The sequence below is a fragment of the bacterium genome (assembly GCA_040755755.1).
In the GTDB taxonomy this organism is placed as follows: domain Bacteria; phylum SZUA-182; class SZUA-182; order DTGQ01; family DTGQ01; genus DTGQ01.
In genome coordinates this window covers 1-47,187 of sequence record JBFLZW010000022.1, presented here as the reverse complement: position 1 = coordinate 47,187, position 47,187 = coordinate 1, and the positions used below count along the sequence as shown (strand labels likewise).

General features: G+C 51.4%; 38 protein-coding genes. 19 read left to right on the top strand and 19 right to left on the bottom strand.

Translation table 11 applies throughout. The annotated features are described in order from the left end of the window. From AB1611_07585 to AB1611_07575, 3 genes are all read right to left on the bottom strand, one after another. A partial coding sequence (locus AB1611_07585) for a carboxypeptidase regulatory-like domain-containing protein (protein ID MEW6379454.1) occupies nucleotides 1-1,301 on the bottom strand: 1,301 nt, incomplete at its 3' end. A gap of 221 nt (nucleotides 1,302-1,522) precedes the next feature. Then, nucleotides 1,523-5,125 carry a right-handed parallel beta-helix repeat-containing protein gene (locus tag AB1611_07580; GenBank protein MEW6379453.1) on the bottom strand — a complete coding sequence of 1,201 codons (3,603 nt, stop codon included), beginning with the start codon at nucleotides 5,123-5,125 and terminating at the stop codon, nucleotides 1,523-1,525. A gap of 475 nt (nucleotides 5,126-5,600) precedes the next feature. Beyond that, a complete protein-coding gene (locus AB1611_07575; GenBank protein MEW6379452.1) occupies nucleotides 5,601-5,834 on the bottom strand; it encodes a hypothetical protein in 234 nt (77 codons plus the stop codon). 991 nt (nucleotides 5,835-6,825) lie between these two features. Between AB1611_07575 and AB1611_07570 the strand changes: the two genes are divergently transcribed. Next, the gene (locus tag AB1611_07570) at nucleotides 6,826-8,220 is read left to right on the top strand and encodes a DUF4921 family protein (protein ID MEW6379451.1); all 1,395 of its coding nucleotides are present in this window, start codon (nucleotides 6,826-6,828) and stop codon (nucleotides 8,218-8,220) included. Nucleotides 8,221-8,320: 100 nt separating this feature from the next. Here AB1611_07570 and AB1611_07565 read toward each other — a convergent pair whose 3' ends face one another. The 4 genes from AB1611_07565 to AB1611_07550 form a co-directional block, all read right to left on the bottom strand. Continuing rightward, the gene (locus tag AB1611_07565) at nucleotides 8,321-8,746 is read right to left on the bottom strand and encodes a sulfite exporter TauE/SafE family protein (GenBank protein ID MEW6379450.1); all 426 of its coding nucleotides are present in this window, start codon (nucleotides 8,744-8,746) and stop codon (nucleotides 8,321-8,323) included. Beyond that, nucleotides 8,694-9,554 (bottom strand): ARMT1-like domain-containing protein, encoded by an 861-nt coding sequence (locus AB1611_07560; protein MEW6379449.1) that lies wholly within the window; start codon nucleotides 9,552-9,554, stop codon nucleotides 8,694-8,696. The genes AB1611_07565 and AB1611_07560 overlap by 53 nt, the downstream gene beginning before the upstream one ends. 203 nt (nucleotides 9,555-9,757) lie before the next feature. Continuing rightward, entirely contained in the window at nucleotides 9,758-10,453 is a 696-nt protein-coding gene (locus AB1611_07555) for a hypothetical protein (protein ID MEW6379448.1), read from the bottom strand. 558 nt (nucleotides 10,454-11,011) lie between these two features. Then, nucleotides 11,012-11,659, bottom strand: coding sequence for an isoprenylcysteine carboxylmethyltransferase family protein (locus tag AB1611_07550; protein MEW6379447.1), 648 nt, complete (start codon nucleotides 11,657-11,659; stop codon nucleotides 11,012-11,014). Nucleotides 11,660-11,773: 114 nt separating this feature from the next. On the opposite strand from AB1611_07550, the gene AB1611_07545 reads away from it, so the two are divergent. The 3 genes from AB1611_07545 (at nucleotide 11,774) to AB1611_07535 (ending at nucleotide 15,221) form a co-directional block, all read left to right on the top strand. Next, complete coding sequence (locus AB1611_07545) at nucleotides 11,774-11,962, top strand: hypothetical protein (GenBank protein ID MEW6379446.1); 189 nt, start codon at nucleotides 11,774-11,776, stop codon at nucleotides 11,960-11,962. An 85-nt stretch (nucleotides 11,963-12,047) separates the two neighbouring features. Further along, nucleotides 12,048-13,172: a hypothetical protein gene (locus tag AB1611_07540; protein MEW6379445.1), complete on the top strand. Its 1,125-nt coding sequence runs from the start codon at nucleotides 12,048-12,050 to the stop codon at nucleotides 13,170-13,172. Between the two features lie 18 nt (nucleotides 13,173-13,190). Then, on the top strand, nucleotides 13,191-15,221 hold the full coding sequence (locus AB1611_07535) for an ASKHA domain-containing protein (protein ID MEW6379444.1): 2,031 nt from the start codon (nucleotides 13,191-13,193) through the stop codon (nucleotides 15,219-15,221). Nucleotides 15,222-15,260: 39 nt separating this feature from the next. Here AB1611_07535 and AB1611_07530 read toward each other — a convergent pair whose 3' ends face one another. Beyond that, nucleotides 15,261-15,458 carry a DUF6485 family protein gene (locus AB1611_07530; GenBank protein ID MEW6379443.1) on the bottom strand — a complete coding sequence of 66 codons (198 nt, stop codon included), beginning with the start codon at nucleotides 15,456-15,458 and terminating at the stop codon, nucleotides 15,261-15,263. A gap of 323 nt (nucleotides 15,459-15,781) precedes the next feature. Here AB1611_07530 and AB1611_07525 point away from each other — a divergent pair, with 323 nt between their 5' ends. Continuing rightward, nucleotides 15,782-16,654 (top strand): aminotransferase class IV, encoded by an 873-nt coding sequence (locus AB1611_07525; protein ID MEW6379442.1) that lies wholly within the window; start codon nucleotides 15,782-15,784, stop codon nucleotides 16,652-16,654. 308 nt (nucleotides 16,655-16,962) lie between these two features. On the opposite strand, the gene AB1611_07520 is transcribed toward AB1611_07525, so the two are convergent. Then, a complete protein-coding gene (locus AB1611_07520) occupies nucleotides 16,963-18,714 on the bottom strand; it encodes an AAA family ATPase (GenBank protein ID MEW6379441.1) in 1,752 nt (583 codons plus the stop codon). A gap of 337 nt (nucleotides 18,715-19,051) precedes the next feature. Between AB1611_07520 and AB1611_07515 the strand changes: the two genes are divergently transcribed. The 4 genes from AB1611_07515 (at nucleotide 19,052) to AB1611_07500 (ending at nucleotide 21,601) form a co-directional block, all read left to right on the top strand. Further along, a complete protein-coding gene (locus AB1611_07515; GenBank protein ID MEW6379440.1) occupies nucleotides 19,052-19,333 on the top strand; it encodes a DUF503 domain-containing protein in 282 nt (93 codons plus the stop codon). Nucleotides 19,334-19,652: 319 nt separating this feature from the next. Continuing rightward, nucleotides 19,653-20,021 (top strand): 30S ribosome-binding factor RbfA, encoded by a 369-nt coding sequence (rbfA, locus tag AB1611_07510; GenBank protein MEW6379439.1) that lies wholly within the window; start codon nucleotides 19,653-19,655, stop codon nucleotides 20,019-20,021. Nucleotides 20,022-20,023: 2 nt separating this feature from the next. Next, nucleotides 20,024-21,019: a bifunctional oligoribonuclease/PAP phosphatase NrnA gene (locus AB1611_07505; GenBank protein ID MEW6379438.1), complete on the top strand. Its 996-nt coding sequence runs from the start codon at nucleotides 20,024-20,026 to the stop codon at nucleotides 21,017-21,019. A 126-nt stretch (nucleotides 21,020-21,145) separates the two neighbouring features. Continuing rightward, nucleotides 21,146-21,601, top strand: a complete 456-nt coding sequence (locus AB1611_07500) for a hypothetical protein (protein MEW6379437.1) — start codon at nucleotides 21,146-21,148, stop codon at nucleotides 21,599-21,601. Nucleotides 21,602-21,902: 301 nt separating this feature from the next. On the opposite strand, the gene rseP is transcribed toward AB1611_07500, so the two are convergent. The 5 genes from rseP to AB1611_07475 form a co-directional block, all read right to left on the bottom strand. Next, entirely contained in the window at nucleotides 21,903-23,210 is a 1,308-nt protein-coding gene (rseP, locus tag AB1611_07495) for an RIP metalloprotease RseP (protein ID MEW6379436.1), read from the bottom strand. Further along, nucleotides 23,204-24,370, bottom strand: coding sequence for a 1-deoxy-D-xylulose-5-phosphate reductoisomerase (locus tag AB1611_07490; GenBank protein ID MEW6379435.1), 1,167 nt, complete (start codon nucleotides 24,368-24,370; stop codon nucleotides 23,204-23,206). The genes rseP and AB1611_07490 overlap by 7 nt, the downstream gene beginning before the upstream one ends. Continuing rightward, nucleotides 24,370-25,212 (bottom strand): phosphatidate cytidylyltransferase, encoded by an 843-nt coding sequence (locus AB1611_07485; protein ID MEW6379434.1) that lies wholly within the window; start codon nucleotides 25,210-25,212, stop codon nucleotides 24,370-24,372. The genes AB1611_07490 and AB1611_07485 overlap by 1 nt, the downstream gene beginning before the upstream one ends. Before the next feature lie 119 nt (nucleotides 25,213-25,331). Next, nucleotides 25,332-26,099 (bottom strand): isoprenyl transferase, encoded by a 768-nt coding sequence (locus AB1611_07480; GenBank protein MEW6379433.1) that lies wholly within the window; start codon nucleotides 26,097-26,099, stop codon nucleotides 25,332-25,334. Further along, nucleotides 26,099-27,037: a bifunctional riboflavin kinase/FAD synthetase gene (locus AB1611_07475; protein ID MEW6379432.1), complete on the bottom strand. Its 939-nt coding sequence runs from the start codon at nucleotides 27,035-27,037 to the stop codon at nucleotides 26,099-26,101. The genes AB1611_07480 and AB1611_07475 overlap by 1 nt, the downstream gene beginning before the upstream one ends. Nucleotides 27,038-27,289: 252 nt before the next feature. Between AB1611_07475 and AB1611_07470 the strand changes: the two genes are divergently transcribed. After that, the gene (locus AB1611_07470; GenBank protein MEW6379431.1) at nucleotides 27,290-28,009 is read left to right on the top strand and encodes a Crp/Fnr family transcriptional regulator; all 720 of its coding nucleotides are present in this window, start codon (nucleotides 27,290-27,292) and stop codon (nucleotides 28,007-28,009) included. Between the two features lie 20 nt (nucleotides 28,010-28,029). Here the strand turns inward: AB1611_07470 and AB1611_07465 are convergent, their stop codons facing one another. Further along, nucleotides 28,030-28,263 (bottom strand): hypothetical protein, encoded by a 234-nt coding sequence (locus AB1611_07465; GenBank protein ID MEW6379430.1) that lies wholly within the window; start codon nucleotides 28,261-28,263, stop codon nucleotides 28,030-28,032. A 232-nt stretch (nucleotides 28,264-28,495) separates the two neighbouring features. On the opposite strand from AB1611_07465, the gene AB1611_07460 reads away from it, so the two are divergent. The 5 genes from AB1611_07460 (at nucleotide 28,496) to AB1611_07440 (ending at nucleotide 35,995) form a co-directional block, all read left to right on the top strand. Continuing rightward, nucleotides 28,496-30,076 carry an ATP-binding protein gene (locus AB1611_07460; GenBank protein MEW6379429.1) on the top strand — a complete coding sequence of 527 codons (1,581 nt, stop codon included), beginning with the start codon at nucleotides 28,496-28,498 and terminating at the stop codon, nucleotides 30,074-30,076. Between the two features lie 175 nt (nucleotides 30,077-30,251). Further along, nucleotides 30,252-30,734, top strand: a complete 483-nt coding sequence (locus AB1611_07455) for an adenosine-specific kinase (protein ID MEW6379428.1) — start codon at nucleotides 30,252-30,254, stop codon at nucleotides 30,732-30,734. A 9-nt stretch (nucleotides 30,735-30,743) separates the two neighbouring features. Next, complete coding sequence (gene nagA, locus AB1611_07450) at nucleotides 30,744-31,958, top strand: N-acetylglucosamine-6-phosphate deacetylase (GenBank protein MEW6379427.1); 1,215 nt, start codon at nucleotides 30,744-30,746, stop codon at nucleotides 31,956-31,958. 58 nt (nucleotides 31,959-32,016) lie between these two features. Continuing rightward, nucleotides 32,017-34,368 (top strand): tetratricopeptide repeat protein, encoded by a 2,352-nt coding sequence (locus AB1611_07445; protein MEW6379426.1) that lies wholly within the window; start codon nucleotides 32,017-32,019, stop codon nucleotides 34,366-34,368. Between the two features lie 19 nt (nucleotides 34,369-34,387). Continuing rightward, the gene (locus AB1611_07440; GenBank protein ID MEW6379425.1) at nucleotides 34,388-35,995 is read left to right on the top strand and encodes a D-aminoacylase; all 1,608 of its coding nucleotides are present in this window, start codon (nucleotides 34,388-34,390) and stop codon (nucleotides 35,993-35,995) included. A 541-nt stretch (nucleotides 35,996-36,536) separates the two neighbouring features. On the opposite strand, the gene AB1611_07435 is transcribed toward AB1611_07440, so the two are convergent. Beyond that, nucleotides 36,537-39,521 (bottom strand): PAS domain S-box protein, encoded by a 2,985-nt coding sequence (locus AB1611_07435; protein ID MEW6379424.1) that lies wholly within the window; start codon nucleotides 39,519-39,521, stop codon nucleotides 36,537-36,539. Nucleotides 39,522-39,701: 180 nt separating this feature from the next. Here AB1611_07435 and AB1611_07430 point away from each other — a divergent pair, with 180 nt between their 5' ends. The 4 genes from AB1611_07430 (at nucleotide 39,702) to AB1611_07415 (ending at nucleotide 43,397) form a co-directional block, all read left to right on the top strand. Next, the gene (locus AB1611_07430) at nucleotides 39,702-40,031 is read left to right on the top strand and encodes a protease inhibitor I9 family protein (GenBank protein ID MEW6379423.1); all 330 of its coding nucleotides are present in this window, start codon (nucleotides 39,702-39,704) and stop codon (nucleotides 40,029-40,031) included. Then, a complete protein-coding gene (locus AB1611_07425) occupies nucleotides 39,964-40,668 on the top strand; it encodes a S8 family serine peptidase (GenBank protein MEW6379422.1) in 705 nt (234 codons plus the stop codon). The genes AB1611_07430 and AB1611_07425 overlap by 68 nt, the downstream gene beginning before the upstream one ends. 163 nt (nucleotides 40,669-40,831) lie before the next feature. Then, complete coding sequence (locus AB1611_07420; protein MEW6379421.1) at nucleotides 40,832-41,980, top strand: iron ABC transporter permease; 1,149 nt, start codon at nucleotides 40,832-40,834, stop codon at nucleotides 41,978-41,980. Nucleotides 41,981-41,984: 4 nt separating this feature from the next. Beyond that, on the top strand, nucleotides 41,985-43,397 hold the full coding sequence (locus tag AB1611_07415; protein MEW6379420.1) for an ABC transporter ATP-binding protein: 1,413 nt from the start codon (nucleotides 41,985-41,987) through the stop codon (nucleotides 43,395-43,397). Nucleotides 43,398-43,494: 97 nt separating this feature from the next. Here the strand turns inward: AB1611_07415 and kdsB are convergent, their stop codons facing one another. The 3 genes from kdsB to AB1611_07400 form a co-directional block, all read right to left on the bottom strand. Beyond that, nucleotides 43,495-44,247: a 3-deoxy-manno-octulosonate cytidylyltransferase gene (gene kdsB, locus AB1611_07410; GenBank protein ID MEW6379419.1), complete on the bottom strand. Its 753-nt coding sequence runs from the start codon at nucleotides 44,245-44,247 to the stop codon at nucleotides 43,495-43,497. A 56-nt stretch (nucleotides 44,248-44,303) separates the two neighbouring features. Further along, nucleotides 44,304-45,371 carry a deoxyguanosinetriphosphate triphosphohydrolase gene (locus tag AB1611_07405; protein ID MEW6379418.1) on the bottom strand — a complete coding sequence of 356 codons (1,068 nt, stop codon included), beginning with the start codon at nucleotides 45,369-45,371 and terminating at the stop codon, nucleotides 44,304-44,306. Between the two features lie 255 nt (nucleotides 45,372-45,626). Next, nucleotides 45,627-46,982 carry a DUF333 domain-containing protein gene (locus AB1611_07400; GenBank protein ID MEW6379417.1) on the bottom strand — a complete coding sequence of 452 codons (1,356 nt, stop codon included), beginning with the start codon at nucleotides 46,980-46,982 and terminating at the stop codon, nucleotides 45,627-45,629. Between the last annotated feature and the right edge of the window lie 205 nt (nucleotides 46,983-47,187).

Below are 47,187 nucleotides of genomic sequence, written 5' to 3'. Positions count from 1 at the left end.
CTGATGTGCGCCTTCCCGGATGCATCGAGGGCAATCGAGGCATACCTTCCTGCGTCTCCTGCACTGTCCACAACGTGGATTTGCCATGCGCCGGAAGCATTGGTGGCATACTTCAGGTCATCACTGCTATCGTCATAATAGCTGATGTGAACCTTACCGGATGCATCGAGAGCTATCGAAGTATACCTTCCTGCATCCCCTGCACTGTCCACAGTTTGGGTTTGCCATGAGCCGGTGACATTCGTGGCATACTTCAGGTCACCATTATCCATATCGAAACAACTGACATGCGCCTTCCCGGATGCATCGAGGGCAATCGAGGCATAGCTTCCTACATCGTCCCCTCCACTGTCCACGGTTTGGGTTTGCCATGAGGTGCCGGAAACATTTATGGCATACTTCAGGTTACCACTATCAACATCATAATAGCCGATACGTGCTTTCCCGGATGCATCGAGGGCAATCGAGGTATACCTTCCTACATCCCCGGTACTGTCCACGGTTCGGATTTGCCATGAGCCGGTAACATTCGCGGCATACTTCAGGTTACCATTATCCTCATCGTAATAGCTGATATGCGCCTTCCCGGATTCATCAAGAGCAATCGATGTATAGCTTCCTCCATCCCCTGAGCTGTCCACGATTTGGGTTTGCCATGAGCCGGAAGTATTCGTGGCATACTTCGGGTTACTATTACTTACATCATAATAGCTGATATGCACCTTACCGGATGCATCAAGGGCTATCGAGGCATATTTTCCCACATTGCCATCACTGTCCACAATCTGGGTTTGCCATGAGCCGGAAGTATTCGTGGCATACTTGAGATTAGTGTTGGTATTATCATAATAGCTGATATGCACCTTACCGGATGCATCGAGGGCGATCGAGGTATACTTTCCCACATTGCCTGTACTGTCCACAGTCTGGATTTGCCATGAGCCGGAAGTATTCGTGGCATACTTGAGGGCTCCATTATGCTCATCATAGTAGCTGATATGCACATTACCGGATTCATCAAGGGCGATCGAGGCATAGCTTCCCACCCTGGATGATGAATCTACTGTCTCATAATGCCAGGCACTTCCATCATGGTAAGTATAGTAAAGATGATCACTCCCATAGGCAATATGGGGATGATTGCCGGTATCGACCGCAATTGCCCTTGAGCTCATCTCGGTAAAAATCTTTGGTGCATCCACCCTCTCTATGGTCCACTCTGCCATGACTCCGCTCACCAATAAACTGCAAATGGCAAGAATAACCAGTGCTCCACCTGTCAAAACCACGCTTTTTCTCATACCACGATCCTCCCTTAAACTAACCAGTAAATTATTTATTTTTCATAAGGTAGGTATTCATGCTTTCAAGTCTCTCGTATCATCTATACCGTCTCTCGAAGGCAATAATGTTCAATTTCATAAGAGATTAAAGATATTGGAATTTTAGTGATATTAAATTTTAATAATTCTCGATAGGAATTGTCAAATTTTCAGTACTGCGGGAATGGATTTAAATTACCTTATCTCCAGCGCAGTTTGGGCAGGCTGGCCGGGTTTTTGGGGCCAACACCGACCTTCTCCCCGGCCATTTTCTCTCCTCCGCCGGCAGGAGATGAACCGCGTTCATGTGTAGCCGGGACGCCATTGATGATCAGCCAGGTGCATTGGTTCCTGCCTCTAATTGTGATTTCCGGCTCCATTGTCAGGGTAGCGCCTTCGGCTATGGTCAGACCGTTGAGCATATAGGGGCAATCCGGGTTATTGCCAAGGCGGGTATCGGCAGTGATCATTCCCGAAAGGCAGATTCCTCCGCCGCAATCTCTGACCGTGTTATCGGAAATAACGACATTTCCCGTGCAGTAAAGATAAGCTGCAAAGGTGCCGTTGTCCGAAAAGCTGTTGCCGGTGATTACGGGAGTTGAAGTGCCGATGGAGTGGATGCCGCAGGTTTTGTTATTGCGGATAGTGCAGCCGGTAACAGGGGGTCCTGAGTTACCCTCAGCCAGGATTCCCGGAGAGGAGTTGTCGGCAATGGTGCAATGGCTTATGGCCGGAGAGGCATCCTGGAGCCTGAGGCCGCAGGTCAGGCTGTTGCTGATTGTGCAGCGATTGAAGGAGGGCGAGGCGTTATCGCAGAATACGGCGCTCGCCCGGCTGCCATATCCTCCATAGCGAATAAGGCAGTAGTCCAGGATGCAGGCAGCATCGCTGCTGGTATCAGCAAAGGATATTCCATCCCAGTCACCGGCAGCAGGGGATGAATTATCCTGATCATTGTTCGTATCTCCACCATAGGCATCATCCTTCAGGGAGGTGAACACGATCGGGGCCTGCTCCGTGCCCCTGGCCGTCAGAGCACCGCTGACAGCCAGTCCGCTGCCCTGAGCGAACCCCTTGATTACCACACCCGGATCGATGGTCACGGCAGCGCCTTCGGCTATGGTCAGGCTGCCGAGCACATAGGGACAATCCGGATTATTGGCCAGGCGGCTGTCAGCGGCGATCGTTCCCAGCAGGTAAATGCCGGAGCCGCTGCCGCTTGCAGTGTTACCGAACGTGGCAACGTTCCGGGTGCAGGAGAGATAAACCGCAAAGGAGCCATTATCCGAAAAGCTGTTGGCGGTGATCGCGGGAGCTGAGGTGCCGAAGGAGCATATCCCGCAGGACCGGTTATTCTTAATCGTGCATCCGACAACGACAGGTTCGGAGTTGCCCTCACACAGGATTCCCGCTGAACCGTTATCAGCGATGGTGCAATGACTGATCAGGGGCGCGGCATTTTGAAGGCTCAGCCCGCTGGTTCTATTATTGCTGATTATGCAGCGGCTGAATGCTGGCGATGCACTGGAGCAGGATACGGCACCTGCCTTGCTGCCATACCCCCCATAGCGGATAATGCAGTGCTCCAGGATGCAGGCAGTATCATTACTGGTGCTGGAAAAAGATATTCCATCCCAGTCACCGGCAGCGGGGAGTGAATTATCCTGATCATTGTTCGTATCCCCCCCACAGGCATCGTCCTTCAGGGAGGTGAACACGATCGGGGCCTGCTCCGTGCCCCTGGCCTCCAGGCCGCCGTTGATGGTCAGGCGGCCGTATTGATTGTCTCCCTTGATTATCACCCCCGGCTCGATGGTCAGAGTGGCACCCTCGGCTACCGTCAGGCTGTTGACCACATAGGGACAGTCCGGATTATTGCCCAGAAGAGTATCTGCGCTGATCATTCCCGAAAGGCAGATTCCGCCGCCCAAGTCACTGACCGTGTTATCGAAGATGGATACCGTTCTGGTGCAGGCGAGATAAACCGCAAAGGAACCGTTAGCCGAAAAGGTGTTGCCGGTTATAAGCGCAGCGCAGGTGCCGGAGGAGTAAATCCCGAAGCTGCTGTTGCCGGAGATCGTGCATCCTTTGATGGCGGGGGCGGAGCTGCCCTCACACAGAATCCCCGCAGAAGAGTTGTTCGCTATCGTGCAGTGGCTGATGGACGGTGAGGCATCCTGAAGTCTGAAGCCGCAGGTCCGGTTATGGCTGATTGTACAGTTGCTGATCGCCGGAGAAGCGCGGTCGCAGAGGATGGTGCCAGCCTGACTGCCATGCCCTCCGTAACGGATGAGGCAGTGATCCAGGATGCAGGCAGCATCGATGCTGGTGTCGGTAAAGGATATGCCGTCCCAGTCACCGGCAGCAGGAGATGATTTATCATTGTCGGTATTGGTATCTCCACCCCAGGCATCGTCTTTCAGGGAAGTGAACACCACCGGGGACTGCTCTGTGCCCCTGGCCGCCAGGGTCCCGTCGATGACCAGCCGACTGCCGTGATCCCTTCCCTTGACCACCACCCCCGGCTCGATGATTAAAGCAGCACCCTGGGCTATGACAACCTTCCCGCACAGCACATAAACGCGGGATGGAGACCATACGGTATCATAGTCGATGGTCGTCCGGTCAGGGAGAAATACCAAGGGTCCGGTACTTACGGCCAGGGGATTTTTGACTGGCAGGGGATTGCGGGAAGTTGCGGGGAGTTTCACCGCCTGAGTAACCTTGGCCCCCCCTGCATCAGCCATTTTCACCTCGACTTTACAGGGTGCATATTGGGCCGGGGAGTCTGTCTTCAGCGGGAAACCAGGCCGTACGGGAACAGGAGCGAAAGGAAGGCTTACCCTGACGCCCAGGACAATAAAATCCAGATGGCTCACCCTGTCCAGATCACCGTTGGCCAAAATATCTGCCTGGCTCTGCCCGCATATTTTGATTCCCTGGCCTGCTGATTTATCCTCCGACTGGCAGCCACCTGACCGGATACAGGTCAGGTGGCTCCTGTGCGTCATCCGGTCCCTGAGCACCACCTGAGAGATGCAGTCATGCCCATAGTTAACAATCCTCACCGATTCAGCATTCCGGGTAAAAATACCGATATTCTGCCCGGACTCATAGGCCCGGTATCTCGATACCAGATGGCGGATCCTCTGTCCCAGCGCCTGGACATGGCTCCTGACATCCGGTTCATGATAGGCAGCTACCCATGAGTGCCTGGCCAGGGTATGAACTGCCTGCTCATGCAGCGGGAAATACCTGCCAAAGCCGCTCGTGCCGGAGCCGACGGTATTTTTCACCTTCTGCCAGGCTTTTTGATCATCCCCATCGTATCCCCGCAGCGTCAGGTATCTGCTTATGACTCCATTGAGGGAGGGAATGTATGCAGGGTCCTGGCCGTCGCCGATAAGACCACCCACGTCATATTGCAGCATGCTGCTCATAAGGCCGGGGAACACAGGGAAAGAATCGCCTGCGGAAGAGTTGCCGGTCCGGTCCGCTCCGATCTCAAGAAAACCGGAAAATTTCAAAAGCCATCCATTGATATCCTCTATGCCTTTGAGGAGATCGAGAGCAGTATCAAGGTTGCGTTGACGAAGACAGGCCGCATATGACAGTTCCCTGCACGCTACTTCAGCCAGGTCGCGGTATTTTACTCCGGGGCTGCATTCCTGATCCAGGAGAGTGACCAGCACCTGATCTGAGATCCCAAGATCACGAATATCCAGGGCATTCTTCATCTCATGCAAACCGGCATTGCTCACGGAAGCGCCAAGCCCGGCCCCTGCCGGGGTTAAACAGAGCATAACCGCAGCCGGACAGAGGATAACCGTCAAGCAAAGGACCGATACGAGATACTTCAGCGGGCTGTTTATTGGTATCCCTTGAATTATCAACCTGATCACCTGAAACCTCGGAGCATATGACAACCGCCAGATACCTTGACCTTGGCCGTTCAATCCCTCCGGAGAAAACCGGTAAAAGTTCAAGATAAATTTGAGTAAAAATTAATTTCGTCAAAATTATGAAAATTAAATTATGAAAAGAGGATGCCACTGGTATTATACTTCGACTAAAACCGGAAAGTTCAGTGAAGCCTGAGAATAATTAAGTTATCCACCTCGCCCTGCTCCCCTGACAGGGGCAGGGTTTTTGTGGAGGCAGGAGAAGAGATATCAAAGGGGAGAGAATGGGAATTGAGGCTTGGAATCGAGCATAAGAGCAGGGACAAGGGAAGTGCAGGGTGGGGCTCTTTTCTGCCCCCACCTGCGATTCCGCATATTATCCCAAATGAGTCACTATCCAGGCCATACTGATCAGAAAGATAATGAGTGGTTTGAGAATGTCGAACTTATATCTAATGCCATGCAAAACATCGGTAGCGTCCTGAAGAGGGGTGTAATAGTACGATTTAATCACCCTGATATAGGCCAGCAGAAATGAACCCAGCGCCATTAACCAGGCAAGAGAATCGATATATTCATTAGTTATCAGGAAATTGATCCAGTTGCGCATGAATTATAACTCCTTGAGACGAGCCTTTGACAATTCCCATACCTATGAGTGTCTTTTATGATAAGTCACGGAATGATCGAAACAAAAAGGTTATGTAAAATGCTTCCTATCTATTTTATCGAGATATTTACACTATTTCTTTACCATATATATTCGGTTATTACGCTCGATAAGCACTTGTCAGCTTCTGCTGTCTTTGTGCCCAAGTTACAATTTAAGATATATATCAAATATATACCAAACATATCCATTGTTTGTCAACAGAGATATATAAATATATATAAATTATAAATTACTTATAAAATATTATATAACTATCCTCATATATTCTCTTTGAAAAGAAGGCGACATGCTCGCCGGGAGATTCAGCCTCGCGCCTTAAAAACAACCGTTTTGAATAAAAAGCCCGAAAACATAAACTTTTACCTTGACTATCCTTTCAAAAATGGAATAAAATTGGCTGACTTGCTCCGGGATGTTTAATTTAAGTTAGAGGTAAAAATTAACTGTCATTATGAAAATCAAAGGGGCCATAAGAATCTTTGCCTTGGTACAAAGTCCTGCAGACCCGATTTCTCCGAAAGGTTTATCTTCCCGCAGATTTTTTCCGTCGATTTACCCATATTCAGTCAGGAATTATGTCGATAATACTTTCAGGCAGAACGTCCGATACGACCTTCACTGAATGATAAAAACCAACAAAGACCGATGAGCCACGCTCTCGGGGCGCAATAATTTCTCATCACGGAACAATTTGATTCAATTGGAAAATATTCGCAATACGCAATACTAAGGAAGTTTGAACAAAAATCACAAGAGTACGCTGAGACTTTTGACCACCTGTTTATACCACGCGTGGGAGATCGGGATTATTGCGTAAGGACAGTGCTCGAAGATGGAAGGAGGAATTACAAGAGAGCTGAACGTATCTGCTGAGGGTGAGGAAAAGATTCTCTTATTCATTTTCCCTTCAATAACGAGGTGATCAAATATGTATCGTTTACACAAGATGATTTACCGTGTGATGCCGGACGGCACAGGAAAACAGATTAATCCTTTTACCGGACGGGAAGTCTGGACGATTCCCGGACGGAAAAACAAACCCAGCTATAATAGTTTTAAATCAGCACCCAGGGAAATTACTCCCAGATCCCCGGAAGATTATTGTAATTTCTGTTTCGCTAACTATAAAAACACTCCGCCGGAGAAAGCCCGTCTGGTGAAAACCAGTCATGGCTATGAAGCCAGGAACCGTCTGAATGCGGAACAGGTCTTTGCCGAAGATGCCGATTTTCGGCGAATACCGAACCTTTTTGAAATCGTGACCACGGATTATTGGGAAAAAAACTATAACTTCAAGCTGGATGGCATAAACAAGGAGTGGAAGCAGCGGTATATTTCCAGTGATGAGGGATTAAAGCATGTATTGGGCATCATTGATTTGAAATTGAAGCTCTCCGGCCTGACGCCGGATGAAATCGCTGCCAAGCCCCTGGACGATAAGCTGAAACTGGCCAATGCCTTTTTCTGTGGCGGGCACGAGCTGATAGTCGCCCGGAAACATTATAAACCCGGTGCTCACTACGACACCGACCTGTGCTCTTCAGGAGAGCTTACCCAGGAGGAGCATTTCCACTACTTCAAGTTTACCATTGAGGCTATGGAAGACATCTATGCTCAAAACCGCTATGTCCGCTATGTGAGCATATTTCAGAACTGGCTGCGGGATGCGGGAGCATCTTTCGACCATTTGCATAAGCAATTGGTGGCCCTGGACGAGTGGGGAACCTCGGTCGAGCAGGAACTGGCTCTGGTGCAGTCTCATCCCAATATTTACAACGACATGGCAGCCAACTTCGCCTGCTATAATAACCTGGTCATAGCTGAAAATGACCATGCCATGGCTTTTGTCGATATCGGGCATGTTCATCCTACCCTGGTTATCTACTCAAAGAGCGAGCATCTGCGGCCCAATGAGCATACCGATGAGGAATTGCGGGGATTCAGTGACCTTGTGCATGCCTGTCATGCAGCCATGGGCAAAGCCATCTCCTGCAACGAAGAATGGTACTACTGCCCGCGGGATGCAATCATTCCCATGCCCTGGCATATCCTGATCAAGTGGAGGGTAAATACTCCGGCTGGTTTTGAAGGCGGGACCAAGATCTTTATCAACCCGATGGGACTGACCGAATTGCGGGACATTATGGTTCCCCGGCTGTATGAGTTGCGCGACAAAAAGATCATCGACGGCTTTAAAATCGCCGAAGAGTGCCCGGTCCGGCCCAACTCCCTGCGCTACAGCCAGCGGCAGGGCTATGCTGCCATAAACAGAGCGGCATCCATGAGCTATCCTTCGGAACTGGTCGGTGCAGGCCAGGAATAAACCCGGCAACTCTCCTTAAAATCGCTTATTTCGGATTTTCTGCGGCCTGTTCTCCACAGGCCGCAGGAAATCCGTTAATTTACCCTCGTCAGGTTCTTGGTTATTTCTTGAAAAACAGGTGCAGGGAAACAACCAGCATCAGGGAAGCGAAGAAGAACCGCAGCTTCCCTTCGGGGAGCTTATTGGCGATTACCGCGCCGAGATATCCGCCGACAAAAAAACCGAGAGACATAAAGATAGCGGGTTTAATATGGACATTCCCGCTTTGGTAGTACTTGAGAGCGGCAAACAGCCCGATCGGGGGAAGCAAAGTGGCAATGGCAGTGCCCTGGGCCTGGTGCTGGCTGTAGTGAAAAAGATAAACCAGGGCAGGAATAATGACCACCCCTCCGCCGAGTCCGAAAAAACCTCCGAATATTCCGGCTATGATGCCCAGGATAATATAGACGATAAACAACAATTTTTTCTCCTTCCTACCAGGAAAGGTGCGGCAGCAGGAGCATGGAATTGATCTTACAGCCAACATGCTCAGCCACGACCGGACATTTAGCTTTTAAAAGGAAAAATATCTTTTGAGGCACATCGTTTAAGGTTTCAAAATTTCCCTGTCCCTTGGCAATAATCAGATCGGCCTGATGAAATCGCCGGACGAAATCCGCAGAGCACAGTTCCAGGACAGTTCCCGGTGCATTGGCCCCGTTGTCAATGACCGGCACAAGGTCTGCCAGTCCGATGAACTCGGCATCTTCCCGCAGCGCATCATTAATGATAGGGCCTCCCTTGACCACAAAGGTAATTTTCTCAGAGGGAAGAGTTTCGATCAACAGCCGGTCGAAGACAATTTCTCCGGCATTATCCCCCAGGTAGAGGATCTGCCTGGCCTCTTGAACGGCCTGATCGAGCAGGGCAAAGGCTGCCGGATCGAGAGGAGTATCCAGTGCTTCCTGAACGGATTGGTGAACCTGTGACATTTGCAGCCGGGTGTGGATTCCAAAATCGATAATATTTCCGGCAATAGCCAGCCGTACGGCAACCTCAAGCGGATTCGGTGAATTTTTGATCTTTCTGGCCATATCCGGGTAAAGAGCCAGAGCGAGACGATTAAAACGATCTTTGGCCTCCCGGTAAGGGTCCGGCGCATGACACTCCCTTTGGATAAGGTTGTGAATAGCCCTGCCCATGGCCGGGGGAGGAAGGAGCAGATCGATCTCACTGGAGCAGCGAAGCACTTCCCGGAGTACCCGCTCCCGGACCTGGGCATCTGCATTGAGCATGTCCAGGGCATTTAAGGTTTGGTGGATGAAACAGGGGAAACAGTTGAGCGATGTCTTCATGATTGCACTCTGACCTTTTCCGGTAATTTTCCTGTGCGCTATTTTTCTGCGTGCTTCTGTATTGCAGGATGCATCATACCAGAAAAGATGTCAGAACGGCAAGGCGGAAAAATAAAAAAGAGCTTGGACAGGCTCAAAAGAAGCCACCTGTCCAAGCTCATCCTCTCTCCTTCGATAAGGTCGGATTACTGCCAGCCTTACCGTCAGAAAAGGTAAAGAGAAGGTACCGGCCAGAGAGCTGGAAACACCGACCCAAAAGACGAAAATGTCGGTCGGAGGGGTGGAGGGAATACCTGCTGGAGGCCTCCCAGACCCGAGATCACTGCCGGAGCTGTTACCGTAGACGTAGGGATCGTTGTTACCGGCGTTGTTACCAGCGTTGTTACCGGCGTTGTTACCGGCGTTGTTACCGGCACCACAACGGGAACTGTTACCGATGCCGGAGGCACATAACCGACCGGATAGACGTAGACCGTGAGCGGCGGAATCAAGGCAGACAGTTTGATGCTGGGGACCGATGTACCTGTACCCGTACCCGGCGGGCTTGTGAACGGCTTGACCGTCAACTTCACGCTTGTGGCTGAGGGAGGGACAAAAACCGTCGTCACCCCATTAATGGTAGCATGAGCTGTTCGAAGTGGAGAAGCAGTCAATGAGCTCCTCGCCAGTGTGGCAGAAGGGAACAGCCCAAGGCCTGCCGTCAGCGGATTAAAATAAGGAGATACGAAATCGTAGGAGTATCTGGGAGCCACAGGATTGCTCCAAAAAGGAAGCCCAAACAGGCCCTGGGCATTGGCGACCGAAAGAGCAGAAAATGCAACAGTGCCTGAAATGACCAAGGCCGTAATACCAAAGAGCAGCATCTTCATCATATTTTTCTGGGCAAAGCAGTGCATCATAGGGATTACCTTTCCTCATTCGAATGAACTTTCGCTATCACTGCGGACTCTGCCAAGAGTCCACCTCAACAGACCACAATCACAAGAACCGCAACATCAGCTAACCACAATCCCAAAGAACCACATCCGCAAAGAGCCTCAACCCATCGTGAACCGCACGCTCATCGAACCGCAACCCGCTTGAACCCCAGAAAAACCGCCTTCTTTGATCCCGGTTGTCCCTCCTTATCTGACTCCTGTATCAATCTCTGTTCAACAAACAGGGAGGCTTAAAAAAGGCTAGCCTCGCCTGTTGATAAGGGAAGCAAGTCAGGTGCCAGTATTTTTCTGTTCGGACAGATGTGAGAATTTAAGAGGTTAGCTAATCTGACAGACAGGAGCGAGAATAAAAAATATGCAATTCGATTCATAAATATTAAAACTATGCAATCTGATGCATGGCAGGTAGTATAAAGTCAGGAGTCAGGAGTCAGGAGCCAGGAGCCAGAATAAAGACTGTCTTTTCTTCTGACTCCTGAATTCTGACTCCTGAATTCTGACTCCTGATTAAAAATGTCCTTAGTAAATAAACGGTATCAGCCTCTTTGTCCTTTTTCTGTAAGCTTCATAGAGGTCAGGAAAGGAGCTTATCATTATCTTTTCCTCACGGGAAATCCTCCTGTTGATCCATATCCATGAACAAATCGTCACCACCAGAAAACCGGTAAGGCTCGCATGGATGAGGGGCAAAGACGACATTATAAGAAAGACGCCCAGATACCCCGGGTGCCGGATATTATGATATACTCCATAATCCACCAGAGATTGCCCTGCCTTTCTCACGTTAAGGTTATACGAAAAGTTAATTCCCAATGCCCGTATGGCCAGATACCTTAAAATTATTCCCAAAATCAGTATAAAAAATCCTAAATAGATGATAAACTTATGCCTGACATCTCCAAAAATCATGCTGAGGATTAATCCGATTAAGGCTCCTGCTTTGAGGAATCTATCGATTAAATCAAAATCAATCTTATGGCTTCCTTGAACAGCAAACGCTTCAACTGCCCCCCAGAGCATCATGATAACCAGCACAAGAATACGTCCCTGAGTCTGAAGGGATAAAGGCATGCGGGAAGTGCTATAGACGAGGGCAAGCAATGCGGAAATGCCCAAAGGCATAATTAATCCTCGTATCTTATCCTTGAAGTTTGAGTTATTATCCATTTTCTTTATCCTTATCTTGTATTTTTACCTCGCTCTCCATTCGAGGGTGCTCCCGATGAGCAGGGATTATTCAACAATTATCCAGCGTCCTGATAATTAATGTATTCGGAAGGTATGATAAAAGAAAAACTACTCACCTTATCTCATCTCATTAATAATGAAATCGAAAAATGGACCCAGGGATTCAAAAAGCGGAATAATCGGCCACCAGAATGCTTTCATTTTGAAAGCCGGGGAGGGCCGGGGAAGAGAAATGTTGAAAAATTCGAGAACCGGATAATGCTTGCTGTGATTACTGCCTGAAAGTGAGGGACCGCCAGCTTGACAACCCTGCCGGGAGTATGGTACAGTTCCAAAAATTTTACTAATAACCAAGGGGGAGAGGCAGATGAAAAGCTACAGTAGAAAGACGTGGTCAGTACTGATCTTGGCGGCTCTTTTTTTAACTTCCTGTGCATGTCACCAGCACTCGTGTACCTATCATCCTCGGGAGGAAGGTTCTGTTTCTCAAGGCATCAGTGCATCGCAGGGCTCCGATGCATCTCAAGGGTTGAGCATGTCTCAAAATCCGGCTGCTGCCCAGGCCCAGACGCAGGCACAGGTTCAGGCACCGGCCCAGGGCTCCAATCCGGACCAGTCTCAGGACTCCAGTCTATCTCGGAGAGAAAAGATCATGCAGAAAGCCCTGAAATGGATTATCGACCATCCGGCCAGTTTCCAGGATGGCGGGTTTTTGGAAATGGGTGAAGAAGCGAATTTGTTCTATGTGCTCTCCATCCGGGCTAAGACTGCCGAGGAGAAGCAATTTTACCGGGACCGGCTGGCCAGGATACTTCAGGAGCTGCGGTCGAAGAAGGATTTTCGCATCGAGTTCGCCGGAGAAATCACCGCCTATCTGGCCATTACCAAGGCTGCTGAAAAATTAGGATTTGAAACCGGAGACCTTCATCAGTTCATCAAACGGGAAATCCTCAATAGTGAGATGACGTATCCTCCGAATATTACCTATGTTATCCTGAACAGCGCGCTTTTGCGCGATTTGGGCTATGAGCCGAAGGTCCCGATGGAAACCTCCATCGGCCAGGGGGTGATTGCCTCCATGACCAAAAACAGCTATCTCATTCCCATAGGGAAAAGTTATGCCTCTGACCAGGATGTGAGCAATTTCTTCTACGACATTACCCATGAGATTTTCGCTATCTCCAGCTTTGGTGATAAAAATCCTGAAACCATGCTCATGCCCAAAGAGCTGGAATTTGTTCAGCGCATTATTCCAGAAGGAATTAATCTGTATTTGCCGAAAAAGCAACTGGACATTTTATGTGAACTGGTTGTCTGTGCAAAAATCATGAACTATACGAACGTGCCGGGTCTTGAGAAAACGGTGGATTTCATTTTTTCTTCCCAGGAGGAAGACGGAGCGTTCGGTGTCATTCCCCGGATGAAGGACCTTGGCCGGGGAAACATCTATCGTCATGGGGTTCTGGTCGCTGTCTGGGCTCTGGCCTCGTAAATCGAAGAAAAGGAGAAGATGAACCGGTTTACCATCACTGTTTATCCTGAAGGGAAAAAGATCATCGCCTCCGAAGGAGATGTGCTGCTGCGCGTGCTGAAAAAGGCCGGGTTTCCGATCCCTGCCTCCTGCGGCGGGCAGGGGACCTGCGGCAAGTGCCGGGTCGTGGTCCGGGGGGGCGTATGTCATGCTTCACCCTCACCTTTTTTGCGAAAAGAGGAGATTGGAAAAGGGTATTGTCTGGCCTGTCTGGTTCTGGTGGAAGGAGACATGGAAGTTGAAATTCCGCCTGAATCACGGGCCGCTGCCGGTGGACCGGCGGTTGTGGTAGGCCACAAGGCCGGCGGAGACAAACCGGATACCGCCCCCGGTGCGCCGTCCGCTCCTGAATCCACCCCGTCTCCCGCCCCTGGTGTCCCTGCTGCCGGATCACGGATCCTGTTCGAGGAAAAACCGGTAGTCAGGGATAAACTGGTACTGGGCAAGTGGGAAATCGAACCCCGGACCCGGCGGGTGCATCTTCAGATGCAGCCTCCCTCCCTGGATGATCATCGCAGTGATATCGAGCGCCTGCGGGCTGATCTTGTGGTCCGGGGGTTTTCCGGCGAGCGGATGCGCTGTCCCCTGCCGGTGCTGAAGAAACTCTCCAAGGTTTTGCGCAGCGGCTCCTGGCAAATCACGGTCACCCTGATCGAGCTGCCGGACGGGGTGGAGATCCTCGATATCCAGCCCGGGGATCAGACCCAGCATCATCTGGGACTGGCCATCGATGTCGGCACCACCTCGGTGGTCGTGTACCTGGTCGATCTTTTAACCGGTCAGGTCATTGACACGGCCGGAAGCTATAACGCGCAGATCCGCTGCGGAGAGGATGTCATATCCCGCATTGTTTATGCACGGACCCATGAAGGCCTCGCAGAGCTGCAGCAGCTCGTCGTCGGCACCATGAATGAACTGATTGACCAGATCCTGCAGGGGACCGGCCTGGCTGCCCGGAATATCGGCTGCATCGTGGCCGCAGGCAATACCACCATGATCCACCTCCTGCTCGGTCTCGATCCCCGCTACATCCGGGAAGAGCCATATATTCCCACCGTGTCTTCGGTCCCGCCGGTGAAAGCCGCGGAGATTGGCCTGAAGGTAAATGAGCATGCCTATCTCTATTGCCTGCCCGCTATCGCCAGCTTCGTGGGCGGTGATATCACGGCCGGTATCCTGACTACCGGCATGCACAAAGAGCCCCCCCTGACCATATTTATCGACATCGGAACCAACGGTGAGATTGTTCTGGGAAATGCGGACTGGCTGGTAACCGCCTCCTGCTCAGCCGGACCGGCCTTTGAGGGCGGGGAGGTGCTGCACGGCATGCGGGCCGCGTCGGGTGCCATCGAGAGTGTGGCCATTGACCGGGAAACCCTGGAGCCCAGAATTTCCGTGATCGGCCAGGCAGCGCCTGCCGGTATCTGCGGTTCGGGGATTATTGATGCACTGGCTGAAATGCTGCTGACCGGCCTGCTCGACCGCAAGGGGAAGATCTGCCGGGACATCGCCCATCCCCGTTTGCGGGAAGGAGAGTACGGCTTCGAGTATGTGCTGGTCTTTGCCAAAGATTCGGCCATTCAGAAAGACATTGTCATTACCGAGATCGATATTAATAATATCCTCCGGGCCAAGGGTGCGGTCTATGCCGGATGCTCCACCCTGCTCAAGCAGATGAGCCTTGGAGTCGAAGATATCGAGCGGTTTTTGATTGCCGGAGGATTCGGCAGATATCTGAATATTCACAATGCAGTCGTGATCGGTCTTTTGCCTGACATTCCCTATGAGAAATTCCGCTATCTGGGCAACAGCTCTGTTACCGGAGGACATCTGGCCCTGCTTTCCCAGAGGCTGTGGAAAGAAGCCGAGCATATTGCCCGCTCAACCACTTACCTCGAATTGAGCACCTCGGCCTCTTTCATGGATGAATACGTCTCCGCCCTCTTTCTCCCCCATACGAATATCTCGCTCTTCCCCCGGGTCGAGCTTCTCCTGGGAGAGAGAAAGTGAAGCACGGCTGAAGGAGAACAGCCGCTGAGCGGACAGGGTTTACTTGCGGTAGTTGCGGATGAAATTCTTGATGCTCCGGTCATAGGTTTTCTCCATCTCAGGGGTAAAATAACAGGCAGGCAACTGATGCATTTTCCGGTGATAGCTGACGCATTCGCAACAGAGCCCTTTGCGCGGGCACGGCTCATAGGTACAGTTACACTCCTGCTTATTCGCTGTCTGGTGACATTCAGGCATCTTCACTTTCTCCTTGCGGGTTTTACGGGTTAATAGGGTTTACAGGGGCCAGAGAGGATGACCATCTGGCAAGCGGCATTATACGTGAGTCCCTGTCTCAGTGTCAAGGCTTGAGTATGGCCAGTGGGTCAGTGATCAGTGATCAGTGAAGAGCGGCCAGGAGCCAGAAGAATTGGTTCCACCGCTCAGGGTAAGCAGATGGAGGGTGGGGTTTATACCCCACCGAATACCGCACGCGATCTGGTTGCCGATCCTAGTAATACAAACTGGTCGCGGATTTATCGCGAGGCGTAATTATAATTAAGGGGGAATTTTTCAAGGACATGGAACCCTGGATATACATCAATGGAACATTCTGGCCAAAATCACAGGCCAAGGTTTCGGTGTATGACCACGGACTGTTATATGGTGACGGTATTTTCGAAACCCTGAGAGCCTATGGAGGAAGGATCCTCTTTCTCAGCCGGCACATCGAGCGCCTTTTGGCCGGAGCACAGGCTATTTCCCTGGAAACCGGCCAAACGCCCGGTGATATCCGGGATATCCTTTACCAGACCCTGGCCAAAAATCATCTTGAGGATGCCTACCTTCGCCTTTCCATAACCAGGGGGGAGGGAGAAATCGGCCTTAACCCGGCTCTCTGCCCCAAACCCACGATCATCGTTCAGGCCAGGGCATTTTCCGGCCATCCGCAGGAGCTTTACCAGGAGGGGATCCGGGCCGAACTGGTCCATATCCGCCGCAATGCACCAAAGGCCACAGACCCGGCCATTAAATCACTCAATTTCCTGAACAATATCCTGGCCATGCAGGAAGCCCTGCGGGCTGGAGCCCGTGAAGCCATAATGCTCAGCCAGGAGGGATGGGTATGTGAAGGCAGCGTCAGCAACATTTTCTGGGTTTCCAACGGGATTCTGAGAACCCCTGATCCTGCGGTCGGTCTTTTGGCTGGCGTGACCAGAGATGCGGTTTTGGGTCTTGCCCGCCTCTTTGGGATAGCGGTCGAGGAGGGATACTTTCCTGCCCAGGACCTGTTCACGGCAACAGAAGCGTTTGTCACCAATACTACCTATGAGGTCATGCCGGTAACTTCACTTGGCCGATGTCCGGTAGGAGATGGACAGCCCGGCGAGATAGCGCGCTTTCTCCTGCAAAAATACCGGGAAAAGATCAGATCTCGGGTCGGACCAAGATAAGTATATGATATTAAAATAGACAATTCTAAAACAGATGCTTATTTTTAGCCTTAGAAGGGTAATTTTGGGCTTAAAATTACCCTTCTAAGAAAAAAGAGGGAACAAATTCCAGGCAAGGCATTGAATTAAGGCTGCTGGGCTCACTGCGAGAGAGACAAATGGTGATCATGAGCTACGGGAACCACGGCAGCTTCCTTACAGCGGTGATTTTGCCCCCAAAAATGGCCTTCTAAGGCATGAAAACACCTACTTTTAAGATATCTATCATAAATAAAACAATATGATGGTTTGGTCCGACCCCGGAGGCATCAGGTCTGGATCAGGTGATTGAGAAATTTCTCGCTGTCCAGGATCGCGTCCTTGTCGAGGAGAAATCTTTTCTGGCCTGTTTTTTCCTCTACCAGCCGAAGCCCATGCTCATAGTTGCGAAAGATCTGCTCGCAGAAAGACTGAGGAGAAATGTCCCTTCGCAGGACTTCAGCGGTGATGTAATTGACCGCGCTCTGGTCCAGGGTAATTTCGATGCCGCACCTGATGAAAAACTCTCGTTCGTAGCTTTTGAGAGCCTCGTGAATTTTGATGATCCGCTCGAGGATCTGATCGATGGTGTATCCGCCGGTCACGATGTTATCAACAATGATATCGATGGCTTCGTTATCCAGCAGCTCATGATAGATCCCCTGCAGCTCCACTCTGCGCCTGATAATCGATTGGCGAACGGAATTTTTCTCCTCCTGGAGAAGGCTCTCGTAGCGTTCCATCAGGTCCGTATTGAAGGGATCGTTCAGCAGCTTGTCCAATTCGGCCTGGGGGTTTTGGATGATTTGCCCGGTAACGACAAATCTGTCGATACTGGTCGAAGGCAGCAGTTGTTCGAATCTCATGAGTGATCGTTCAATCACGCTCACCAGTCCCCTGGCCCCCGTCTTTTCCCGATATGCCTGTTTTGCTATCTCCCGCAGGGCTGTGCTCTCGAACTGGATATCGATCCCATAGGCCTTGAAATCAAACTTTTTGTTCAGAATAATCGAGCAGTTTTTATTTTTCAGGATCTGAAACAGGTCCTCTTCGTCCAGATCGTCCAGGACCGTCACGATGGGCAGCCGTCCGATAAACTCCGATTCAAATCCATACTCGATGAAATCTTCGGCTTTGGCCTGCTTCAGCAATGAAACGCGAGACTTTTCTTGCGGCAGGGTTGAGGCGCAAAAACCGATCTTCTGGTTATACAACCGCCGATGGATGATTTCCTCCAGTCCATTGAAGGCCCCGCTGACAATGAAAAGAATGTGCCTGGTGTTGATCGTTTGCGGTTCGCTTTTTCCAGTCTTGCGGTAATTTTCCAGGGCCTGAAGCTGAGACAAGGGATCATGGGGAACCCTGAGGCTGACTTCCGTCTCTTCCAGGGGTTTGAGCAGTGCTCTTTGTACTCCGGTTCTCGATACATCCAGCCCGTAGTGAGTACCGTGGGAGGCGATTTTATCGATCTCATCGATGTAAATGATTCCGTATTGCGCCCATTGAATATCGCCATTGGCCTCGCGGACGAGATTACGGACCAGATCCTCCACGTCACCTCCGACATAGCCGGTCTCGCTGAACTTGGTGGCGTCCCCCTTGACAAAGGGGACTCCGATCCTGCTGGCAATCAACTTGATCAGATAGGTCTTTCCGACGCCGGTAGAGCCCAGCATGATGATGTTGTTCTTGATGTTCCCTATGTCCTGAAACTGGTGGAGCCGCTCGCCGCTCTGCAGCAACTGGATGCGGTGGTAGTGGGTGCAGACTTTGGTCGCCAGGATTTCCTTGGCATCATCCTGCTTGATAACATACTGGTCAAGAAATTCTTTCAACTCCCGGGGACGCAGCCCGAAATTCATTCTCCTGGCAGGAGAAGAGGAAGAACGATAACTCGTCGAATGGGGTCCGCTGGTTTCCTCCTGGTTCGTTTCCCTGGGAAAGACGGGAACTCCGAGAACCCGTCCTCCATATTTTTTCTGGAGAAATTCATTCAGATCTTTTTCTAATTCTTTTTTTGTTGGAACATTTTCATCCTTCATGCATCACCTACCACACTATCGGCCTTTCTATCCGTTTTTACGAGAATTTGTTTTCTTTTTTTTCTTACTATGATAGCATATCGTTTATGCGGAATTCAAATCCACCTCCAGGCTAAAATGGGAGGCGCTTTTATTGTCTCTGCTGCCTCATCCTCTGCGCTCCTATAGACAAGTCGGTTATTGACGATTTTGTCTGTAACCGAAGCCGCCCGATCTTCTCGCGACGGAATTTGGGCCGACGTTAGCCGGTGTGGTATAATATTGAACAGGAGTCGGAAGTCAGGAGAAAAGAAAGCCTTTATTCTGGCTTCTGACTCCTGGCTTCTCAATAAATGCTATGATTGTTGCTGTTTGTAGAATAGAATTATACATTCCTGAATCCAACTCCCTGAAGGCGAAGCGGAAGGTTATTAAAAGCCTGAAGGATCAGGTGAGAAACAAGTTCAATGTGGCCATTGCCGAGGTCGATCTGCAGGATTTATGGCAGCGGTCAGTTCTGGGAGTTGTCACCTTGAGTAATGACCGCAGCAAGGTGGATGAAACTCTGGCAAAGGTGGTTTCCTTTGTCGAACGTACCGACCTGGCCATCGTTGGGCATTATGAAATCGAAGTCTGGTGAATGTTATACTCCGAACAGGTAAATATTGAACTTTTAGTCAGGAGTCAGAATTCAGAAGCCAGGAGTCAGGAGAAGATGATGCTTATTCTGAATTCTGACTCCTGAATTCTCAGGAAAAGTTCAGTTCTCAGCCATGGGGAGTGTATACTGCAAACGGGTTAAAACTTTACTTTTTGTCGAGAATTCAGGACTCAGGAGTCAGAATAAAGGCTATCTTTTCTTCTGACTTCTGACTCCTGGACTCTGACTCCTAATAAGAAGTTCAATATTCACCCGTTCACAGTATAGTATATCAGAAGTGAGACAAGGAGAAGGGTCGATGCTCGATTACAAGCGAAGCGACAGAGTTGGACAACTCATTCGGGAGGAAATCTCTTCCATCCTTCTGGAAGAAACCAAGGATCCGAGGATTCAATTTGTCAGTATAGTCCGGGTGGAAGTCAGCGATGACCTCAAGCATGCCAAAGTTTTTGCCAGTGTCCTGGGCTCTGCGGAGAAAAAGAAAGAAGCTCTTGAGGGATTGAAAAGCGCTCAGGGATTTATCCAGAAAAAGCTGGGCAGAAAACTGCGCTTACGGTACACACCCGAGATCCTTTTTCGGATGGATAGTTCGATCGAAAGAGGGGCACATATTTGTGAATTGCTAGAAGAAATACATAATGAGGATAAACTGAAGCATGAAGAGTAAAAATGTCCGATATAATTAGGGAAGTTGTGGAATGGATTACCAGGCACCACACATTTTTGATTACCTCGCATGAGGCGGGTGATGGGGACTCCATAGGTTCGCAGATAGCCATGTCTTGTATCCTGGAAAAAATGTACAAAGGCAGCCTGATTCTGAATAAAGATCCTCTACCCCATACCTATGACTTTCTCCCCGGTGCTGAGAGGATTAAGACTCAGCCGGACGGGAACCCGGCGGAATTCGATGCCGCCATTGTTCTCGATTGCGGATCCCTCGATAGAACAGGAATTTCCCTGCCCCCGGTATCCTCGTGCCTCAATATTGACCATCATCTCAACAACGATCGCTTCTGCCGGTTGAACTGGGTTGACCCGCACATGTCCTCCACTTCGGAAATGGTTTACCTTCTGGCTGATGCCTTATCCATTCCTCTTGATCCGGTTATCGGCAGCAACCTTTATACCGGCATACTGACCGATACCGGAAACTTTACCTACAGCAGCACTACTCCCCAGTGTCTGAGGATAGCAGCCGCTCTGATCGAATCGTCGGGGGTTCAGCCATCTCAGATCGCGGGTCAGATTTATGGCCGGAAAACAGCGGCTCAGATACTGCTTCTGGGAATTGCTCTCAGTAGTCTGAAACTGAGTGAGGACCGGAAGATAGCCACGATCTATTTAAAGGAAGAAGCGTTTCAGGAGCATGAAGCAACTCCTGCCGATGCCGAAGGAGTAGTCAATTACCCCCTCACCATCGGCTCTGTGGAGGTAGCGGTTCTGTTCAAGGAGATCTGTGAGGATTTCTTCAAGGTCAGCTTTCGATCCAAAGGGCGGGTCAATGTCGCTGCAATTGCCGAGGGTTTCGGAGGGGGCGGACATCATAACGCTGCCGGAGCAAAGATGAGGGGGAATTACGCCCAGATCCGGGCGCGGACATTGGAATCGATCCAGCGGCAACTGGCAGACTCACCCCCCTTAAGGGAAACAGGAAGATTTTGAAGAAATTAATCGATCCATATTCAAATTTCTCCTGATCTTTGATATAATAGGGTTTCACTGGAAAGTTGAAAAACGATCTACCTTAACTACCAAAGGAAGGGGGAGACCACGATAAAAAAGGAAATCATGGTTGGTACAGAAGTCGATGCTTATTGCACAAAGTGCCGGTTGATCTTAAATCATGTGGTAGTAGCCATGGTAGGGAAGCGACCGAAAAAGGTGGAGTGCCTTACCTGTCACAGCCAGCATACATACAGAGCCAGTGAACCTGGCAGCCGGGCCAAAGCAGGCTCTTCTTCAGCAGCCACTCCTGTTTCCAAGCAGGAGAAAGAGCTGGAAAAGAAGCGTGCCAAGTTAAGGCGGCTCCAGGAAAAAGAGAAAGAACTATGGAAAGAAACCCTGGCAAAAAAAGATTTGGCACTGGCCAAACCTTATACCATGTCCGATTCCTACGAGATCGAAGATCTAATCAATCACAGCAGATTTGGCATGGGGATTGTGACCCACCTTATCACTCCTCAAAAGATGGAGGTTCTTTTCGAGGATGGATACCGGTGTATGGTCTGTAATTTTTCCCAATAACATCTCTTTCGGGTTACGGGTTGCTGGCCGCAAGTGCTGTAACTTCGACCGCTATCCGTAACCCGAAACTTGCAGTCGCCGCAAGTTTACCGCTTCGAGGATTCCTCAGTACTATCAATTCAGTACTATCAATAACAAGGACTGCCCGCCAATACAGTCTCTCATCCCCCTCCAGGGGCTGCCTGCAAGCCTACTTACTGCATATCTACTGGGGGTAATCTTTGTAGTTTAGCCAACCGGGAACCGCTCTAGCGGTGCCCGCCGGACCATGAGCCTTGCAGCAAACTAACCCAGGTCCTGCTTAATGCACGAAAAACCGCATGATGTCATTATAGAACACATAAACCATCAGCAGGATCAGCATTCCGAATCCGATCTGCTGAGCCACCTCCCGTTTCTTGATACTGAGCGGTTTTCCGGCGATCATTTCGACAATCAGAAAGAATATGTGTCCTCCGTCGAGTACCGGAATGGGAAAGAGATTGAGTATTCCCAGTTGCAGGCTCAGGAAGGCCATGAAGAAGAGGAAATCGGGTATCCCTGACCTGGCTGAGGCCCCGGCGACCTGGGCGATCATGATCGGCCCGCCCAGGGACCTGGGTGAGGTTTTCCCTCTGATCAGCTTAAAGAGAAAGGCAAAGGTGAGCTTACCCTGCTTCAGAGTTTCGGCAAAGCCGTTTTGGACCGCTTCTCCAAGGCTGTATTTTTTCACGACCATCTCTTCGAGAGGAATGATTCCGATAAGTCCCTGTTGAGTATCCGGATCAAGGACCGGCACAATGGTCACTGTAAATCGTTTGTCTAGCCGCTGGACATTCAAAACCACTTTTTTTTCAGGATTCTCATGGATCAGATCAGCTATTTCGTACCAATGACGGACAGCTTTCCCATTGATATGGGTGATCAGGTCGTCGGGCTTCAAACCTGCTTTTTGGGCCGGGTAGCCAGGATTTACGCTCCCGATCCGGGGCGGGATGTAATGGTCGATGCCTAAAGACCCCAGTCCCATGCCTCCCACATCATGCGGAGTAGCGGTAAGATTAAGCTGCTGTCCGTTGCGGTCAATGACAAAACGAAGCCGGGAGCCGGCATTGGAAATAATCATGGTCTGGAGGTTTTCCCAGTCGCTGATTGGGTGGCCATTGATGCTGATGACCTTATCTCCGGCCTGAAATCCCGCCTTTTGGGCCGGGGAATCTGCCTTGACCCAGCTAATGACCGGCGGACTCGTGAGATAGGCGGGAATCTTTCGTCCAAGGGAAAAAACAGCGAACATGAGCACAAAGGCCAGAACCACATTCATCAATGGCCCGCTGAATACCACCTGCATCCGCTCCCAGGGTGACCGGGACGAGAATTCCCAGGGTTCTCCTTTCAATTCCTCATCCGGGTTTTCTCCTGCCATCTTGACATACCCTCCAAGCGGAAGGGCTGAGATCATGTATTCGGTATCACCCTTTTTAAAAGCCAGGCCCGGAATCCTGGGGCCGAAGCCCAGGGAGAACTTTTCCACTCTGATGCCAATAGCCTTGGCTACAATAAAATGGCCGAATTCATGAACGAAGATGAGAACACCTAAACAGATAACAAAGGCAATTACGGTTAGCATGAAAGTCTCCCTATAATGTCACTGGCCTGCTGTCTGGCCCAGCGGTCCGCCCACAGGGCATCCGAGATTTCCCTCAACGGAACAGACTGATGGCAATCCATTGTTTCTTCAATAATTTTGGGAATATCACAAAAGCCGATCCGGCCCTGTTTGAAGGCCGAAAGTGCAAGCTCGTTGGCAGCATTCATCACTGCGGGCATGGTCCCGCCCTGCCGGGCTGCCTGGTATCCCAGCCGGAGGCAGGGAAATTTCTGGATATCCGGGGTATGGAACGATAGCCTTCCCAGCCGGGGCAAATCCAGTCGGGGAAGATCAAGGGGCAGCCTCTCCGGATAGGAAAGGGCATAGAGAATCGGCAGGCGCATATCCGGTATCGCCAGAAGAGCGAGGATATTTCCATCCCGATACTCCACCAGGGAATGAATGATGCTTTCAGGATGAATCACCACCTCGATATTCTCGATGGGAACGCTAAAGAGCCAGTGGGCCTCGATAACCTCCAGGGCCTTGTTCATCAGGGTGGCTGAATCGAGGCTGATTTTCTCGCCCATGCACCAGGTCGGATGGTGAAGGGCCTGTTGATAGGTGATCCTGCAAAACTCCTCCTTTGGAGTGAAGAGAAACGGCCCCCCTGAGGCAGTGAGGATCAGTCTTCCGATTTCCTTCCGGTTCTGCCCCAGGATGCATTGGAAGATGGCTGAATGTTCACTGTCTATCGGCAGGATTTGAATTCCCATATTTCTGGCCTTGTCCATGATGATCTCACCGGCCATGATCAAGGCTTCTTTATTGGCCAGGGCAATGCTTTTTCCTGCCAGAACAGCCTCATAGGCCGGAAGCAATCCGGCGGCTCCGGAAATGGCAATGACCACCATGTCTGCCTGCGCATATCTTGCCACCTGGAGTAACCCCTCCATACCTGTCACTGCCTCACCATGAAATGGTTTGACTTCCTCCTGCAAGCCTGCCAGATGGTCTGACTCCCGGATTGAAACCAATTGGGGCTGAAATTCTCTGATCTGCTGTTTTAAAAGGGTAAAGTTCGATCCCGCAGCCAGGGCTACAACCTCATATCGTTCTTTATATCGGCTGATTACCTCCAGGGTATTGGTTCCAATCGAACCGGTAGAGCCAAGGAGGGCAATTCTTTTTTTCTTCATCAGGGTAAATTCCTTTGGAATACCGTCAGGTAATAGTACAGTGCAGGCCCGGCAAAAATCAGGCTGTCGATCCGGTCGAGAATTCCTCCATGACCGGGAAAGAGGGTCCCGCTGTCCTTAACTCCGGCTCCCCGTTTGAGCAATGATTCGGACAAGTCCCCCAGTTGGCCGAGAATGTTGAGTAACATGCCCAGGATAATGCTGTTTCCCAGACTTATTGATGGCAGAAAGGTGAAATGGGCGATTACCGAAACCAGAATACTGCCTGCTATGGCACCGACGGATCCCTCGATCGTTTTCTTCGGGCTGATCAGGGGAGAAAGGCGATGTCTCCCCAGATATGTCCCGGTAAAGAAGGCGGAACTATCACCAATCCATACGACCAGAAGTAAATAGAAAATCAGGGCTTCCCCATGATCCAGTCCCCGGATCCAGATCAGGTGACCCAGCATCCAGGCAATGAAAAAGACCCCGGACATGGTGCCGCACAGCTCCGGGATCACAGTGGAAAGATCGTCAAAGTGAAAGATATAGCCGATAAAGGGCACCATCACGGTCAAAGTAATGACCAGGAAGAGACGCTCAAGCGAGCATCCCTCCCGGAAAGCTATGCTGACCAGGGCTCCGAGCCCCAGTCCCACAGGAGTAAAGCAGCGGATATTGGCATGGCCCAGAATCTGGTAAAATTCCCTGATCCCCAGGAGAATGCAGGCAGTTATCACCAGCCAGAAATGGAAAGGGGTGCCATAGAAAATCAGGACAATTAACAGAGGAATACCCACAAAGGCCGTAGCAAGCCGCTTCAGCAATGGGTGTTTATGGCTTTTATTATCGTTTTTCACTTTTTGGTATCGACCTGAAAAGAAGTTATCAGTTTTTTCTGACCACTGGCCACTGATCACTGACCACTGACCACTCTCTTCTGACTCCTGACTTCTGACTCCTGACTCCTGGCTTTACCTCACTCCTCCTTGACCCGGCCAAATCTTCGCTCGCGGCCCTGATAGCTGATAATGGCCTGCAAAAATTCATTTCGGCGAAAATCGGGCCACAGGGTTGGAGTAATCCAGAATTCCGCATAGGCCAGTTGCCAGAGCAGGAAATTGCTCAACCGCATCTCACCGCTGGTCCTGATCAGGAGGTCGGGATCCGGCAGCCCGCGGGTAAATAAATATCGGGAAAACAGTTTCTCGTCCAGGTCTTCCTCCCGGATATTCCCCGCTTGCAGATCGCGGGCGATCTTTTTGGTGGCCATGATGATTTCCTGATGGCCGCTGTAATTCAGGGCCAGATTGAGAATCATCCCCTCGTTGCGCGCCGTGCGCTGAATCGTATAGCGCAGCTCCTCCTGGACATGGAGCGGCAGTCCGGCCTCATCGCCGATGGATATTAACCGGATATCGTTCTTCAGCATCCTGTCCAGCTCTTTCCGGAGGTATTCAACCAGCAGCTTCATCAGGGTACTGACCTCGTCTTTGGGACGAAACCAGTTCTCGACCGAAAAGGCATAGAGGGTGAGCACCGGAATCTTGATCTCGGCTGCGATTTCGACAATGTCCCTGACCGAATTGATACCCTGCCGGTGTCCTTCCACCCGGCTTAAAAAGCGGCTTTTCGCCCACCGGCCATTTCCATCCATGATAACAGCCACATGCCTGGGAAGCCTTGCCGGATCAATGGCCTGCTTGAGTTCCTCTTCTGTCTGGGGCTGGATTTCTCTCGATGGCATTATGACTGTTTCTCTTCATCCTTGAAAATTTGATGAGCATCCCTGACATCCCGCTCGATTTGCTGAACCAACGATCCGACATTGGGAAAAGATATCTCGTCGCGGATGCGCTTGATCAGCTCAATCTCCAGGTATTGATTGTAGAGGTCAGCCTGGAGATCAAAAATATAGACCTCCACTCCCGGCGGAGAATCCTGAAAGGTAGGCTTGAAGCCGATATTGGCCAATCCGTTATAAATCTTCCCGTGTATCGGGACCCTGGCCAGATAGACTCCGGATCTGGGAATCAGCTTGATGCCCGGAGCAATGTTGGCTGTGGGAAATCCGAGCTTTCTTCCCCGGCCACACCCCGGTACGACCTTGCCGGTCAAGGTGTAGGGCCTGCCCAGCAGGAGATTCGCCTTCTCCAGGTTACCCTCCCGGATGTAATTCCGAATGGCCGTGCTGCTGACGTTTTCCCCCTGAATGACCACTTCATCCACCACCTGCACCCGAAAGGGATACTGGCGGGAGAATTCCTCGAGCATGGCGATGGTCCCCCTGCCGCCCCGGCCAAACGTATGATTATAGCCTATATAGATCTCCTTGACCTGCAATTTATCCCAGAGGATATGCTGAATAAACTCCTCCGCATGCTGACTGGCGAATTCTTCGGTAAACCGGGCAAAGAGAACAATATCGAGGTCCATCTTCTGAAACAGTTTCATCTTCTCGTGGAAGGTAGTCAGAAGCGGAGGACATCGGTCAGGAGCAAGAATTTTCAACGGGTGCGGCTCAAAGGTAAAAACCATGCTGTATGCCCCTGATTTTCTCGCCCGATCGATCACTGTCTGAAGGATCTTCTGATGCCCCAGATGCAATCCGTCAAAATTGCCCAGCGTGAGTACCACATTCCGGACATTCGGGTCCAGGCATTTTAATCCTCGAATGATTCTCATGTTCAGGTTTCTCTCTGCTTCTTTCTTGGTACCGAAATATCCAATCCGCCCCATTTTCTCAAGGCGCAGGCATATTACTCCTTATGAGCGGTAAACATAAAATTATATTTTATAGGTACCTAATTGTCAACCCTGCTCCTGGGGATTTTTCGCCTCCTCTCCCCTCCAATGGCCAGTAATTAACGGGCAGATGAGGATTTGAGAATTTTTTTCTTGATCATCGGCCTCGGATTTTATACTGTGGAGAAAAAGATGAAGAAAAGCAGTACAGAAGAGGAGCAGTCATCGATGAGCTCAATGAAAAATATTTCAGCTATTCCACTTTTTGAGGGCCTGACCAGGGACCAGTACGAGGCATTATCCAATATTGCCGTAGACCAGATCATCCGACGAGGGCAAACGATCTTTTCCGAAAATGAGGAAGGGGCGGGATTCTACCTTGTTATTTCAGGCAGGGTCAAAATTTTCAAGCTCTCAGCCGAGGGCAAAGAGCAGATCATCCATATCGCTGAAGCCGGAGAGCCTTTCGGGGAGGTGGCGGTCTTTGCAGGTCAACGTTTCCCGGCACATGCCGAGGCTATCGAGGAAAGCCGGATCCTGTTCTTTCCCCGTCCGGCCTTTGTCGATCTCATCAGGAAAAACCCTTCCCTGGCCATGAATATGCTGGCTGTCCTTTCCCAACGGCTTCGCAAGCTCACTGCCTTGATCGACAGCCTCTCCCTCAAGGAAGTCCCTGCACGGCTGGCCGCGTATCTCTTGTATCTGAGCGAGCGGAACGAAGCGGCCAACGATCTTGCCCTGGATATCACCAAACGGCAACTGGCCTGCCTGCTGGGCACGATCCCTGAAACCCTGTCCCGCATTCTGGCTAAAATGGTGAAACAGGGCTTGATTCAATCGGACGGCAACCGGATTATCATCAAAAACCGCCTGGGTATGGAAGAGCTGGCCGAGGGAATAAGGCGGCTCTGATGTAGGATAATCATCGTGGGCTATGTTGTCAGGCAGGAATCGATATTTTCCCTGAGCCGCTCCAGCAGGGCTCTCTTCTCCTGGACCTCCTGCAGTTTCTCCTGGATGCTGTCTGCTTCAGGATCAAAGGTGCAGGAACCAAAAGAGCAATCCACGTTCAGCAGCCCGCCGAGCTTATAACCCAGAGCCCTGATCTCCTCATTAAGGCTGTCTATTTCCTTCTGCAGTAATTCCTTTTCTTTTTGCGTGGTCATTGTTGCTATCTTCCCTCGAGTGAAACCATGATTGGTCAGTCTGTATTATCTTGTCTTTCCTTGAAGATACTACTTTTACTCCTGATTGTAAAGGTGATTCTTCACATCTGACATCTGATATTCTCGTTGACATTTCTCAAGTTTGTCGAATAGAATGAAAGAGTAGCCTCGTGTGATCTTTTAACCATACACAAGATGACTGGATGGCTGACTGAGAGAGGTACGAAGAAAGATGCGTTTTTTCAATACGGCCGGGCCGGTAAGGTGCGAGGAGCATTATTGTTTGCCTCCACTTGGCAGGCTTGACCTCACTGAAATACTCTCCCTGATTGCCCAGAAAAAATATTTTGTCTTGCATGCCCCGAGGCAGACAGGGAAAACATCCTGTCTTCTCGCCCTGATGGATTATCTCAACGCTACCGGCAGCTATCGGTGCCTTTACATCAATGTGGAGTCGGCTCAGGCTGCCAGAGAGGATGTGCGGCAAGGCATGAGGGCCATACTGTCCGCTCTGTCTTCGAGGGCCTTCCATTTTCTTCGCGATGGTTTTCCCGAATCTTGTTGGCAGCAGGTGCTGGAAACAAGCGGGGAATATGGTGCGTTCAATACCTTGCTCTCCCTGTGGGCCAAAGAGAGCCCACTTCCTTTGATCCTTTTGATCGATGAAATTGATTCGCTTGTGGGCGATACATTGATTTCCGTGTTACGCCAATTACGGGCAGGTTATGATATGCGTCCCGGCCTGTTTCCTCAAAGCATCATACTGTGCGGCGTCAGGGATGTAAGAGACTACCGGATACATTCTGCCAGGGATAAAGCGATTATTACCGGAGGAAGTGCTTTTAATGTAAAAGCGGAATCTCTTCGTCTTGGTAACTTTTCCAGGGACGAGGTAATAGCTCTTTATAGAGAGCACACGGAAGATACGGGACAGGAATTTACTCAAGAGGCCCTGGACATGGCTTGGGACTTGACCCAGGGTCAGCCCTGGCTGCTCAATGCCCTGGGCTATGAGGTTTGCTTTAAAATAAAGGAGGGACTTGACCGAAGTAAGCCAATTACAGCCGAGATGATTCAACAGGCCAAAGAAAATATCATTCTGAGAAGGGACACCCACATCGACCAGTTGGCTGACAAACTGCAAGAAGCGCGGGTCCGGCGGGTGATTGAGCCAATATTGGAGGGGCTTAAAGAACCGGAGCAGATTCCCGTGGAAGACCTGTCGTATGTGATAGACTTGGGGTTGGTGAGAGTTGACGGGCAATTGCGCATAGCAAACCGGCTCTATCAGGAGGTGATTCCCAGAGAGCTGACCTACAGCACCCAGGTCACCATCTCGGAGCAGCCTTCGTGGTATATCAGTCCGGATGACAGGCGACTCGATATGGACAAGCTTCTTGGCTCATTTCAGGAATTTTTCCGTGAACATTCGGAGCACTGGGTAGAACGGTTTCAGTACAAAGAGGCAGGGCCTCAATTACTGCTGCAAGCCTTTCTCCAGAGGATCATCAATGGCGGAGGCCGCATCGAGAGGGAATACGGCCTTGGCAGGATGCGGACCGATCTCCTTATTATCTGGCCTTACACAGGTGGTATCCAAAAGGTGGTGATCGAGCTTAAGATACTCCATAAATCGCTCGATAATACTATCGAGCAAGGACTTAAACAGATAATGGAATACATGGACCGATGTACTGCGGATCAAGGCCATCTGGTGATCTTTGACCGGAGTGAAGGGAAAAAGTGGGAGGAAAAGATATTCAGGCGGAAAGAGAAATACCAAAACAAAAGTATTGCCATCTGGGGAATGTAAAGATAGAAGAATGATCTCCCGCAGAGACGCAGAGGCGCAGAGAATGACCGAAAATGATATCCTCTGCGTCTCAGCGTCTGTGCGGGAGAAATGCAACACCGCCGTGTCGTCTTTCCCATAAGAGCGAAGTAAATATATTATACTCATAAAAATATTAGCTTACAGGGGAAATCTTATGGAATTTGAAACAATTACCGTATCCATTCCGGAAGGAAGCAATTGTATCCTGGGTCAGACCCACTTTATCAAGACCGTCGAGGATTTATATGAAATTATCCGCACCACCTGCCCGCAGGCCAAATTCGGTCTGGCCTTTACCGAAGCATCAGCGGACTGCCTGATCCGGTTCGAAGGGAATGATCAGAGCTTGCAGGAGGCTGCCTGCGCCAATCTGCAAAAAATTGCCGCTGGTCACGTATTCCTGATCTTTCTCAAAGACGCCTATCCGATCAATGTGCTGAATGCCATCAAGGCATGCCCTGAGGTATGCTCGATCTTTTGCGCTACGGCCAATCCTGTCGAAGTGGTGATTGCCAGGACCGCTCAGGGCCGGGGGGTGATGGGAGTCATTGACGGCTATCAGCCCAAGGGGGTCGAGCAGGAAAAAGACCGGCAGGCCAGACACGGACTTTTACGGAAGCTGTCATATAAATTATGACCCCTGCGCATGCGGGCTCTGCCCGCTTCTTTTTTTGCTCAAGAGACCATGATTGCCCTCATCCACGGTAGAATCATCACTCCCCTTGAAGAGATCGAAAACGGCACAATCCTGATCAATGATCGAACAATCCAGAAGATTGGCCGGACGGAAGAAATCACTCTCTCCGAAGGGGCGACAGTTTTCGATGTAAGGGGGAAAATCATCTGCCCCGGCTTCATTGATGTTCATCTTCACGGAGCCAGAGGCTGCGACTTTGCCGAGGCAACCCCGGAGGCAATCAGGAAAATCGTCGCTTTTCATCTGGCCCACGGGACTACTGCCTTTTTGCCTGCGATCATCTCCCTGCCTGACCAAAAATTGCGCACAGTCCTGGAGCAACTGCCAAAAGCCTGGATGAACACGGAATATTCTTCCTCCTTTCTGGGCATTCATCTGGAAGGGCCGTTCCTGAATGCTGCTTACCGGGGAGTACACAATGAGCAGTATTTGGGTACTCCCTCTGTCGAAAAGGTTGAATCATTCCTCGCCTGTTCTGCCGGAACAGTGAAAATGATGACTCTGGCACCGGAATTGCTTAACTCGATGGAGGTTATCCGATGGCTGGATGAGCGAAAGGTGGTCGTCTCGCTCGGCCACTCCAATGCCACCTATCTTGAGGTCAGGCAGGCAGTCAGGGAAGGGCTCCGGCATGTTACCCACACCTTCAATGCCCTTCGCGGTCTGCATCAGCGCGAGCCGGGTGCTGTGGGCGCGGCTTTGGATATCAGGGGAATATCAGCCGATATTATCGCCGATGGCCTGCATGTTCATCCTGCTGCTTTACGGCTGCTCTGGCGGCAAAAGGGAGAGGAGGGGGTAATCCTCATTACCGATGCAAGCCCGGTTGCAGGGCTTCCGCCGGGTACTTACCCGCTGTGGGACAGGCAGGTCCGGCTGGAAGAAGACAGGGTGCTGACCATCGATTCGGATCAACTCGCTGGCAGCATTATAACGATGGATGATGCTATCCGCATCTTTCAGGCGGCCACCGGCTGCACCCTGACCCAGGCAATCCGGCTGGCCACCTGGAATCCGGCAGTTCTTTTGGGGATCGAGAGCCGAAAAGGTATCCTGGCTCCGGGAGGAGACGCAGACCTTGTGGTCATGGATGAACAGGTGCGGATCGAAATGGTGATGGCAAACGGGAGAGTGCTTGGAGGGCGATCTCTTGGTCGAGCCTGACTGGCCGCAGATTTAATGGGTGGTGTGTATTCAGGGGAAAATTTCCACGAGAGCAGCAGTGATCAAAAAGCTAATCGATAGAAAAACATTCCCGGCCTTACTTCTTATCCTGATGATCGGACTGATGACGACTCTGCTCTGCCACCACGACTCCTGGTCTGCCCAGCGCAGCAGGCAAAGTGACCGGCACAGCGGGAAGAAGTCATCGAAAACTGAAAAAAGCGGCCGATCGAGCCGACCCGGCCGATCCCGGTCCGCATCAGCTCAGAACAGGTCCGCTTACAAGGATGATTCACTGAAAGATTCTCCTCCGGTAAACAATAACTTCAGCCAGGGCGTCAGGGAGTTTCACCGGGGAAGCTATTCACCGGCCAGGCGATACCTCGAAGCAGCGCGCTCTGAAAATCCCGAACTGATGGACTATGTTCTCTACTATCTGGCCAGGTCCCTGGAAGAGCTTGGCGACCGTGAGCAGGCAATCGCCACCTTCGAGAAGCTCCTTGCCCAATACCCGCAGAGCAGGTTTACGCCCAAGGCCACGCTGAAAGTGGCTGACATCTATTTTTTTCTCCGGCAATATGATAAAGCACGGGTTTATTATCAGAAAAGTCTGGACCTTGTACCTGACAAAAAGGAGTATATCCTCTTCCAGACAGCCCTCTCCCTGATCGATGAAAAAAAGTGGACCGAGACGAGGGACATCCTGAAGAAAATCCTGGTCCAGTTTCCCGGCGGCGAGTATGCCCGTCTGAGCATCATGTGCAACCAGGAACTGGAGAAAGAGTATCACCTTCCCCCCCTGACCTTTTCCGAAGAGGACCGGATGGAAATGATCCAGGCACAGATCAGGGGGCGCTGCTATGAAGAAGCCCTGCGCCGGATCGCAGAGTTTCGAAAGCAGCCATCGCTTTCCCCTGGTTGCCGGGCGCATCTTCTCTTTCAGGAGGCCAGTTGCCATACTAAATTGGGGAACAAGGATCAGGCCCTGGAAACCCTGCGCCGCATGGTCCGGCTCTATCCCGGCTCCGATGACGCTGCAGAAGCTTTGCTGCTCATCGGAAACACCCTCTGGAACCAGGACCGGGACGCAGAGGCTATTGACGCCTACGAGAAAGTGGTAAAAGATTTTCCCCGCAGGGCAGGCGCGGCGGACAAGGCGTGGTACATGATTGGGCGGATTCATGAGCAGAACCGGAATTACCCGAAGGCCATTGCCAGCTTCGAAAGCCTGGTCCGGAATTTCCCCAAGAGCAGCTATTACCCTGAGTCCCTCTGGAGAATCGGCTGGGGCTACTATCAGCAGGGGAAATATCAGGAAGCCCGGCAGCGCTTCAAAGATGGTTTGACCAAGGTCGAAGAGCATCAGGACAAACATCAGCTTTTATACTGGCAGGCCAGGGCGGCGGAAAAGAGCCAGGACTCACCGGCAGCCCTCTCGCTCTACCAGACCATTGCCAATGACGGCTACTATTCTTATTATACCTGGTGGGCACAGCAGCGGGTCGAAAAATGGAACGCCCCTGCCCTCCTGGACTCTTTTCCCGGCCAGGTTGAAATCACCGGGGTCAGCTATTCGGAGGATGTCCGCTTTCACCTGGTCCGGGCCCGGAAGCTTCTGGAATACGGGCTGAAGGAAGAGGCATCCGGAGAGATCGGGATCCTGGTCGAGGCGCAGGAATCCGATCCCGGCTACTGGTATAACCTGAGTAAACTGGCCCGGAGGGCGGGCATGAACCGTGAGGCGGTCCTGGCAGGCTCCCGCTGCCAGCAGTCACTTGCCCGGCAAGGCAGGTCGGAAAGCTATGCGGATGTGCTGGAATTGCTCTACCCCCTCATCTACTGGGACTCCATCGAACGGCATGCAGGCAGGTATGGCCTTGATCCCCTGATCGTGTGCGCTCTCATGCGGCAGGAGAGCATGTTCGATCCCCTGAGCCTGTCCAGCGCCCGCGCCTATGGGCTGATGCAGATCATCCCCAGTACGGCCAGGATGATCGCCAGCCGGATCAATGCCTTCGGAGGCCAGAATTTCGAGGTAGAACAGCTCTACGAGCCGGATGTCAACATCGCCTTTGGCTGCTGGTACCTGGCTGACCTGCTCCAGCGGTTTGATGGCAATCTGGTGTACACCCTCATATCGTACAACGCCGGAGAAGAGACCCTGAAGCGGTGGCGCAATCAATACAATACTGTCAACCTCGATGAATTCGTGGAAATGCTCTCCTACAAGGAGACCCGAAACTATGTCAAAAAGGTGCTGAAGAATTATGGCTGCTATATGCGGCTGTATAGCGGCAAATCCGCCAGTTCTCCTACTTCCCCGGCAGCACCCAAGCAGGTCAACAGACAGGACAGTCAGGCCAGGGGGACCAGCGGGCCAACCGGGCTGAATCAGGGCGGGGAGGGGTAGCCTGCTGACTATGTACGGTATGACGAAGTACGATATCCTGATACGAAATGCTCAAATTGTTGACGGCACAGGCCAGGCAGCCTATACGGGAGATGTTGGCGTTATTGGCGAGCGGATAGCCTGGACCGGCAGGGGAGGAGAACCTGCCACACAGCCCGAAGAGACTGCCCGCAGGGTTATCGATGCCCGGGGTATGGTCCTTTCACCCGGGTTTGTGGACATGCACGGCCACTCGGACTATACCCTTCTCATCGATCACCGGGCCGAGAGCAAGCTCCGGCAGGGAGTCACCACCGAAGTGGTGGGAAACTGCGGCTATTCGGCTGCGCCCATGTATTCACCGCTGCTTGAGGAAAGAAAACCGGAATACGAGGGACTCTACGGCCTTGCCCTCACCTGGCATTCTTTCCCCGAATACCTCACCATGGTCGAGGCCTCTGCACCCTCCCTCAATTATGTTTTCCTCATCGGCCATAATACCCTCCGGGCCTCATGCATGGGGTTTGGCGACCAAATGCCCTCATCCGGCCAGATGGCCCGCATGGAAGCGTGGGTGGATGAGGCTTTGGCCTGCGGCGCTTTCGGCTTATCGAGCGGCCTGTTCTACGCTCCGGCCTGCTTTGCCAAAAAAGAGGAACTGATCGGACTGGCCAGCAGGGTCAGCCAGGCAGGAGGCATCCTGACCACCCACATCCGAAACGAGGGGGATGGCCTTCTGGAAGCCCTCTATGAGATCCTGATCATAGCCAGAGAATCCAGGGTATCGCTGCAAATCTCTCACCTCAAGACCTTTGGCCGCGAGAACTGGGGAAAACTGGACCACGCCCTGGCATTGATCGAATCGGTCAGGCAGCAGGGCGTCGATGTCACCTTTGACCGCTATCCCTACCTGGCTGTCCAGACCAGCCTTCAGTCCCTGCTGCCCGATTGGGCCCAAAGCGGAGGGAGTGAAGCCATTGTGCAGCGGCTTTCGGACCCTTCGGTCCGGCGCGAGCTGATTCAGCAGCTCCTGACCAGGCATCCGGAAGAGGATTACGGGGCCTCGATATTCATTTCCCTGGTGGCCGGGGAGGCTCATAAAGACCGGGAAGGACTCAATCTTGCCCAGATTGCAGATTATCAAAAGGTATCCTGGGCTGAGGCCGCTCTTGACCTTCTGCGGGATGAGCGGACCCAGGTCGAAATTATCCAGTTCGCCATGAGCGAGCACAATCTGGCCAGAATCCTTCAGCATCCCCTGGCCATGATCGGCTCGGACAGCAGCTCGAGAGCTGCCACGGGACCTTTGCGCATCGGCAAGCCCCACCCGCGCGCCTTTGGCACCTTCAGCCGGGTGATCGGAGAGTTCTGGCGTGAAAAACACATCCTCACCCTGGAAGAGGCGGTGCGCAAAATGACCGCCCTCCCCTGCCAAAAGCTCGGCATCCCGGATCGCGGCCTGATCAGAGAAGGAATGACCGCAGACCTCGTACTGTTTGATCCTGCATGCATTGCCGACCAAGCCACCTACCAGGACCCGTTCCGCTACCCTACCGGCATCCGGCTGGTCATGATCAATGGCCGGATATGCCTTGAGGAGGACGGTTCCATCCTTCCGGGGCAGGGCAGGGTGCTGCGGCGCAGGTAAGCTTATCGAGCCCATTGCCAAGTGAAGCGGCAATCATTCGACAGTCACAGTAAATCTTGAAAAATGGTAACTATACTGCGAACGGGTGAATATTGAACTTTTTGCTCAGGAGTCAGAAGTCAGAAGCCAGGAGCCAGAAGTTCAGAAGTCAGGAGCCAGAAGCCAGAAGTAAGGTAAAAGAACTCCTTACTTAAGATGGTCCATACCTCCTTCTGAATTCTGAATTCTGACTCCTGACTCCTGACTCCTCTGGAAAAGTTCAGTTCTAAGCCGTTTATAGGATACTCAGGCACAGAGGCACAAAGGGGAAAAGAAGATATGATACATAAGACAAGAAGGGGGACACGAAGAACACGAAGAGAGAGAAAGAGTGGCATGGGCATCCTGACCATGCCACGAGGGACCCTGTCCTGGACCCCTAACCCTTTAAAAAGCTTAATCTCTTTGAGCACTGTAATCGGGCAGTTGAGCATCAAATAGCCCAAAGGTAACTTTGTGCCTCTGTGCCTTTGCCCCTTTGTGCCTGAGTAGTTGTCTCCGGCTATGCTTTACCCAGCACTTCACCCACTACCTGGCTGAGTGCTTTGATTTCAAATGGCTTGGCGATGGCTCCCCGGAAGCCGTAGCACTGGTAATCCGATAGGATCGGATCGGTTGAATAGCCGCTTGAGACAATCGCCTTGACTTCAGGGTCTATTTCACGAAGCTCCTCGATGGTCTCTTTTCCTCCCATGCCTCCCGGTACGGTCAAATCCAGGATGACAGCGTCAAAGCCCTTTCCCGATTCTCTGGCTCTCTTATAGAGGCTGACAGCCTCACTCCCCTCTCCGGCTGATTCAACTTCGTATCCAAGATCGATCAGCATATCTTCAAGCATATGCCTCACCGATTGCCGATCATCCATGACCAGGATTTTCTCTTTACCAGGGTGAAGCTTTACCTCGACAACCTTTTTTACGGCAAAGATTTCTTTCTCAAGAGCGGGAAGATAAATATGAAATGTGGTTCCCTTGCCGGGCTGAGATTCTACCCTGATGTGGCCGTTATGTTTTTTGATAATAGAATAACTGATGGCTAAACCCAGTCCGCTTCCATCCTGTTTGGTGGAAAAATATGGATCGAAGATCTTATGAAGATATTCTCCCGGTATCCCGACCCCCTGGTCTTGAATAGACACCCTCACATATCTGCCCCGCTTTAAGGGCAAATTATTATCACCATCTGTTTCCAGGAGCATATTTTCAGCAGTTATCCTGACTGTCCCGCCGTGCGGCATAGCCTGTGAGGCATTAATAAGCATATTGTTTATTACCTGGGTAATCTGCCCCTCATCAGCTTCTACCCGCCAGAGGTCTTCCGGCAGGGATAACTCACCTTTTACTTTCGAGCCGCTTAAGGAAAAGTTGACCGTATTGGCCAACAACCCGGCAATGGAGACAATTTTCTTAACGGGTGCCCCTCCCTTGGCAAAAGTAAGGAGCTGCTGTGTCAAGCCCCGCGCCTGCCAGGAAGCTGCTTTTGCCAACTCTATTTCTTCGGCCATATCTCCTTCACCGAGGGGGGATGTCTCCAGAAGAGAGAGGTTTCCAATGATAGCGGCCAGCAGGTTATTAAAATCATGAGCAATTCCGCCAGCCAGAATGCCGAGGGATTCAAGCTTCTGCATTTTTTGCGTTTCTTCTTCCAGTTTTTTGTGTTCCGTCATGTCCCGAATAATTCCCAGGACTATCTTCTGGCCTCCATATTCAACAACACTGCCATTTATATCTACGGGAACCGTTCGGCCATCTTTCGTCAGAACAAAACTGTCATTGAGATATCCCGATCCTTCCGCAAGAACATTACCAAAGGAGGAATGTATTTTTTCAATTTCTCCTCTCGGATGAATCTGAGTTATGTTCATCCGCAGCAGCTCTTCTTTCCCATATCCCAGAAGCTCTTCCGCTTTCTTATTCGCATCCAGCAGATTCCCTTGAGTATCGGTCAGTAATATCGCATCGCTGGCGTTATCCACCAGGACATGGTATCTCTGCTCAGCCTTGAGCAGCGCCTCATTCATCCGCTTGAGCTCGGTGATATCCCGGCCAATACCCAAACAGGCAACCGCCTTTCCTTCAGCATTAAATATTGGCGCGGCATTGGTCAGGATATTGATGTATGAGCCGCTTTTTGTTCTATATCGATATTCCACGTTACTCTGGATATTGCCTTCACTCATTAATTTTTTAAGCCGCTCCCGGGTAATTTCCACGTCATCAGGGTGCATTAACGCAAAGCCGTTTATCCGGCTTAATTCCTTCCCTGAATACCCTAGAATTGTCTCACATGCCGTATTGGTGAACAGGAAATTTCCCTCAAAATCAACGACAAAGATCATATCATGGCTGTTTTCAACCAGGGTCCGGTACTTTTCCCCCGATTTCCGTAAAGTCTCTTCCGCCTCTTTTCGCCCGGTGATATCCTTAAAATTCTCAACAATGCCTCTCATGGTACCGTCAGGAGCCTTCAAGAGAGTTACAGTTAAAATGCAGGGAATTTTCCTGCCTCCTCTGGCATGCAGCTCCATGTCGCACTCGAAAGGCTGCTCCCCATTGATAAAATGGGCCAACGGACAAAATGGACTTCCACACAGAGAATCCCGTAATACCTCCGTGCACCTTTTCCCTATGGCTTCATCCTTACTGATACCCAGCATAGTGCATAAGGTGCTGTTGATTCGGAGAATAATACCTTCCCTGCTGATTACGCACATCCCATCGGCAGCAGTGTTGAATATCTGATCGAGCTCCGCATAGGCAAGACCGATCGCCTCCTCCGCCCGCTTGCGCTCTACTCTTGAGCCAAGCAATCGCGCTGCCGCCTGCAAACGTCTCTTGGCAATCTCAATGATAAAAGGAGGACGATGCTCATACTTATTGGCCTCTTCGGTGAGTACATCCATGCTGAGATTATACCGTTGGGCAATTTCCTGTAACTTTTGAGAATCTTTCGGCGGGTCTCCGTATCCAAAATTGATGGAGCCGATTATCTCCCCCTCAGCCCGTATGGGAACAGCATACAGATGGATACCCCCCCGGCATTCGATATCGACCGGCTGGCCTGTTTCTATGGAGACCCTGGAGGCTTCCCTCCAGCACGATTCATGGCAGTGCCACTTGCCGCTTGCCAATGCCTTCCGGTTATCGTCCGTACCGCACAGATTCCGGGAGGCATTGTCGAGCAGGCGACACCACCCTGAAGCAAATATGCCAAGAGCATAATCTCCATTTTTTTCATATACTGCCGCCGAGGTATCGAGCAGGTCCAGAAAGTCTCTGACATTGTCCCACAGGACGTCTTCTCCCACAGCGTCAAGCAGGAGACGGCAGGTATTGAGTTCGCTCAGGTTCCCATAAGGCTGCTGCCAGGATTCTTTTTCATTGAATTTTGGCTCGATACTTTGCTTCAGCAGCCACTCAAGCCTCTCCAGCTGCTCTTTTTCCTTGCATTCATCTCTCATGTGCAGTTGCCTCGTACTGTTTGGCATACTTTTGGATATAAATATATTCATAAGCTTATTATACACCTCAATATAAGCTTATGGATAGCAGTAATTACAGATAGGAGTAATTCTTTATCATTTCGCATGAAGTGAAGAATCCTGATTTATAACACTTGAAATTTGACTATCTACAAATTAGTGGTAGGATTGTTATCTTTTCTTTCAATGGCAATATCCACTCTCTCATCCGCCCCTTATGCCCTGGCGGATTCAGATAAGGCCGCTGGCAGATACATTGTTGTCTTAGAGGATAATATCCCGAATCCTTCAGGCATGGCCGAAGAAATGGCGGCCGGGCATGGACTGGCATTGGAGCACATTTACCAGCATGCCCTTAAGGGATACGCGGCTACCATTCCTGAGCATGCTCTGGCCGACCTCAAGAGTGACCCCACGGTTAAGTATATAGAACCGGACAGTATGGTTTATGCATTTGGACAGACCATACCTACCGGAATCAAGCGGCCTTCTTTCCTGGGTCCTTGCTGGTATTGATTATGTTGCCGGGAATGCAGGTTATATCGAAGTGGCAAATATGAGCCTTGGCAGTGTTGGATATTCTCAGGCCGAGAGGGATGCCATCATTACATGGGTAAATCAAGGAGTAGTCTTCGTGGTAGCGGCTGGCAATTCCGGCAAGGATGTTTACGGCGATGATGCAATATTTCAGACCGACGATGACTATATCCCGGCTGCATTTCCCGAGGTGGCCGCTGTTTCCGCTTTGGCCGACTCTGATGGACAAGAAGGCGGATCAGGTGCTCCAACCACCTACGGACCCGACGACACCCTGGCTGTCTTTAGCAATTTCAGTAACTCGGTAGTGGAGGGTAATCCGGTCCTGTCTCCTGGTGCAGCTATAGATTTTGCAGCTCCGGGGGTTAATATCCTCTCCACCTATAAAAACGGGGGATATGCTATAGGGAGTGGAACAAGTATGGCCTCTCCACATGGAGCCGGAAGCGCAGCCCTGTATATCGCCAGGTATGGGAGAGCCAGTGATTCTCAGGGGGTTGCGGCCATTCGTCAGGCATCGATCGATTCGGCTGAGCCACAGACCCTTTGGGGACCGTTAGATACTCAAGACCCGGATTCACAACAAGAGGGTTTGGTAAATGCCGAAAACCCTTGATCCTGTCCTTTATTCTCCAACCATTGTGCATGGCTGGGAGTGAAACGTCAAAGCCGATAGGCGGGATTTTCTAATCCCGCCTATCGGCAGGGTGTGATCTGAGAAATATCCTTGCAAATATCCAGTAAAAAATGTAGGATTACTAAAACAGTGTTCTCAAAAGGTGAAATTATGTATTGAGTTTATCTACTACGGGGATTATTTTTATGACTATTACCATTTTTCAAAGAGCCCTTCGATGAACGCAGTCTCCCCTTCTCCTCCCCCCTCAGATGTCTCCGCCGCTACCTTCAATCTCACCCGGTACCTGTTCTGGATTACCGGGCTGCTGGTTCTGCTGGTTGTGGCAGGCTTTTTTTCTCTCTCCCTGGGTTCGACTCACATCCCCTTCCCTGCCCTGCTCAAGGCTTTCCGGGCATGGCTTCTTTCGGGTGGGACAGAAGGAGTCACCTCCACCATCATTTTCCGGATCCGCCTTCCCCGGCTGGTGCTTGGCCTGTCCGTTGGCGGGGCCTTGTCGGTGGCGGGAGTCATCTTTCAGGGAATGTTCCACAATCCCCTGGTTGAGCCCTACACCCTGGGAATTTCAGGCGGTGCCGCCCTGGGGGTTTGTCTTTTTGTGGTGAGGGGCTGGCAGTTCTTCCGGGGAATCAGTCTTCTGCCCCTGGCCGGGTTTTTCGGCGCTCTTGTGACCCTGGCAATAGTCTATGGCATTTCGGTAAAAAAAAGCCTGCTGCAAACCAACACCATGCTGCTGGCCGGGGTGATGATCAGCTTTATCTCCTCCTCGGCCATTATGCTGCTCATGGCCCTGTCACAAAGCCTGCAAGAGCTTCACAGCCTGCTGTTCTGGACTATGGGCTCTCTGGAGGAGAATAACTCGAGGCTGGTCATCCTGATCAGCTTCAGCATCCTCCTTCTGGTTGGAGTTTCCTTCCTCTTTTACCGCGAACTGAACACGCTGGTCCTGGGCGAGGAAGAAGCCCTGCATCTTGGGGTCAGCGTTCACCGGGTCAAAAAATGGCTTTTTCTCCTGGGAACCCTGCTGACCGCTCTTGCGGTCTCGATTTCCGGCATGATCGGATTTGTGGGCCTGATCGTGCCCCACCTTATGCGCATGCTGTCAGGCAGCGATCACCGGCTGCTGATCATATCCTCCTTTTTATCCGGCGGGATATTCCTTATCCTGGCCGACACTCTGGCCCGCACCCTCATTGCGCCGGTCGAGCTGCCGGTAGGGGTGATCACCGGTCTTGCCGGTGGAAGCCTGTTCATCTATTTTCTTTATAAGAAGAATATCATCCTGGGCTAAGAGCATGGAACAGAAAAGAAGCGGCAAACAAGGGCAGGCGTCAGGCTGTCCCAAGCCGGAAGAGTCCCCGGCAGATCGCCTCCCGGCTGATCAGCCGATGATTCTGGTCAGGCACCTTGAGGCCGGATACCCGCAATCCCGGAAAGAGCCGGTCCTTCAAGGGATCGATTTCCAGATCCAGACAGGAGAATTTGTCGGGCTCATCGGCCCGAATGGCTCAGGGAAAAGCACCCTGCTTCGGGTAATCAGCGGAGCACTGGCCCCCGCACGGGGGGAGGTGCGGCTTTCGGGAGAAAATGTCCGGCATCTTTCCCCCCGGCAACTGGCCCGGAGGCTGGCCGTGGTTTCCCAGCTTCAGACCGGAGCCAGCAGTGATTTTACGGTCGAGGAATTCGTGCTCCTTGGCCGCACTCCCTATCTTCGGCGCTGGCAATTGGTGGAAAGCAGGCTCGATCGGAAAATCGCCGAGCAATCCATGGCCCTGACCAATACCATCGATTTTCGCCTTCGCAAGATCCGGCAGTTGAGCGGAGGGGAGCTTCAGAGAGTGCTGATAGCCCGCGCATTGACCCAGCAGCCTCAGCTTCTGCTTCTCGATGAGGCTACCTCGCACCTTGACATCAACTATCAATTGCAGGTGTTTGACCTGCTGCGCTCTCTCAACGAAGAGCGGGGCATTACCATACTGGCCGTACTCCATGATCTGAACCTGGCCGCGGAGTATTGCCAGCGGCTGATCCTCCTCCAAAAAGGCAGGCTCTTTGCTCAAGGGCCTCCCGCTACCGTCATTACCGGAGAAAATATCAGACAGGTTTACCAGGCCAGAGTGGATTGCCGTCTTGACCCCCTGACCCGAAAACCCCGGGTCTTTTTCCCCTCCCGGCTTATCGATCCAAAGCGCTCCTTTCAATGCCAGATCCATGTGGTGTGCGGCGGAGGGAGCGGCAGCGAAATCATGCGGCGGCTGGTCCAGGAGGGATTCAAGGTAAGCGCCGGGGTCCTGAATACCGGAGACTCGGACGAGGTAACAGCCCGGCATCTTGGCATTGCCGTAGTGGAGGAAAAACCCTTCTCCCCCATTTCCGAACAGGCATTCCACCAGAACATGATAGCCATCTCATCCGCTGACTTCGTCCTGCTCGCGCCGATCATGATCGGCCACGGGAATGTGTATAATCTGAAATCGGTCGTACAGGCCATCAGAATGGGCAAGCAGGTAGTAGTCCTGCGGCAGGGGGGGATCGGGCATGGCCAGAAAGAAGGCCAGCAGTTTGACTTTACAGAAAATGGAGAGGGTCTTGCCTGGTATCAGCGAATCATCCGGGAAGGCGGACAGGTATTGGAAGATATGACCGAACTGTGGCCCTTTCTTGCCCGGCGGATGAGGCAGTTACGAAGTTTTTTTACCTTCTTCTGACTCCTGACTCCTGACTCCTGACTCCTGACTCCCGACTTCTCTTTTAATAACGGTGTGATGTCTAATATTCTAATATTATGTATATTATGAGCAAAAATCATAATGAACCCCTGCACAGCAGTTCTTCGATTCTGGATATATCTTCCGGCATATCCACTCCGTATGATTCATAATCGGTCTCAATTACCTTGATCCGATAGCCACTTTCCAGAACTCGAAGCTGCTCCAGCTTTTCAGCCTGCTCCAGGATCGAAGGGGGAAGGAGGGGAATCTGGAGCAGGAAGTCTTTCCGATATGCATAAATCCCGACATGCTGGTAGGTAAAAAAGGCGGCCTGCGTATCATGGGGCGCATACCTGTCCCGGATACAAGGGATGGGAGACCGGGAAAAGTAGAGGGCAAACCCCTGTCTGTCGGTTACCACCTTGACACAGTTAGGATTATCGGCGTCCGGTTCCCGCTGAATTTTCCGCTTGAGGGTAGCCATAGGGGCTTGCTGGTCTTCAGCCATAGCCCGTGCCAGGAGGTCGATCGCTTCGGGACGGATCAGCGGCTCATCCCCCTGAACATTGATCACGACATCGGCATCGATCCTTTGTGCTGCCTCAGCGACCCTTTCCGTGCCCGACTCGTGATCCGGGGAAGTAAGCATCACCTGCCCCCCAAAAGACCTGACCCGCTCGTAGATTCTCTGATCATCGGTAGCCACCCAGATTTCGTCAATCAGGCTGGCTGCGCTGGACCGCTCATAAACATATTGAATCATCGGCTTGCCCAGAATCGGGGCCAGCGGTTTGCCCGGAAACCGACTGGACTGATACCGTGCAGGAATGATAGCTGCAATGCGCATAAAATTACTCCTCACTAGCTTTTTACTGGCCACTGACCACTGATCACTGACCACTTTCACAATACCAGCCACGGCTTGGGGAAGAATATTTCCTGGTACAACCGCAGGGCGAACCGGTCGGTCATCCCGGCAATGTAATCACACACCGCCTGATGGACATCCTCTCCCGAAGAGCACTGCCGGTTAAAATGGTCGGGCAAAAGGTCTGGATGTTCAAGGTAATACTCATAGAGCTCTTTAATGATTTTTGAGGCCTTGGTAAATTCGCTGTCGGTTTTGGAATTGTAATACACCTTCCGATAGAGGTATTCCCGCAGGTCGAGAGTGGCTGATAAAACGGCATCACTCATGGAAATGCGCTCCAGGTCATGTTCGAGAGTGGTCTGAATGACATCGATGACCATGGTGTTGATCCGTCCGACGGTGGTGGTGCCAAGTATCGTCTGGCAATCTCTGGGCAAATGCTCCAGGTGGATGATTCCAGCCCTCATTCCGTCGTCAACATCATGATTCACATAGGCAATGGTATCCGCTACCCGGACCACATCTCCTTCAAGGGTGAGTGATTTGTCGTGCGGGGTCGGCAACAGACCAGCCCTTCCTTTTGAGTGGCGCTGAATGCCGTCGCGGACCTCGATCGTGAGGTTGAGCCCCCTCCCGTTCTTCTCCAGAACATCAGCCACCCGCAGGCTCTGCTCCGCATGTTTGAACCCGCCGGGGTGAATTTCATTGAGAGCTTCCTCTCCGGCATGACCAAATGGCGTATGGCCCAGGTCATGGCCCATGGAAATGGCTTCAGTCAGAGTCTCATTGAGAGAGAGCGCTTTGGCGATGGTCCTGGCAATTTGTGAAACCTCAAGGGTGTGGGTCAGCCGGGTGCGGTAGTGATCACCCGATGGAGAAAGAAAGACCTGGGTCTTGTCCTTCAGCCGGCGAAAACTCTTGCAGTGAATGATGCGGTCTCTGTCCCGCTGGAAACTTGGCCGGATGGGGCATTCCTGCTCCGGATGCACCCGGCCCCGGCTGAGCGAGCTGAAAGCGGCTTTTGGAGAGAGTATTTTCTCCTCCTGCTCCTCCAGCATCTTGCGGATAGTCATCGACTTTGCGGGCTCTAAGGTAGCCATGAGTTTTCGGGGGCTTTTGTTTATTGTCCAATTTAGGGCTGGATTTGAATTTTCCAGCTTATTGGAAGCAAATTATACCATAGGCAGCAATGCTTGTCCAACAGGAGAGATGTTTGTCAGATGTTCCCAATTTCCCTTATTATCGATGAGGAAGGTAATAATAACCATCACCCCCACCCAGCATCCCCCATCAGGGGCAATGTCATTAACGTTAATGACATTGCCCTTCGGGGAGAGGGAGCGAGCGATCGGGCATCAGGGAACAGCAGGGTATTTGAGATTGAATGTCCCTTCATCCAGGAGCTGGCCCAGGTTATTCTTGAGGCTATAGCTGCCATCCACGAGGAACTGTCCTGCCCAGATGCACCAGACCCCCAGCGGGCAGAGACTGTTGTTTGCTGTGCCAATAAAATTGGCGACTATGCTTCCGGCAGGAAACTTGGCCTGAAAGGAGATAGGGCCTGAGCCTCCGGTCGGGGTATACTGGAAGTTTACCAGTAATCCCAGTCCTTGAGCTTGAGGTGAGTCAAGCATCTCCACGGTCTGCTTTTGCCGGTCAACGACCATTTTCCCTCCGCCGATATCCGGGTTTTGACTTTTCCATTCTCCCTCCATCCCCAGAGGTGCAGGGGCTGGCTGTCCCGCCTGCTGGTCCAGGCAGGAGGGAAGTCCCAGGTAGGTTTTAAAAATGCAGAGCGCATCCGCTGGAGTAACGCTGCCATTATTATCTACATCAGCGCATTCAGAACAGGGGCCTGCTTTGAGATAGCAGCGAAAGGCAATCAGAGCGTCCTGCGGAGTAACATCCCCATCATTGTTAAGATCTCCTCCCTGACAATCCGAGAGGCAAAGGCATCCCTGGCTTGAGGAAAAATGTGCCAGGTCATCCTTGAGATTCTCAAGGTGCAGGGAATAACACTCGCTTTTCTGTTCCGGTTTGCATTCCCCTTTGAAATAGGCCCACTCCTCGCATTCTTTTCCATCGCTGAAGATGCAAACCCCATACTGGCCGCCTTCTGCATCCTGCCGTATTTCCAGCTTCCCTCCATTTTTCAGGCAATAGACCGAGGCAGGATTCGCAATGCCGGCTATTCCCTGACCGGGATTTTTCGGGCCGTTTTCCTGGCTGTCCTGAGCCTGACTCTCCCGAGTCTGGCTCTCTTTTACCTGAAAGTTCAGCCAGACCAGACAACCGCCCGCCCCTTGAGGAATGCCGCCTCCCGTGGAGACTCCCGCGGCCCTCAACCTGCCCGGAATAATTTGCGTAACATCGAACGGAATGAACGATGCAGCCAGCTCTCCCGGTTCAAAGCCAAGGAATTCAAAGCGCTGTGCAGGGTAAGTAACCTCGAAGCCGAAGGCGGATACTTTATTGGGTGCACCCTGGATTTTTACCGGCACCCGCACTTTCCTCCCTGGTATCGCCTTGACTCCTCCGATATCCAGGGCTCCCGAATCATCCTCAGGGCATTGGGAGGTTGCGGGCAGGAGTGTTTCTGTCTCTGCCTGCGGGATAAAGACTGCTGATACTGCCAGCAGGGCTGCCAGAGCAAAAATCCAACCGATACTTGATACTCTGAATGCTGATGGTCTTACTCTTTCCTGTTTCATGGTTATCCCCCTCATTACTGGGTTTAATTATAAGATACTGCATTATGTCCGTGTTTTATAATTACACTTTATAATTAACTCACTACCGGACACATTTTCATAATCGTGCCTCAAATGCATAATAAAATAGTACCGGGATAGGTAATTCATAATCCAAGAGGTGATCGAGTAATCGTAAGCCAAGTTGAAAGAGACTCAAATCACA

Bases quoted from the DNA above. Each gene is read 5' to 3' on its own strand.
- AB1611_07580 (MEW6379453.1), bottom strand. From the start codon at position 5,125: ATGCTCTGTTTAACCCCGGCAGGGGCCGGGCTTGGCGCTTCCGTGAGC.
- AB1611_07575 (MEW6379452.1), bottom strand. From the start codon at position 5,834: ATGCGCAACTGGATCAATTTCCTGATAACTAATGAATATATCGATTCT.
- AB1611_07570 (MEW6379451.1), top strand. From the start codon at position 6,826: ATGTATCGTTTACACAAGATGATTTACCGTGTGATGCCGGACGGCACA.
- AB1611_07565 (MEW6379450.1), bottom strand. From the start codon at position 8,746: ATGTTGGCTGTAAGATCAATTCCATGCTCCTGCTGCCGCACCTTTCCT.
- AB1611_07560 (MEW6379449.1), bottom strand. From the start codon at position 9,554: ATGAAGACATCGCTCAACTGTTTCCCCTGTTTCATCCACCAAACCTTA.
- AB1611_07555 (MEW6379448.1), bottom strand. From the start codon at position 10,453: ATGATGCACTGCTTTGCCCAGAAAAATATGATGAAGATGCTGCTCTTT.
- AB1611_07550 (MEW6379447.1), bottom strand. From the start codon at position 11,659: ATGGATAATAACTCAAACTTCAAGGATAAGATACGAGGATTAATTATG.
- AB1611_07545 (MEW6379446.1), top strand. From the start codon at position 11,774: ATGATAAAAGAAAAACTACTCACCTTATCTCATCTCATTAATAATGAA.
- AB1611_07540 (MEW6379445.1), top strand. From the start codon at position 12,048: ATGAAAAGCTACAGTAGAAAGACGTGGTCAGTACTGATCTTGGCGGCT.
- AB1611_07535 (MEW6379444.1), top strand. From the start codon at position 13,191: ATGAACCGGTTTACCATCACTGTTTATCCTGAAGGGAAAAAGATCATC.
- AB1611_07530 (MEW6379443.1), bottom strand. From the start codon at position 15,458: ATGCCTGAATGTCACCAGACAGCGAATAAGCAGGAGTGTAACTGTACC.
- AB1611_07525 (MEW6379442.1), top strand. From the start codon at position 15,782: ATGGAACCCTGGATATACATCAATGGAACATTCTGGCCAAAATCACAG.
- AB1611_07520 (MEW6379441.1), bottom strand. From the start codon at position 18,714: ATGAAGGATGAAAATGTTCCAACAAAAAAAGAATTAGAAAAAGATCTG.
- AB1611_07515 (MEW6379440.1), top strand. From the start codon at position 19,052: ATGATTGTTGCTGTTTGTAGAATAGAATTATACATTCCTGAATCCAAC.
- rbfA (MEW6379439.1), top strand. From the start codon at position 19,653: ATGCTCGATTACAAGCGAAGCGACAGAGTTGGACAACTCATTCGGGAG.
- AB1611_07505 (MEW6379438.1), top strand. From the start codon at position 20,024: ATGTCCGATATAATTAGGGAAGTTGTGGAATGGATTACCAGGCACCAC.
- AB1611_07500 (MEW6379437.1), top strand. From the start codon at position 21,146: ATGGTTGGTACAGAAGTCGATGCTTATTGCACAAAGTGCCGGTTGATC.
- rseP (MEW6379436.1), bottom strand. From the start codon at position 23,210: ATGCTAACCGTAATTGCCTTTGTTATCTGTTTAGGTGTTCTCATCTTC.
- AB1611_07490 (MEW6379435.1), bottom strand. From the start codon at position 24,370: ATGAAGAAAAAAAGAATTGCCCTCCTTGGCTCTACCGGTTCGATTGGA.
- AB1611_07480 (MEW6379433.1), bottom strand. From the start codon at position 26,099: ATGCCATCGAGAGAAATCCAGCCCCAGACAGAAGAGGAACTCAAGCAG.
- AB1611_07475 (MEW6379432.1), bottom strand. From the start codon at position 27,037: ATGAGAATCATTCGAGGATTAAAATGCCTGGACCCGAATGTCCGGAAT.
- AB1611_07470 (MEW6379431.1), top strand. From the start codon at position 27,290: ATGAAGAAAAGCAGTACAGAAGAGGAGCAGTCATCGATGAGCTCAATG.
- AB1611_07465 (MEW6379430.1), bottom strand. From the start codon at position 28,263: ATGACCACGCAAAAAGAAAAGGAATTACTGCAGAAGGAAATAGACAGC.
- AB1611_07460 (MEW6379429.1), top strand. From the start codon at position 28,496: ATGCGTTTTTTCAATACGGCCGGGCCGGTAAGGTGCGAGGAGCATTAT.
- AB1611_07455 (MEW6379428.1), top strand. From the start codon at position 30,252: ATGGAATTTGAAACAATTACCGTATCCATTCCGGAAGGAAGCAATTGT.
- nagA (MEW6379427.1), top strand. From the start codon at position 30,744: ATGCGGGCTCTGCCCGCTTCTTTTTTTGCTCAAGAGACCATGATTGCC.
- AB1611_07440 (MEW6379425.1), top strand. From the start codon at position 34,388: ATGACGAAGTACGATATCCTGATACGAAATGCTCAAATTGTTGACGGC.
- AB1611_07435 (MEW6379424.1), bottom strand. From the start codon at position 39,521: ATGCCAAACAGTACGAGGCAACTGCACATGAGAGATGAATGCAAGGAA.
- AB1611_07430 (MEW6379423.1), top strand. From the start codon at position 39,702: ATGGCAATATCCACTCTCTCATCCGCCCCTTATGCCCTGGCGGATTCA.
- AB1611_07425 (MEW6379422.1), top strand. From the start codon at position 39,964: ATGCATTTGGACAGACCATACCTACCGGAATCAAGCGGCCTTCTTTCC.
- AB1611_07415 (MEW6379420.1), top strand. From the start codon at position 41,985: ATGGAACAGAAAAGAAGCGGCAAACAAGGGCAGGCGTCAGGCTGTCCC.
- kdsB (MEW6379419.1), bottom strand. From the start codon at position 44,247: ATGCGCATTGCAGCTATCATTCCTGCACGGTATCAGTCCAGTCGGTTT.
- AB1611_07405 (MEW6379418.1), bottom strand. From the start codon at position 45,371: ATGGCTACCTTAGAGCCCGCAAAGTCGATGACTATCCGCAAGATGCTG.
- AB1611_07400 (MEW6379417.1), bottom strand. From the start codon at position 46,982: ATGAAACAGGAAAGAGTAAGACCATCAGCATTCAGAGTATCAAGTATC.